The 56,315-nt window shown below is 71.0% G+C and carries 51 protein-coding genes and 2 tRNA genes (2 of these 53 only partly in view); 21 read left to right on the forward strand and 32 right to left on the reverse strand.

Annotated elements, in window-relative coordinates:
• From ACWIHT_RS14250 to ACWIHT_RS14285, 8 genes are all read right to left on the reverse strand, one after another.
• A protein-coding gene (locus ACWIHT_RS14250; RefSeq protein WP_456167860.1) for a glycoside hydrolase family 9 protein crosses the window boundary here: on the reverse strand, positions 1-921 show its start. Its footprint begins 1,008 nt before the window's first position; 921 of the gene's 1,929 nt are visible here — the first part of the coding sequence; the start codon lies at positions 919-921; its stop codon lies off the left edge, out of view.
• On the reverse strand, positions 918-2,207 hold the full coding sequence (locus ACWIHT_RS14255; RefSeq protein ID WP_456167862.1) for a sensor histidine kinase: 1,290 nt from the start codon (positions 2,205-2,207) through the stop codon (positions 918-920). The genes ACWIHT_RS14250 and ACWIHT_RS14255 overlap by 4 nt, the downstream gene beginning before the upstream one ends.
• Positions 2,204-2,869, reverse strand: a complete 666-nt coding sequence (locus ACWIHT_RS14260; protein ID WP_456167864.1) for a winged helix-turn-helix domain-containing protein — start codon at positions 2,867-2,869, stop codon at positions 2,204-2,206. The genes ACWIHT_RS14255 and ACWIHT_RS14260 overlap by 4 nt, the downstream gene beginning before the upstream one ends.
• 76 nt (positions 2,870-2,945) lie before the next feature.
• Complete coding sequence (locus tag ACWIHT_RS14265; protein WP_456167866.1) at positions 2,946-4,373, reverse strand: cellulose binding domain-containing protein; 1,428 nt, start codon at positions 4,371-4,373, stop codon at positions 2,946-2,948.
• Between the two features lie 41 nt (positions 4,374-4,414).
• Complete coding sequence (locus tag ACWIHT_RS14270) at positions 4,415-5,953, reverse strand: beta-N-acetylhexosaminidase (protein ID WP_456167868.1); 1,539 nt, start codon at positions 5,951-5,953, stop codon at positions 4,415-4,417.
• A gap of 49 nt (positions 5,954-6,002) precedes the next feature.
• Positions 6,003-6,842 (reverse strand): carbohydrate ABC transporter permease, encoded by an 840-nt coding sequence (locus tag ACWIHT_RS14275; RefSeq protein ID WP_456167870.1) that lies wholly within the window; start codon positions 6,840-6,842, stop codon positions 6,003-6,005.
• A complete protein-coding gene (locus ACWIHT_RS14280) occupies positions 6,839-7,717 on the reverse strand; it encodes a carbohydrate ABC transporter permease (protein ID WP_456168027.1) in 879 nt (292 codons plus the stop codon). Before ACWIHT_RS14280 ends, ACWIHT_RS14275 begins: the two co-directional genes overlap by 4 nt.
• Positions 7,718-7,856: 139 nt before the next feature.
• The gene (locus tag ACWIHT_RS14285) at positions 7,857-9,122 is read right to left on the reverse strand and encodes an extracellular solute-binding protein (protein WP_456168029.1); all 1,266 of its coding nucleotides are present in this window, start codon (positions 9,120-9,122) and stop codon (positions 7,857-7,859) included.
• A 283-nt stretch (positions 9,123-9,405) separates the two neighbouring features.
• Here ACWIHT_RS14285 and ACWIHT_RS14290 point away from each other — a divergent pair, with 283 nt between their 5' ends.
• Positions 9,406-10,245, forward strand: a complete 840-nt coding sequence (locus ACWIHT_RS14290) for a GntR family transcriptional regulator (protein WP_456167872.1) — start codon at positions 9,406-9,408, stop codon at positions 10,243-10,245.
• Positions 10,246-10,965: 720 nt separating this feature from the next.
• Here ACWIHT_RS14290 and ACWIHT_RS14295 read toward each other — a convergent pair.
• The gene (locus ACWIHT_RS14295) at positions 10,966-11,748 is read right to left on the reverse strand and encodes an SDR family oxidoreductase (protein ID WP_456167874.1); all 783 of its coding nucleotides are present in this window, start codon (positions 11,746-11,748) and stop codon (positions 10,966-10,968) included.
• 59 nt (positions 11,749-11,807) lie between these two features.
• Positions 11,808-12,647, reverse strand: coding sequence for an SDR family NAD(P)-dependent oxidoreductase (locus ACWIHT_RS14300; protein WP_456167876.1), 840 nt, complete (start codon positions 12,645-12,647; stop codon positions 11,808-11,810).
• A gap of 175 nt (positions 12,648-12,822) precedes the next feature.
• Here ACWIHT_RS14300 and ACWIHT_RS14305 point away from each other — a divergent pair, with 175 nt between their 5' ends.
• Complete coding sequence (locus tag ACWIHT_RS14305; RefSeq protein WP_456167878.1) at positions 12,823-13,287, forward strand: MarR family winged helix-turn-helix transcriptional regulator; 465 nt, start codon at positions 12,823-12,825, stop codon at positions 13,285-13,287.
• A 27-nt stretch (positions 13,288-13,314) separates the two neighbouring features.
• Here the strand turns inward: ACWIHT_RS14305 and ACWIHT_RS14310 are convergent, their stop codons facing one another.
• Complete coding sequence (locus tag ACWIHT_RS14310; RefSeq protein WP_456167880.1) at positions 13,315-14,193, reverse strand: helix-turn-helix transcriptional regulator; 879 nt, start codon at positions 14,191-14,193, stop codon at positions 13,315-13,317.
• A gap of 195 nt (positions 14,194-14,388) precedes the next feature.
• Here ACWIHT_RS14310 and ACWIHT_RS14315 point away from each other — a divergent pair, with 195 nt between their 5' ends.
• Entirely contained in the window at positions 14,389-15,237 is an 849-nt protein-coding gene (locus ACWIHT_RS14315) for a helix-turn-helix transcriptional regulator (RefSeq protein ID WP_456167882.1), read from the forward strand.
• Between the two features lie 29 nt (positions 15,238-15,266).
• Complete coding sequence (locus tag ACWIHT_RS14320; protein WP_456167884.1) at positions 15,267-16,331, forward strand: NAD(+)/NADH kinase; 1,065 nt, start codon at positions 15,267-15,269, stop codon at positions 16,329-16,331.
• Positions 16,332-16,387: 56 nt separating this feature from the next.
• On the opposite strand, the gene ACWIHT_RS14325 is transcribed toward ACWIHT_RS14320, so the two are convergent.
• Positions 16,388-18,133, reverse strand: coding sequence for a sensor histidine kinase (locus ACWIHT_RS14325; protein ID WP_456167886.1), 1,746 nt, complete (start codon positions 18,131-18,133; stop codon positions 16,388-16,390).
• 49 nt (positions 18,134-18,182) lie between these two features.
• Entirely contained in the window at positions 18,183-18,881 is a 699-nt protein-coding gene (locus ACWIHT_RS14330; RefSeq protein ID WP_456167888.1) for a response regulator transcription factor, read from the reverse strand.
• Positions 18,882-18,972: 91 nt separating this feature from the next.
• Between ACWIHT_RS14330 and ACWIHT_RS14335 the strand changes: the two genes are divergently transcribed.
• From ACWIHT_RS14335 to ACWIHT_RS14360, 6 genes are all read left to right on the forward strand, one after another.
• Positions 18,973-19,563 carry a hypothetical protein gene (locus ACWIHT_RS14335; protein ID WP_456167890.1) on the forward strand — a complete coding sequence of 197 codons (591 nt, stop codon included), beginning with the start codon at positions 18,973-18,975 and terminating at the stop codon, positions 19,561-19,563.
• On the forward strand, positions 19,560-20,804 hold the full coding sequence (locus ACWIHT_RS14340; protein ID WP_456167892.1) for a hypothetical protein: 1,245 nt from the start codon (positions 19,560-19,562) through the stop codon (positions 20,802-20,804). Before ACWIHT_RS14335 ends, ACWIHT_RS14340 begins: the two co-directional genes overlap by 4 nt.
• Before the next feature lie 35 nt (positions 20,805-20,839).
• Positions 20,840-21,607, forward strand: coding sequence for an ABC transporter ATP-binding protein (locus tag ACWIHT_RS14345; RefSeq protein WP_456168031.1), 768 nt, complete (start codon positions 20,840-20,842; stop codon positions 21,605-21,607).
• Positions 21,604-22,845, forward strand: coding sequence for an ABC transporter permease (locus ACWIHT_RS14350; RefSeq protein WP_456167894.1), 1,242 nt, complete (start codon positions 21,604-21,606; stop codon positions 22,843-22,845). The genes ACWIHT_RS14345 and ACWIHT_RS14350 overlap by 4 nt, the downstream gene beginning before the upstream one ends.
• 158 nt (positions 22,846-23,003) lie before the next feature.
• A complete protein-coding gene (locus ACWIHT_RS14355) occupies positions 23,004-25,058 on the forward strand; it encodes a phosphocholine-specific phospholipase C (RefSeq protein ID WP_456167896.1) in 2,055 nt (684 codons plus the stop codon).
• Positions 25,059-25,110: 52 nt separating this feature from the next.
• On the forward strand, positions 25,111-25,929 hold the full coding sequence (locus tag ACWIHT_RS14360; protein ID WP_456167898.1) for a phospholipid scramblase-related protein: 819 nt from the start codon (positions 25,111-25,113) through the stop codon (positions 25,927-25,929).
• Between the two features lie 6 nt (positions 25,930-25,935).
• Here ACWIHT_RS14360 and ACWIHT_RS14365 read toward each other — a convergent pair whose 3' ends face one another.
• A complete protein-coding gene (locus ACWIHT_RS14365; RefSeq protein WP_456167900.1) occupies positions 25,936-26,901 on the reverse strand; it encodes a hypothetical protein in 966 nt (321 codons plus the stop codon).
• On the reverse strand, positions 26,898-27,695 hold the full coding sequence (locus tag ACWIHT_RS14370; protein WP_456167902.1) for a phosphatase PAP2 family protein: 798 nt from the start codon (positions 27,693-27,695) through the stop codon (positions 26,898-26,900). Before ACWIHT_RS14370 ends, ACWIHT_RS14365 begins: the two co-directional genes overlap by 4 nt.
• A 224-nt stretch (positions 27,696-27,919) precedes the next feature.
• Between ACWIHT_RS14370 and ACWIHT_RS14375 the strand changes: the two genes are divergently transcribed.
• Positions 27,920-28,543, forward strand: coding sequence for a TetR-like C-terminal domain-containing protein (locus tag ACWIHT_RS14375; protein WP_456167904.1), 624 nt, complete (start codon positions 27,920-27,922; stop codon positions 28,541-28,543).
• A 152-nt stretch (positions 28,544-28,695) separates the two neighbouring features.
• Here the strand turns inward: ACWIHT_RS14375 and ACWIHT_RS14380 are convergent, their stop codons facing one another.
• Complete coding sequence (locus tag ACWIHT_RS14380) at positions 28,696-29,751, reverse strand: DUF2510 domain-containing protein (protein WP_456167906.1); 1,056 nt, start codon at positions 29,749-29,751, stop codon at positions 28,696-28,698.
• 160 nt (positions 29,752-29,911) lie between these two features.
• Positions 29,912-30,490, reverse strand: coding sequence for a hypothetical protein (locus tag ACWIHT_RS14385; RefSeq protein WP_456167908.1), 579 nt, complete (start codon positions 30,488-30,490; stop codon positions 29,912-29,914).
• A 345-nt stretch (positions 30,491-30,835) separates the two neighbouring features.
• On the opposite strand from ACWIHT_RS14385, the gene ACWIHT_RS14390 reads away from it, so the two are divergent.
• The gene (locus ACWIHT_RS14390; RefSeq protein ID WP_456167910.1) at positions 30,836-33,514 is read left to right on the forward strand and encodes an ATP-binding protein; all 2,679 of its coding nucleotides are present in this window, start codon (positions 30,836-30,838) and stop codon (positions 33,512-33,514) included.
• A 98-nt stretch (positions 33,515-33,612) separates the two neighbouring features.
• On the opposite strand, the gene pcaDC is transcribed toward ACWIHT_RS14390, so the two are convergent.
• The 7 genes from pcaDC to ACWIHT_RS14425 are packed head-to-tail and all read right to left on the reverse strand — an operon-like array spanning position 33,613 to position 40,057.
• The gene (gene pcaDC / locus ACWIHT_RS14395) at positions 33,613-34,731 is read right to left on the reverse strand and encodes a bifunctional 3-oxoadipate enol-lactonase/4-carboxymuconolactone decarboxylase PcaDC (protein WP_456167912.1); all 1,119 of its coding nucleotides are present in this window, start codon (positions 34,729-34,731) and stop codon (positions 33,613-33,615) included.
• Entirely contained in the window at positions 34,728-36,062 is a 1,335-nt protein-coding gene (gene pcaB / locus ACWIHT_RS14400; protein WP_456167914.1) for a 3-carboxy-cis,cis-muconate cycloisomerase, read from the reverse strand. The genes pcaDC and pcaB overlap by 4 nt, the downstream gene beginning before the upstream one ends.
• Positions 36,059-36,664, reverse strand: a complete 606-nt coding sequence (gene pcaG / locus ACWIHT_RS14405; protein ID WP_456167916.1) for a protocatechuate 3,4-dioxygenase subunit alpha — start codon at positions 36,662-36,664, stop codon at positions 36,059-36,061. Before pcaG ends, pcaB begins: the two co-directional genes overlap by 4 nt.
• Positions 36,665-36,670: 6 nt before the next feature.
• Entirely contained in the window at positions 36,671-37,444 is a 774-nt protein-coding gene (pcaH, locus tag ACWIHT_RS14410) for a protocatechuate 3,4-dioxygenase subunit beta (RefSeq protein WP_456167918.1), read from the reverse strand.
• Positions 37,445-37,452: 8 nt separating this feature from the next.
• Entirely contained in the window at positions 37,453-38,655 is a 1,203-nt protein-coding gene (locus ACWIHT_RS14415; RefSeq protein WP_456167920.1) for a thiolase family protein, read from the reverse strand.
• The gene (locus tag ACWIHT_RS14420; RefSeq protein WP_456167922.1) at positions 38,652-39,296 is read right to left on the reverse strand and encodes a CoA transferase subunit B; all 645 of its coding nucleotides are present in this window, start codon (positions 39,294-39,296) and stop codon (positions 38,652-38,654) included. Before ACWIHT_RS14420 ends, ACWIHT_RS14415 begins: the two co-directional genes overlap by 4 nt.
• Positions 39,296-40,057: a CoA transferase subunit A gene (locus tag ACWIHT_RS14425; protein WP_456167924.1), complete on the reverse strand. Its 762-nt coding sequence runs from the start codon at positions 40,055-40,057 to the stop codon at positions 39,296-39,298. The genes ACWIHT_RS14420 and ACWIHT_RS14425 overlap by 1 nt, the downstream gene beginning before the upstream one ends.
• A gap of 234 nt (positions 40,058-40,291) precedes the next feature.
• Here ACWIHT_RS14425 and ACWIHT_RS14430 point away from each other — a divergent pair, with 234 nt between their 5' ends.
• Positions 40,292-40,756, forward strand: a complete 465-nt coding sequence (locus tag ACWIHT_RS14430; protein ID WP_456167926.1) for a MarR family winged helix-turn-helix transcriptional regulator — start codon at positions 40,292-40,294, stop codon at positions 40,754-40,756.
• Between the two features lie 17 nt (positions 40,757-40,773).
• Here the strand turns inward: ACWIHT_RS14430 and ACWIHT_RS14435 are convergent, their stop codons facing one another.
• Both ACWIHT_RS14435 and ACWIHT_RS14440 read right to left on the reverse strand, forming a co-directional pair.
• Positions 40,774-41,769, reverse strand: coding sequence for a DUF3048 domain-containing protein (locus ACWIHT_RS14435; protein ID WP_456167927.1), 996 nt, complete (start codon positions 41,767-41,769; stop codon positions 40,774-40,776).
• A gap of 126 nt (positions 41,770-41,895) precedes the next feature.
• Positions 41,896-42,966 (reverse strand): ATP-dependent DNA ligase, encoded by a 1,071-nt coding sequence (locus ACWIHT_RS14440; protein ID WP_456167929.1) that lies wholly within the window; start codon positions 42,964-42,966, stop codon positions 41,896-41,898.
• Between the two features lie 75 nt (positions 42,967-43,041).
• Here ACWIHT_RS14440 and ligD point away from each other — a divergent pair, with 75 nt between their 5' ends.
• From ligD to ACWIHT_RS14455, 3 genes are all read left to right on the forward strand, one after another.
• On the forward strand, positions 43,042-44,064 hold the full coding sequence (ligD, locus tag ACWIHT_RS14445) for a non-homologous end-joining DNA ligase (protein WP_456167931.1): 1,023 nt from the start codon (positions 43,042-43,044) through the stop codon (positions 44,062-44,064).
• A 4-nt stretch (positions 44,065-44,068) separates the two neighbouring features.
• Positions 44,069-44,998 (forward strand): ornithine cyclodeaminase family protein, encoded by a 930-nt coding sequence (locus ACWIHT_RS14450; RefSeq protein WP_456167933.1) that lies wholly within the window; start codon positions 44,069-44,071, stop codon positions 44,996-44,998.
• 89 nt (positions 44,999-45,087) lie between these two features.
• Positions 45,088-46,134: a LacI family DNA-binding transcriptional regulator gene (locus tag ACWIHT_RS14455; RefSeq protein ID WP_456167935.1), complete on the forward strand. Its 1,047-nt coding sequence runs from the start codon at positions 45,088-45,090 to the stop codon at positions 46,132-46,134.
• Between the two features lie 22 nt (positions 46,135-46,156).
• On the opposite strand, the gene ACWIHT_RS14460 is transcribed toward ACWIHT_RS14455, so the two are convergent.
• Positions 46,157-46,948: a VOC family protein gene (locus ACWIHT_RS14460; RefSeq protein WP_456167937.1), complete on the reverse strand. Its 792-nt coding sequence runs from the start codon at positions 46,946-46,948 to the stop codon at positions 46,157-46,159.
• Positions 46,949-47,236: 288 nt separating this feature from the next.
• On the opposite strand from ACWIHT_RS14460, the gene ACWIHT_RS14465 reads away from it, so the two are divergent.
• The 5 genes from ACWIHT_RS14465 to ACWIHT_RS14485 all read left to right on the forward strand — a co-directional run bounded on the left by ACWIHT_RS14465 (position 47,237) and on the right by ACWIHT_RS14485 (position 50,302).
• Positions 47,237-47,482, forward strand: a complete 246-nt coding sequence (locus tag ACWIHT_RS14465; RefSeq protein ID WP_456167939.1) for a WhiB family transcriptional regulator — start codon at positions 47,237-47,239, stop codon at positions 47,480-47,482.
• 64 nt (positions 47,483-47,546) lie between these two features.
• Positions 47,547-47,618: transfer RNA gene (locus tag ACWIHT_RS14470), tRNA-Ala, on the forward strand.
• Between the two features lie 10 nt (positions 47,619-47,628).
• Positions 47,629-47,700, forward strand: a tRNA-Glu gene (locus ACWIHT_RS14475).
• A gap of 29 nt (positions 47,701-47,729) precedes the next feature.
• The gene (locus ACWIHT_RS14480) at positions 47,730-49,082 is read left to right on the forward strand and encodes an SDR family NAD(P)-dependent oxidoreductase (protein WP_456167941.1); all 1,353 of its coding nucleotides are present in this window, start codon (positions 47,730-47,732) and stop codon (positions 49,080-49,082) included.
• On the forward strand, positions 49,079-50,302 hold the full coding sequence (locus ACWIHT_RS14485; RefSeq protein WP_456167943.1) for a ribonuclease inhibitor: 1,224 nt from the start codon (positions 49,079-49,081) through the stop codon (positions 50,300-50,302). The genes ACWIHT_RS14480 and ACWIHT_RS14485 overlap by 4 nt, the downstream gene beginning before the upstream one ends.
• Here ACWIHT_RS14485 and ACWIHT_RS14490 read toward each other — a convergent pair.
• The 5 genes from ACWIHT_RS14490 to ddaH form a co-directional block, all read right to left on the reverse strand.
• Complete coding sequence (locus ACWIHT_RS14490; protein WP_456167945.1) at positions 50,280-52,106, reverse strand: AAA family ATPase; 1,827 nt, start codon at positions 52,104-52,106, stop codon at positions 50,280-50,282. The two genes, ACWIHT_RS14485 and ACWIHT_RS14490, sit on opposite strands and share 23 nt — an antisense overlap.
• Positions 52,107-53,510, reverse strand: a complete 1,404-nt coding sequence (locus tag ACWIHT_RS14495; protein ID WP_456167947.1) for a DUF2201 family putative metallopeptidase — start codon at positions 53,508-53,510, stop codon at positions 52,107-52,109.
• A gap of 181 nt (positions 53,511-53,691) precedes the next feature.
• Positions 53,692-54,543 (reverse strand): hypothetical protein, encoded by an 852-nt coding sequence (locus ACWIHT_RS14500; protein ID WP_456167949.1) that lies wholly within the window; start codon positions 54,541-54,543, stop codon positions 53,692-53,694.
• Positions 54,544-54,612: 69 nt separating this feature from the next.
• A complete protein-coding gene (locus ACWIHT_RS14505) occupies positions 54,613-55,587 on the reverse strand; it encodes an acyl-ACP desaturase (protein ID WP_456167951.1) in 975 nt (324 codons plus the stop codon).
• Between the two features lie 215 nt (positions 55,588-55,802).
• Positions 55,803-56,315: the 3' portion of a dimethylargininase gene (gene ddaH, locus ACWIHT_RS14510; protein ID WP_456167952.1), read on the reverse strand. It continues 264 nt past the right edge of the window; the window shows 513 of its 777 coding nt (coding positions 265-777); its start codon lies beyond the right edge, outside the window — the gene reads right to left on this strand; its stop codon occupies positions 55,803-55,805.

Raw genomic sequence — 56,315 nt, forward strand, 5'->3', positions numbered from 1 at the left:
CGGGCGGTGCTTGATCGTGTAGTCCGGGTCGCCGGGCGACACATCGAGCCGGTCGTCGGCCTCCGGCAGCCGCCACACGTCGTGGTCCGTGCGCACGTTGTCGTTGCCCGCGCCGATGCCGACCTGGGCGTAGAGCGTCCCGCTGTCGCCGTCCCACATCCGGTCCAGCCACGACAGACCGTGGTCGGCCTCGGCGGACAGCGCGGGCATGGCCGTCGGCAAGTCCCGTTCGGCGAGCAGGAGTTCGGCGGTCGAGTAGGAGGTGGTGCCGGTGAACTTCAGGAAGTCGCCCGCGTCGAACCAGCCGCCCGAGGCGTCGACCGTGTCACCGGTCGGGGTCAATTGCTCGTCGAGGAGTTCCTCACCCGCCTCGTCGTAGTGCGGGTCGGCGTAGACGGCCGCGTGCTCGTCGGCGAGATGGGACGGGCCGTGCTTGAGGATCCCGGGCAGTACGTCGGCGCCGTCGCGCTGGGCCTGGAGGAAGCGGACGTTGTCCCGGACGAGCGGGGTCATCAGCTCGCTCGCGTCGGCGATCCGGAAGGTGGGGGAGCGGCCGGCGGCGCTGCCGGTCAGGACGATGCGGTAGGTGCCGGGAGTGTTCAGCGCGGAGAGGTCGACGGTGCGCACGGACGGGTACTTGGCGTTCCAGTGGCCGGTGACGGCACCGAGCCGACCCGCCGTGACCACCTTGTCCTTCGCGTCGACGACCTTGAAGCGCGCCCCGGCGAGCGCCTTCGTGGGACCCATCACGTAGGCCTGTTTCGTCTCGCCGCGCACATAGCCGACCTGGTCGACCCGGACGACCGCCTCGGCGGCGGGCGGCGCGCTCGTCGTGTCGTACACATTGACGGCGACGAGTACGGCGCCGAGAGCCGTGGCGGCGCCGGTGACCAGCAGTACAGGGCTGCGCAGTGCGTTCATGTGCCCACGGTGCCGGGGCCTTCATGAGATGACGATGAGGACGCCCGGTCGGGGTCCGTCGGCAGCCGGAGTTCGGCGAGCAGGCCGCCGCCGGGAGCGTCCGTGAGGCGGGCGGTGCCGTGGTGCAGACCGGCGACCCAGCGGACGATGGCCAGGCCCGCACCCGTGCCTGGACCGGTCCCGGCGACCCCGCGTGCGAACACCCGCTCCCGGTCCGCGAGCGGTACGCCGTCCCCGTGGTCGCGGACCGTGACCAGCCCCGGCGTGACGCCGACCTCCACCGGCGAACCGGCCGGGCCGCCATGCCGCTGGGCGTTCTCCACCAGGTTCCGTACCGCCTGCGCCAGCAGGTCGGGATCGCCGCGCACCACCACCGGCTCGGCCGTCACCGTCACGCTCTGGTGGTCCGGCAACTCCTCGACCGTGGTCTCCACCAACTGGTCCAGCCGCAACGGCACCAGCTCGACCCGCTGCGCCCCGGACTCCAGCCGCGCCCTGGCGAGCAGCCCGGTGACCAGCCGACTCAGCCGGTCGACGAGCCGTAGCGCCTCGTCGGACGAGCCGCCGCGCTCGACGGTCAGCCGCAGGGTCGCCAGCGGGGTCCGCAGCTCGTGCGCGGCCTCGGCCAGGAACTGTTCCTGCTGGTCAAGACCGCGCAGGGCCGGACGCATGGCCCGCCCGGACAGCAGATGTCCTACGGCCGCCGCGCAGCAGACCAGCGCCGTGCAGCCGAGGGCCAGCCAGCGCACGAGGAGGTCGTGATCGTGTTCGCTGCGCGCCAGTTCCGTGCCGACGAGTACCGCCGCCCCGATCCGGTCCCCGTCCCAGACCGGAGCCGCCGCCCACCGCAGCCGCCCGCCCTTGGTGGCGGGAGCGCTGACTTGGACCGTTCCCTGCTCGTCCAGGACGCTGTGCCAGACCTCGTCCAACTGGTCCGCGTCGGGCAGCGCCGACCGTCCGGGTACGACGTTCCGCACGGTCGGCGTCTTTCCCGGCGCCGCCTGCAACACGGCCAACACCTGTGCGCCCTGGGCGAGTTCGTCCTCGCGCAGCGGCTCCAGGTGCAGCACTCCCGCGTCGAACCAGACCGCCCGCGACAGCCCCGCCGCGCGGCTGCCCACCTCGTGGTCGAGGCCGGAGCGGCGGGAGGCGGCGTCGATACGGATCGCGACCACGGCGAGTACCACGAGACAGGCCGCGGTCGTCGAGGCGAACAGGAGCGTCATCAACCGGCGGGTGCGCCGCAGCCGGGCAACCGCGGGCGATGCCGGGTCGTGGCGCTTCACGCCTCGCCGCCCAGGCGGTAGCCGACACCGCGCACCGTCGCGATCGGGTCGGGCGGTCCGAGCCGTCTGCGCAACTGCCCGATGAGGACGTCCACCACATTGGACATCGGCTCGCTGGCCTCGTCCCAGCAGCTCTCGATCAGTTCGCTGCGCGTGACGACCTCGCCCGCCCGCAGCAACAGCAGCTCCAGCACCGCGAACTCCTTGGCCGAGAGGCTGAGCAGCACTCCGGCCCGGGTCACCCGGCGGCGCGGCAGATCGACCTCCAGGTCGCCCGCCCGCAGCAGGGACGGCCGCGCGGGCTGCTCCCTGCGGCACAACGCCCTTACCCGTACGACGAGTTCGGCGAAGGCGAACGGCTTCACCAGGTAGTCGTCCGCGCCGTGCTCGAAGCCGGCCACCCGGTCGCTCACCGCGTCCAGCGCGGTCAGCAGCAGGAAGGGCAGCACCGATCCCGCCCGGCGCTGAGCGGCGAGCAGCGTGAGGGAGTCGCCGTCCGGGACCGAGCGGTCGGCCACGACACAGTCGTAGCGATTGACGGACAGTTTGAGGTCGGCCTCGGCGAGCGTCCGCGCGAGGTCGACCGCGAACCCCTCACCCCTCAGTTGAGCTGCGACGACGGGTCCCAGCTCAAGATCGTCCTCCAGGACCAATACACGCATGGCCCGGAGCTTAGGCGACGGCGGTGCGCGCACTCGGATCCCGTACGCCGAGTGCGCGCACCGCCGCGCTCCGTGCTCAACTGCTGGGCACAGTGTCCTCGAACGTGGTGCCCGCGCCCCGGTAGGCCGCCACCTTTGCGGCGACCTGCGCCGGGGTGAGGACCTGGTCCTTGACGTGCAGGACGTAGTCGACCTGCTCGTCGTAGGCGCGCGCGGTGGAGCTGGTGAGACCGCCGAAGTCGATCAGCCACTGGTTGAAGTTGATCGACATCGGCCGCTCCGGGAGGTACGCGGCGTCATGGGTGCCGAAGAGCTGGCCGTCGATGTAGTACTTGATGTCGCTGTTGTCGATGGTCAGCACGAGGTCGTGCCAGCCGTTGTAGCTCTGCCGGCCCTCGGTGTGCTGGTTGACCGCCACCCACGGGTCGGCCTGGTAGGTCTCCCAGGACGTCGTGTAGAGGATGTCGGACGACTCGCCCCAGCCGCCGTTGGGGAGGTACTCGAAGTCGTACTCGGAGTAGTCGTCCGCCATCGGCGCCGTGAGGTCGTTGATGGTGAAGAACGTCTGGACGAGGTGGTCGCCGTCCGGCCCGTACTTGGGCGCGTCGTTGAACTTGACCCGGGCCGCGTAGGTGCCGTTCTTGAACTTCCTTGTGTTGGTGACGACTTCGGTCTGCTTGGTGCTCTCGCCGGTGCCCGAGGTCGAGGTCTCCAGGTTCATCATGGAGTTGCCGCTCGTGGTGGCGAAGGTGACCTTGTCGGGTGTCCAGGTGGCGCCGGACACCCCGGGGCCGCCGGAGGTGGAGCGCACGTTCCAGCCGTGCGCGGCGATCTTCGGGTCGTTGTAGGCGCTGTAGTTGAAGTCGTCGAACAGCGTGGCGCCGGTGGCCGGGGGATCGGTCGGCGGGTCGGTGGGCGGGTTCGTCGGATCGTTGCCCGCGGGAGCCGTGCCCCACAGGGTGGTGCCCGACAGCTGCGCCGTGACCTTCGACCAGTCGGCGTACGACGTCTGCGAGGCGCCGAAGGAGTAGTCGTCGCTCTGGTTCAGGGTCTGCCAGGTCGACTGGTAGAAGCGCAGTTGCATGTCACTGGTGTCGGCGCCGGGCGCTAGGGTTCCGGCGCCCGAGGTGAAGCCGATTTCGAGGTAACGGTCTGCCGTGGCCGTCGGGTTGGCGAGGGTGCCGAAGGTGCCCGTGATGTTGGCGCAGCCCTTGACCGCCCAGGAACACGCGAAGCGGTAACTCGCGCTCGCCGAGTCCGACTTGAAGTAGTAGCGGAGCTTGACGTTCGCCAACTGCACTGTGGTGGAGCCGGTGTTCTTCACCTTGAACCAGGGCTCGGACTGGTCGGCGGTGGCACCCGTGGCGCTCGTGCGGTACTGGACGCTCAGCCCGTCGCCGGCCGCGCTCGCGGTGGACGGCACGGCGCTGAGCGCGGCGGCGCCCAGGGCCACCGCTACGGCGGCGGACGCGGCGGCGCGGAGTCTGCTCTTCCCGTATTTCATGGTGGTACCTCTCCAGAAGGTGGGGTGATTCCGGAACGGGTTCAGGTCAGAGGGCGGTACCGGACGTCGAGCGCGTCGAGCCGCGCCGTGTGTCCGCCGAGCCGGGTGCGGAAGTCGTCCCAGTCGGTTGGACCGCTCCAGGCGCGGTCGGCCAGAGCGCACAGCCGGGGATAGGTGAGGTACTCGACGCGCTCGGGCGTCGTGACGAACTCGGTCCACAACTGGGCCTGGACACCCAGCACTTGACGGGCTGCCGCAGCGTCCGCGTCCTCGGGAACGGGGTCGTGGGAGTGCACGGTCCGCAGATCGACGACCTTGCCCGGCTGGGCCGGGGGCTCGCGCGGGTCCTCGGACTGGGCGTGGTCGAGGTAGGTCGCCCGGTGGTAGGCGCTCACCACCTGGTGGCCGCGCCGGGCCGCCGTCAGGGTGTGTGCCGCGTCGCGCCAGGTCATCACCGTTAAGTCCAGGGGCAGTTCGGTTCCCGTCTCGGCCCAGCCGACCGGGCGCCGCCCGTGCCGCACGAGGAACTCGCCGATCCGCCCGAGGAACCAGCCGTGCAGCGCGGCGGGACTCGACAGGCCCTGCGCCAGCGCCCGTTCGCGCGCGGCGGCACTGTGCGTCCACTCCGCGGTGGGGCATTCCTCGCCGCCCACATGGATGTACGGCGAGGGGAAGACGTCCATGACCTCGTCGAGGACGGTACGGCAGAAGTCGAGGACCTCGTCGTGGACGCCGAGGACGGTCTCGCACACGCCCCACTTGGTCCACACGTCGAGGGTGCGCTCCGGGTGGTTGCCCAGTTCGGGATAGGCGGCCAGGGCGGCCCGGACGTGCCCGGGCATCTCTATCTCCGGCATCACGGTCACCCCGCGGGCGGCGGCGTAGGCGACCAGGCCGGCGAGTTCGGCCCGCGTGTAGGAGCCGCCGTGCGGGACGCCGTCGTACAAGTCGCTTCCGGCGGGCCCCTGTTGGGACTCCGCGCGGTGGCCGCCGATCTCGGTGAGCTTGGGGTAGGCGGCCACCGGCATGCGCCAGCCCTGGTCGTCCGTGAGGTGGAGATGGAACACGCCGATCTTGTGCAGGGCCAACAGGTCGACGTACCGGCGGAGATGGGAGACGGGCTGGAAGTGGCGGGCCACGTCGAGCATCGCACCGCGCCAGGGGTGCCGGGGGAGGTCGGTGATCTCGACGCACGGGAGCGGCCACTCCGTGTCGCGCTGTGGACGCGCTGACAGGGCCTGAGGGGGCAGGAGTTGACGGATCGTCTGGATTCCGCGCAGCAGTCCGGTGAGGTGCGCCGCGCGCAGCAGGACGGCGTGCGGGGCGACGGTGAGTCCGTAGCCCTCCTCGCCCAGACCGGCCAGACCGGGGTCGAGCGTCAGGGTCAACTGCCCGTCGGAGGACGCCTCCAAGGGCAGTCCGGTGGCGGGGGCGAGCAGCGTGCGCAGCAGGTCCGCGGCCGGTTCGGCGCCCGCGCCGATGTGCAGCGCGGTGCCGGTGTCGAGGGTGAAGTGCCCCGGCCGGAGCGCGGACTTGGTGGGTCGGGGGACGAGGGTGAGCACGGAACGCTGTGCGGGCATGGATCGTCTCCGGGACGGGGACGGGGGCGGGTGGGGGTGGTGCGGAGCGTCAGCCCTTGACCGCGCCGGCCGCGAAGCCGGAGGTGACATGGCGCTGGAGCAGCAGGAAGATCACAAGTGCCGGTGCCGCGAAGAGAGTTGAGGCCGCCATCGTGGCGCCCCAGTCGGTGCCGAAGACGTTCTGGAACGAGGACAGCCACACGGGCAGCGTGCGGTGGTCCTGCTGCTTGATGATCAGGAAGTTGGCGTAGGTGAACTCGTTCCACGCCGTGATGTAGCCGAACAGCGAGGTGGCCATCAGCCCCGGTGCGAGCAGCGGGAACGCGATGCGCCGGAACGCCCCGAACCGGGTGCAGCCGTCGACCTGCGCGGACTCCTCCAGCTCCGGCGGAATCGTGCCGATGAAACCGCGCAGCACGATGATCGTGAACGGCAGCGTCATCATGAAGTAGACGAGCGTCAGCGTCGGCAGCCGGTCCAGCATGTCGGTGTCGCGGGAGATGATGTACACCGGGATGATCAGTGACTCCCAGGGCGCCATCTGCGCGATGAACACCATCAGCATGAACTGCCGGCGCCCCTTCCACCTCATCCGGGCGACCGCGTAGGCCGAGCCGAGCGCGATGACGAGGGCGAGCAGCACCGCGCTCAGCGTGACGAGGACGCTGTTGCGCCAGAACAGTCCGAAACCGGCGGCGCCGACGGCCGTACGGAAGTGGTCGAGGGTCCAACTCGCTGGAATGAGCCGGGGGTTGTCGGACTGGATGTCACGGGTCGGGGTGAACGCGGTCGCGACCATCCAGTACACCGGGAACAGGCACACCAGGACCGTGAGGACGGCGGCGGCGTTCAGGGGCAGGCGGCGGATCCGGGGCCGGGTGGTGCTCATGCGAGCTCGTCCTCCTGGCGGAACATCTGGCGGAAGTAGAGGACCAGCACGCCCGACATCAGCACCACGGTGACCATGGAGGCCGCCGAACCGAGGTCGTAGCGCTGGTGGGAGAGGGCGGTCTGCACCGCGTACACGGGCAGGATCGTGGTGGCGTCGCCGGGTCCGCCGTTGGTCATCACCCAGATCTGCACGAACGCCTTGAACGTCCAGATCACTTCGAGGGAGAACACCAGCAGGAAGATCGGCCGGATCATCGGGAAGGTGACCGAGCGGAAGATCCGCGGCCCCGACGCGCCGTCGATGCGCGCCGACTCGTACAGCTCGACGGGGACGGTGGTGAGCGCCGAGTACAGCGTGATCGCCGCGAAGGGCACGGACTGCCACACCACGAGCGCGACCACGATGGCGAACGCGGCCGGTCCGTGCGCGAACCAGGGATAGCGGTCGAAGGACTCGAACCCCAGCCCGGTGAGTACCTCGTTGACGATCCCGAACTCCGAGTGGAACAGCCACTGGAAGACCGTCGTCGCCGAGATCACCGGCATCGCCCAGGTCAGCACCAGCGCGCTGAGGACCGTGGTCCGCCCGAACCGGCCGAGCCGCTCGACCATGAGCGCGACCAGTGTGGACAGCGTCATGATCAGTACGACGTTGATCGCCATGAAGAGGAACGTGCGCTGTACGACCTGCCAGAAGCCGCTGTCTCCCAGCAGCGTCCCGTAGTTCCGGAGGCCGACGAACTTCGCGTGCCCCAGGATGAGTTGGCGCAGTCCGAAGTCCTGCAACGAGATCACCACGGCACGGATCAGGGGATACACCAGCAGATAGAGCGTGCCGAGCACGGCGGGCGCGATCAGGAGATACGGCCAGATGCCCCGGCCGGCGGGCTTCGACGGGCGGCGCGTGCCCGGTCCCGGGGAGCGCCGGGGCGGATCGGTACCGAGTGGGGGACGGGGGCGGTCTGCTCTCGGACGGCCGGCACGGCGCTCCTCCTTCCGTTCAACGGGCGCTTCAGGAGCCGGAGTTCATCGCCGCGGTGATGGCCTCGGACGCGGTGGCGGCCTTCTTCCGGATGTCGCCGCCGGTGAGCACGGCCGTCATGTAGTCCTTGATCGGGTTCTTCGCCTCCACGGCTGCCCAGCCCGGGGTGTTGGGCGTGGCGTGGCCCTGGGCGGCGCCGATCGCCATGGCCGCGGCGCCCGGGTCGGCGGCGACGGCGGAGGCGAGGGTGGTCTTGTTCGGGACGTAGCTCATGGCGAGCGCGAGCTTCTTCTGCCAGGTGTCGCCGGTGAGTTCCTTGATGAACGTGTAGGCCGCGTCCTGCTTGGTGGACGCCGTCGGGATGACCAGGTCGGAGCCGCCGGTGAAGACCGCGCCGGGGGTGGCGGCGGTCTTGCCCGGGATCGGGAAGAAGCCCAACTTGCCCTTCAGGGCAGGGTTGTTCTGGACGACGACGTTGGCGCCGCCCGGGGACGAGACGACCTGGGCGATCTTGCCCTTGGCCATGACGTCGGCCTGCGGCGGGTTGGCCTCGTCGGAGTCCTTGGGGCCCTTGCCGAGGGCCTGCAACTGCTCGTAGAACCGCATGCCGCGGATCGCCGCCGGGGTGTCCAGCGCGCCCTTCCACTTGCCGCCGGACTGGACCGCGAGGTCCCCGCCCTCGTCCCAGATGAAGCCGGCGAGCGTGTACCAGTTCTGGCCGGGCAGGTAAATGCCCTGTGTGCCGCCGGAGTCGAGCTTCTTGGTGGCGGCGATCCACTGGTCCCGGGTCTTGATGGCGGACGCGTCGACACCGGCCTGCTTGAAGAGGTCGGTGCGGTAGATGACGACGCGGTTGGCGGCGTAGTACGGAATGCCGTACTGCTTGCCGTCGTAGGCGCCCGGCTCGGCGAGGCCCTTGAGCCAGGTCTTCCCGCCGAGGTCGTCGACCTTGTCGCTGAGGTCCAGCAGCCCGCCGCTCTGCGCGAACTGGGCGACCTGGGTGTTGCCCGTCTCGATGACGTCCGGCGCGTCGTTGCCGGCCAGGGCGGCGGTGACCTTCTCGCCGATGCCGTCCCACTCCTGGATCTGCACCTTGACCTTGATGTCGGGGTGGGCGGCCTCGAAGCCCTTGACGAACTCGTTCTGGAACGCGACGGAGACGCTGTCGCGCATCAGCCAGACGTCGATGGTGGTGTTTCCCCCGGAGCCTGAGGAACTGCCGTCGGAGGTATCGGAAGAGCTGCTACAGGCACTCAGCCCTGCTGTCATCACGAGCACGGACACGCCGGCGAACATACGGAGCTGCACGGTTCACCCCTGGAGGACATGAACTGACCACCTGACCAGTGAAGCCCACTGGACAGCTCACCTCTCGATGTGGGGACGAAGGTGGCATAGACCAATGCGGGCGTCAACCCCCGCTGCTGCCAAGGGATTTGGCGCGTATATCGCTCAAGAACCGGATGATCACTGGCCGTTGGTGGTTACACTTCCCCGGTCAAGAGGGCGAACCGCGAGGCAGTCGCTGGTCAACTGGTCAACCGATCGGCCGGGGATTCCGCGTACGAGGGAGTGCGACATGAAGGCCGACGCGCCAGGGGCGGTACTCAAACGGGAGCGGGTCCGCGACTTCATCCTCGACCTCGTCGAGTCGCAGCACCCGGGGGACCCGATCCCCTCCGAGCGCGCCCTCTGCGCCCGCCTCGGCGTTTCCCGCCCGACACTGCGCGCGGCGGTCGACGAACTCGTCGCCGCGGGGCTGCTGGTGCGGGAGCACGGACGCGGCATGTTCGTCGCGCCCGAGAAGATCACCCAGGAACTCGTCTCCGGCGAGCAGACGATGACGGCCCCGCAGGCCTCCGGGGCCTGGTCGAGCCGACTGCTGGAGTTCACCACCATCCCGGCCGGCGCCCGGGTGGGCCGCAGACTGCGCCTCTCGCCCGCCGCCGAGATCGTGTACGTGGCGCGGCTGCGGCTGGTCGACGGCGCCCCGATGGCCATCGAGCACCTGCACATCAGGGCCGATCTCGTACCCGCCCTGTCCGCACCGGAGTTGGAGGCCGGCGACCTCTACGAACACCTGCGGGAACAGCACGGCGTGCACGTCCAGGAAGCGGTCCAGGCCATCGAGCCGACGGTCGTCACCAAGGCCGAGGCCGAACTCCTCGACGTCCCCGAACTCTCCCCGGCCCTGCTCTTCGAACGCCTCACCTCGGACACCACCGGGCGGCCCGTCGAGTACGTCCACTCGATCTACCGCGGCGACCGCTACCGCATCGTCTCCCGCCTCACCCTCGGCCCCTCGGTCGCCGCCCCCACGGCCCCCCTTGGGCACCACCCCGGCATCCCCCCGGGCGACTTCGCCCACCGCGACACCATCGAGTCGTCCACCCGGGGGGACATCCAGTCGGGGGCGTGAACTGCCGCCGGGAGCAAGGCCGTTCTACAGCTCGCCGGGGCGGCCGTACCGGTAGAAGAACGGTCCACCGAGTTGGCCCGCCAGGCCCGCGTCAGGCCCGAACTGTCCTCCAGGAGCCGGGCGCCCGGGGTGAGGTCGCCGACGTGGAGCGGGTCGAAACCGGCGTCGGTGATGAGCTGGACGGTGATGTCCTTCGCGGCGGGCTCGGCGGCGTAGAGGTTGCTCGGGGTGACGCGCTGCGTGCCGATCTGGTCGTACGCCGAGGCGAAGACCGTGTTGAAGGACTTCGCGGTCGGGCCGCCGACGATCGACTTGACCTGGTGCGCGAGCGAGGGGAAGGACTCGTCGCGGTCCCCGTAGAGGTTCGTCGCGTCGATGGTCACCTGGCCGTTGAGCCCGGTGACGCCGGCGAGTGCCTCGGTGATGAGGCCGCCGGGGACGGCCACGACCACCACGTCCGCGTCCGAGGCGTCGCCGCCGTCCCGGCCCAGCGTCCTGACCTGGTGTCCCGCTTTCTCCCACAGCCGGGCCAGGCCGCCGCCGACGTGTCCTCGTCCGATCACCGTGATGTTCATGTCGGGCCTCCGGGCTGCCGGGATTTCGCTGTCCTCGTTGACGTGTCAACAAAACACCATACTTGTTGTCGTGTCAACCAATGCCGCTGGGGCGGGGGAGGAACGGTCCAAGTGCCGTTCCTCCCCCGCCCCGGCGGGGCCGATCTCAGATGGCCTGCGCGGTGGGCAGGATGGTGATCTCGGTCAGGTTGACGTGGCGCGGTACGGCGGCCATGAAGGCGACGGTCTCGGCGATGTCGGCGCTCTGGAGGACGTCGATGTCGTGGATGAGGTCGGCCATCAGCTTCGACGCGTCGGCGTCCGTGACGTGGTCGGGGAGTTCGGTGTCGACCATGCCGGGCTCGATGGTGGCCACGCGGACCATCTTCGGGCCGAGTTCGACCCGCAGCAGCCGGGTGAGATGGCTGATGTAGGCCTTGGTGCCGGAGTAGATCGAGAACTTGGTCAGGATGCGGGTGGCCGCGATCGACGAGGTGTTGATCAGGTCGGCCGACCTGCCCGCGGCTGCGGACTCCGTCAGGTGGGGGAGGAACGCGGCGATCACGTGCATCAGCCCGCTGATGTTGAGGTCGATCTGCCGCTGCCAGTCGTCGACCTTCAACTCCTCGATACCGGAGATGAGTTGGACACCGGCGTTGTTGAACACCAGGTCGGCCTTGCCGAAGCGCTCGGCGACCTGGTCGGCGGCGGTCTGGACGGCGGCCCGGTCGGTGACGTCGACGGCCAGGGCGAACGCGGTGCCGCCGGTGGCCTCGATGTTCTTCACCAGGCTGTCCAGCCGCTCCTTGCGGCGGGCCAACACCACGACGGTGGCACCGAGTTCGGCGAGCCGTTCGGCGGTGACGGCACCCATGCCGCTGGAGGCGCCGGAGACGACGGCGACGCGGCCGGCCAGCGGGGTACCGGTGAGCAGGGCGGAAGCGGACATCACAAGACCTCGATCTCTGTGCGAGAAAGCGTTTACGGGAGTGGGTGTTTGACGGTGTGTCAGGCGACGTCGTCGTGCGCGGTGGCCGCGGACTTCTCGCGCCACGGGACCAGGTCGTCCTGCACCTGCCGGTACTTGACCTCCAGGCGCTCCAACGTGTCGCGGCCGAGGTAGAGGTGGGTGGGCAGCTTCTCGGTGCCGGTGACCTCGACGATGAGCGCGGCGCCGCGCACCGGGTCGCCGAGCTGGGCGTGGTTGGCCCGGTCGATCCAGTCCAGCGTCACGTGGGCCGGGGTGTCGTCGTAGTCGGCGATACGGTTCGCGGCCACCGAGAGCGAGCTGGCGTCGAGGAAGTCGGTGCGGAACACGCCCGGTTCGACCACCATCGACTGGATGCCGAACGGCGCCAGCTCCGCGGAGAGCGCCTCGCTGATCCCCGCGACCGCGAACTTCGACGCGGAGTACAGACTGACACCGGGCTCGCCCTCGAAGCCCGAGCGGGAACCGATGTGCACGAGCCTGCCCGAACCCTGCTCACGCATCACGGGCAGGACGGCGCGGGTCACGTTGATCAGGCCGAACACATTGAGGTCGAACAGCGAGCGGGCCTCCGCGTCGCTGATCTCCTCCAGCGCGCCGAGCAGACCGCGGCCGGCGTTGTTCACCAGGACGTCGATACCGCCGAAGCGCTCCACGGCGGCCTCGACCGCCCGCGGGATGCTGTCGTTGTCCGTGACGTCCAGGGCCACCGCGAACACGTTGTCGGACTTCTTCAGGTCGTCGGGCACCCGCTCCGGATTCCGTACGGCGACCACGACATTGTTACCGCCCGCCAGTGCGGCCCGGGCGATTTCCGCGCCGATTCCACGGGAGGCGCCGGTGACAAACCACGTAGCCATGGGAAAAACCTCTTTCGTCGCTTCCCCTCGTGGGGGGATTTCCTGTTGACGCAAATGAGTCTGTCCCTTCGCCGGGGAGCTATGAAGGCAGCGGTTTTCCTGGGAGTCCCACACCCAGGAACGGGTGCCGAACCGCGAAGTCGGTGACATGTCAACAAGCTGGTACGGTGACGGCATGTCCGAACCCCGATGGCTCACCCCCGACCAGGCCGAGGTCTGGGCGAAGTACCGGACCCTGCGCCGCACCCTGCAACGGGCCCAGGACCAGCAACTCCAGCGGGATTCGGGCCTCTCGGCGGCCGACTACGCGCTCCTCGCGCCCCTGTCCGAGTCCGCCGAGGGTGTGCTGCGCGCACGGGACCTCGGCGCCGAGGTCGACTGGGAGCGTAGCCGGTTGTCCCACCAGATCAGCCGCATGGAGAAGCGCGGACTCGTCACCCGCGAGGCCTGCGCCGACGACGCCCGCGGCTCCATGGTGCGGCTGACGGAAAAGGGCCGGGAAGCGATCGAGGCCGCCGCACCCGCGCACGCGGAAAATGTACGGCGGCTCGTATTCGATCCGCTGGATCCTGACGAGGTGCGCCTTTTCGGTGAGATGCTGGACCGAATACTGGAGGCTGTCGAGCGGAATTCCCAGTAACAGCGAACGCGGCAATGGGCCGCGCTTTTATTGGGCGTCCCGCGCCGGATTCTGCTGGTGCGGTACCCCGGGCGCGCTGAGCGACCCGAGCAGGGCCAGGGCGTCCGCCGACGGGGAGTCCGACTCCGCCTGGAGAATGATGAGTTGCTGCCCAGGCGCGCTGCGGATGGTGAGGGCCTCGTGCCGCAACTCCAGTTCCCCCACCACGGAATGCCGCATCCGTTTCACCTCGTACGGCGGGACCCGGGTGTACTCACGGGCCCACAGTGAGCGGAACTCGCCGCTGCGCACGGACAGTTCACCGACGAGCTCCAGGATGCGGGGATCCTCGGGAGTGCTCGCGGCGGTCTGCTGGAGGTCGGCGACCGCACGGTCCTTGGCCCGCTCCGCGTTGCGGTAGAACGTCTTCGCCGCCGGGTCCAGGAACAGCATCCGCAGCACGTTGTCCCGCTGGGCGAAGTCGCCGTAGAGCGCGTCGGTCAGGGCGTTGGTGGCCAGCAGGTCCTGGGCGTGGCCGATGACGAAGGCCGGTGTCCTGGTCCAGCTCTCGATCAGCTGCCGCAGATGCGGGCGGACCCGCTCGACCCGCACCGGTGACTTCGTACGCCGGGTCGTGGGCCGGGCGAGGCGGAACAGCTCCCGCCGGTCCTCGTCCCCGAGCCGCAACGCACGGGCCATCGCCTCCAACACCCTTACCGATGGGCTGAGTTCACGGCCCTGCTCCAGCCGGCCGTAGTAGCCCGGACTGACCCCCGCGAGCGCCGCGACCTCGTCGCGCCGCAGTCCGGGGACCCTGCGGCGGCCGGAGCCGGGCAGTCCCGCGTCGGCGGGGCTGACGCGTTCCCTGCGGGAGCGGAGGAAGCGACCCAGTCCTTCCACCGGGTCGGGGCGCGTGTCATTGTCCATACCGTCGAGGCTAGGCGGAAAACACCCGGAGAAGGTCGGTCGACGGTGGGTGCGTCGCACCCAGGACCATGGCTCCCCGGGTGGCGGGAGAGGGCCGGCCGGGCCACGAATCACTGTGTGTGAAGCGTGTGGAACCTGGTGCAACGGTGGACGACTGGGCCTTCTCATCGAACGAAAAACACTTAGTCTTGCCGCATGAGCAATGGGACCCCTTTGGGTGATTTCCTCCGGGCCCGTCGCGAGGCCCTCAAGCCCCAGGACGTCGGTCTGCCCGAGTACGGCCGCCGCCGGGTGCCAGGACTGCGCAGGGAGGAAGTCGCGCTGCTCGCCGGAGTCAGCTCCGACTACTACATCAGGCTGGAGCAGGGACGCGAGAACAGCCCCTCCCCGCAGGTGCTGGAGGCGGTGGCGCAGGCGCTGAAGCTGGACGCGGAGTCCGCCGACCATCTCAACCGCCTCTGCCTCGCGCCCTCGCAGCGCCCGCACGGCCCGAGCGAGGCCCAAGTCGGCACGCAGCTGCTGCGGTTGATGGACGGCTGGGAGCACAGCCCCGCCTTCGTGCTCGGCCCGGCCCTCGACATCCTCGCGGGCAACTCCCTCGCCACGGCGCTGCACAGCGGGTTCGACGCCTTCGACAACCTCGCCCGCAATGTGTTCGTGGACCCGGCGGGGCGCGAGTTCTACCAGGAGTGGGAGCGGGCCGCGCACTCGTGCGTCGCCGAACTCAGGGCCGCCTACGGGCACGATCCCGAATCGGCCCGGATCGCCGAGGTGGTCGCCGAACTGTCCGACGCCAGCGAGGAGTTCACCGCCCTCTGGCAGCTGCACGACGTCAAGTCCAAGTCCCAGGAGGGCAAGCACCTCAAGCACCCGGACGTCGGCGACCTGCACATCGCGTTCGCCGCGTTCACCGTCAACGGCGCCCCGCACCAGCAACTCGTCGTCTACCAGGCCGAACCCGCGAGCCCCACGGCGGCCGCCTTCGAGACGCTACGGGCGCTGGGCGCCGAGCCGAAGAAGGCGGGCGCGACCGCACAGCTGTGACCCGGCTGCTCGACCTTACGGAGGACCCCATGCCCGTACGTCGTATCGGTCTCGTCGTCCACCAGGGCCGGGCGACCGCCCGGGACGCCGCACGCGACGTGCACGCGTGGAGCGAGGCGCACGGCGTCCGCTGCACGGAGATCGACGTGTGGGCCAAGGACCAGCACCGCCGCGCCGGACGTGAGGAGTCCGAGGCCGCGGGCAGGCCCGATCTCGTCGTCACCCTCGGCGGCGACGGCACCTTTCTGCGCGGGGCCCGGATCGCCGTCAAGAGCGGGGCCGACGTCCTCGGCGTCGACCTCGGCAAGGTCGGCTTCCTCACCGAGGTCCCCGCCCGCGACATCGGCGACGCCCTCGACGCCGTGCACGAGGGGCGGGCCATCGTGGAGGAACGCATGACGCTGACCATGCGCGCCTCCCGGCCCCTGGACATCCCCGAGGAGATGGAGGCCCTGCTGCGCTACGGCCGCGGTCCGATGCTGCCGCCGCCGCAGGTCAGACCCGAGACCACGGAGGGCGGCGGCTGGGGCTGCGCGCTGGACGTCATCGCCCTCAACGACGTCGTCCTGGAGAAACTCGCCCGCGACCGGCAGGTCAGCGTCGGTGTCTACCTGGCCGGCGGGCTGCTGGCGAGCTACTCGGCCGACGCCCTGGCCGTCGCCACCCCCACCGGGTCCACGGCCTACAGCTTCGCCGCCGGCGGACCCGTCCTCTCGCCCCACATGGACGCCCTCGTCTTCACACCCATCGCCCCGCACATGACCTTCGACCGCAGCGTCGTCGCCGCCCCCGACGAACCCGTCGGCCTACGGGTGCTGCCCCACTCCGGCCAGGCAGCCGTCAGCGTCGACGGCCAACTGCGCGGCGTCCTGGACCCCGGCGACTGGATCGGCGTCTTCCGCGCCCCGCAGCGCGTCCGCCTCGTCCGCCTGCGCCCCACCGACTTCTACGGCAGGCTGCGCGACCGGTTCCGGCTCACCGACGCCCCCGCCACCGCCCAGGACGGCCCCGCGGCCCCCTTCTTCCGCCCCGACACCCCGGTCCCGCCGGACCTCGCCGGAATGCGCCTGCCACCGCCCTCCGGCGCGCGCTGAGGGCCGTAGGGAAGGGTTCGCGTCGAGGGCTCAACACCGGCAGGCTCGTCGAGGGCTCACACCGGCAGGCGGACGGTGAAGACCGTGCCGGTGCCGACTGTGCTGGCCACCGTCACCGTCCCGCCGTGCGCCTCCGTGAGGCGGCGGACGATGGCCAGGCCGAGGCCGCTGCCGCCGGTGCGCCGGTTGCGGGACTTCTCGGCGCGCCAGAACCGGTCGAAGACCCGCGGCAGATCCTCGGCCGGGATGCCGGTACCGGTGTCGGCCACCTCGATCGTCACCCGGTCCCCGGACCGGCGGGCGCTCAGGGTGACGCTGCCGCCCGCGGGGGTGTGCCGTAGCGCGTTGGACACCAGGTTGCCGACCACCTGCCGCAGCCGTACCGGATCGCCCGACAGCTCGGGGTCGCCGTCGACGCGGGTGGTGAGGGAGACCCCCGCGGTGTCGGCGCGGGCCTGGTGGGCGGTGGCGGCCTGGTCGAGGAGGTCGCGCACGCGCAGCGGTTCGGGGTGGACGCGCAGCTGGCCCGCGTCCGCCTCCGCGAGATCCTGTAGATCGTCGACGATGTGCTGGAGCAGCAGCGCCTCTTCGAGCAGGGAGTCCACGAGGGCCTGGTCGGAGGTGGCGATGCCGTCCTGCACGGCCTCCAGCCAGCCGCGGATGGTGCTCAGCGGGGTGCGCAGCTCATGCGCGACATCGCTGACCATCGCCTTGCGCTGGCCCTCCACGCGTTCGCGGCGCTGGGAGAGGTCGTTGAAGGCGGCGGCGAGAAAGCCGATCTCGTCGTTGGTCGTCACCGGCACCCGCTGATGTTCCGCCACCGGACGGCGGGCCGCGTCGGCCAGCGCGCGCAGCGGCCGGACCAGCCGGGTGCCGACCACGACGGTGACGGCCACGGTGACCAGCAGCACCAGACCCGCGACCCCGGCGAGACGGGCGGTGTTGGCCGAGGTGAAGCGGAAGCCGGGCGCGGCGGCCGAACCGGCCGGGGTGGTGACGAACAGCAGCGCGGCCGGTGCCACATAGGGAGCGAGCTGGTCGCGACGGGCGGTGTCGAGGCAGGACTGGGCGGATGCGTCGCCCTCCACACTGAGGACGAATTCGAGGGCGACCTTCACGGGCTGCTGGTTCCGCTGCGCCAGACAGTCGTTGACCATGGTGTTGAGGCGGTTGAGCGGCCCGATCTCGGACCGGACGGGAGCGGAGAGCTGGTCGACGCCGCAGTCGTACTCCTTGTCGGTCCCGCCCAGCATGCCGTCCGGGAACTTGAGGGAGGTCCGGCCGCTCGGCGCTTCGACCAGGGTGCCGATGCCGCTGGGGCCTCCCATGCAGTAGCGGATCTTCTTCGCCATGTCGCGCAGGGACGTCCGCTCGGCCGCGGTCAGCCGGTACGGGCCGACGGCGCGCGGGTCGATGCGGTCCGTCGCGGTGTCGGGCAGCAGCGCCGAGTCGGTGTGCAGGGGGTCGACGACCGCCGACGCCCGGGTGGGGAGAGCGGTGACCGAGGCGGCCGAAGTGGCGATCGGGCGGCGGTTCTGCGTGGTCAGGGTGATCCGGCGGCCGGTGCCTTCGGCGAGTCGGTACAGAGTGGGGCCGACGCCGTTCCAGTCCCGGTGCGTGGCGGCGTAGCCGACGAGGGTGTCGTAGATCTGTGTGTCGGAGGAGAGGAGTTGGCCCTGTTCCTGCTGGATGGCGCTGCTCGTGGTGCGTGCGGCGAGCCAGGCGGTGGCCGCGACCGAACAGACGGCGATCAGCACGGAGGTGGCCAGCAGGCGGACCAACAGGCTTCTGTGCAGGGGCACTTTGGCCCGGACCCGAGTCCTGGGCCGCCCCTCGCCGCCGCTCTCCGTGTCAGCGTGCACGGCTGCCGTCGACGAGCTTGTAGCCGACGCCGTACACGGTCTGTAGATAGGCCGGTGTCCGGGGCACGGCCTCTATCTTCTTGCGCAGGTTCAGGATGTGCACGTCGATGGTCCGTTCGGTGATGTAGCGGTCGAACCCCCTTGTCAGGGCGAGGAGTTGGCGGCGGGTGAAGACCCGTTCCGGTTCGGCGGCCATCGCCGCGAGGATCTCGAACTCCCCGGGCGTGCACACCACTTGGCGTCCGTCGAGGCCTACGGTACGGCGGACCGGGTCGACGGCGAGAGCGCCGATCCGGATCACCGGATCGTGCACGGAGAGGGTGGCCCGGGTGCGTCGCAGGAGGGTGCGGATGCGGGCCATCAGCTCGCGCGGGCTGTACGGCTTCGTCATGTAGTCGTCGGCGCCCAGGTCGAGGCCGAGCAGCAGATCCTCCTCGGTGCTGCGCGCGGTCAGCATCAGCACGGGCACATCGCACTCCCTGCGCAGCACCCGGCACACGTCGAGACCGTCGACGAACGGCATCATCACGTCGAGGACGAGCAGGTCCGGCTGCCGGCGCCGCACCTCGTCGATCGCCGCGCGCCCGTCGTGCACGACGAGGGCGGAATGGCCCTCGCGTTCCAGGTAGCGGCGGATCACCTCGGCCTGTTTGACGTCGTCCTCGGCCACCAGGACATATGCGTTCACGCCGGCCACCCTAAGGTCACCGCCTTGACATCAGACAGGAGTCTGACGGCGGCCTGACAGGATCTTCATAAGCTCCGGCCACGGTGCCGCCATGTCGAAACTCACTCATCGAAGGCGCTCCGCCGCGCTGGCGGGCATGGCCGCGACGGCCGCACTGACCCTGCTGTCCGCCTGCGGCGGAGGCTCGGGCGGGGACGGGAAGGCGGCGGCCAAGGACACCGGGGTCGCCTCCATCGAGACGCCGAAGGCGGGCGGCGCGACGGCGTCCGCGAGCGCCGCCGCGGAGTCGGGGCGGCCGCAGCTGAGGCTGGACACCTCCGAGGCGGAGCAGACCCGGCTGACCGGCATCTACTTCGACTGCCTGCGCGACCACGGTGCCCCGGGCGGCTACAAGCCGGGTTCGAAGCAGTGGTACCCCGGGGGCGGATCCGACCAGAAGTCCGCCGCCGCGCGCAAGGCCTGTCTCCCGAAACTCCCGCTCCAGCCACCGGAGTTGGACCCGGCGAAGAACCCGCACTACATGGACGACTTCCGCGCGTACATCCGGTGCCTCAACGACGGCGGCCTGAAGGTCAAGGGCCTGTCCGACGGCTCCGGCTGGAACTACGACGGACAGACGACCCTGACCCAGGCCCAGGAGTCGAAGCTCGACCACGACTGCCAGTTGAAGGCGTACAAGTGACGACGACCGGCGCCGACGCCCCCCGCCCCCGGCGCGGCATACGCCGCCTGAAGATCGGCGCCGTGGCGCTGGCCGGAGTCACGGCGACCGCGCTCGGCGTCACCGTGTGGCAGGACGGCACCGCGAAACCGAGCACGACGGCCGCCGACTCGGCCCGGGTCGGCACCGCCACGGTGACGAGGACCGACCTCTCCAACGACCAGACCCTCAGCGGCACCCTCGGCTACAGCAAGGCGGCCCCGGTCAAGGGCGCCAGGGCCGGACTGGTCACCTGGCTCCCCGCCCCCGGAGCCACGGTCGCCCGGGGCCGCACCCTGTACAAGGTCGACAACGTCCCCGTGCCGGTGCTCTACGGCGACACCCCCCTCTACCGCACCCTGAGCGCGCGGGGCACCACCGGGCCCGACGTCCGGGTGGTCGCCGACAACCTGAAGAAGCTCGGCTACGACATCGGGGTCCAGCCGGGGGTGGGGACTTGGGTCACTCAGCATCCGGCCGACACCGGCACGTCCGGTGCATCGGACGGTACGGCCGCCCCCTCCGCGAGCGCCGCACCCAGTCCCGCTCCCACCCCCACTCCCACCGCGACGACGGTCAAGGTGAAGGAGGGCGACGGCGTGCTCACCGCCGAGCTGATCGCCGCTGTCCGGCGCTGGCAGGCCCATGTCGGGATGCCCGCCACCGGAGTGCTGGGCATCGGGGACGTGGTGGTGCGGTCCGGCGAGGTGCGGGTCGGCGCGGTGCAGGCGCAGAGCGGCGACGACGCCACCGGGGCCCTGATGACGGTCAGTTCCACCGTCAAGAAGGTGTCCGTGCCGGTGGACGCGACCCAGGTCGGCACGATGTCCCGGGGCGACCAGGTCACGGTGACCCTGCCGGACAACTCCACCGTCAGGGGGACGATCGACGTGGTCGGCTCCACCGCCGCCACCGACAACTCCCAGGGCGACACCGGTGGTTCGGCCCCCGCGCAGCTCACGGTCACCGTCTCGGTGCCCGACACCGGGGCGGTCCGGAAGCTGACCTCCGCGCCGGTACAGGTGGCGTTCACCTCGGAGAGCCACAAGGGCGTGCTCGCCGTACCGGTCGGCGCGCTGCTGGCGCTGAGCGAGGGCGGCTACGCCGTCCAACTCCCCGGCGGCCGGCTGCTCGCGGTGAGGACCGGCATGTTCGCCAAGGGGCTCGTCGAGATCAGCGGTGCCGGTGTCACGGCCGGGCTGAGGGTGGAGACCGCCTCGTGAGGAGCCGACCGGTCCTGGCCGTGATCGACGCGGGCATGGAGTACCCCGGCGGGGTGAAGGCCCTGGACGGGGTCTCGCTCGCCATCGAGGAGGGTGAACTCCTCGCCATCGTCGGCCCGTCCGGGTCCGGCAAGTCGACGCTGCTGAACATCATGGGCACCCTGGACCGGCCGACCAGCGGCACCGTGGAGATCGGCGGCCACGACGTCGCGACCCTCTCCGACCGTCGGCTTTCCGCGCTGCGTGGACGCCAACTCGGCTTCGTGTTCCAGCAGTTCCACCTCACCGACGGACTGACCGCCGCCGAGAACGTGGCAACCGGCCTGCTCTACGCGGGAGTTCCGCGTCGGCAGCGCGCTCCGCTGGCCCGGGAGGCGCTGGCCCGGGTGGGTCTCGCGCGCCGCGCCGGGCATCTGCCGAACCAGCTCTCCGGCGGCGAACGCCAACGGGTCGCCATCGCCCGCGCGTTGGTCAACCGCCCGGCCCTGGTCCTCGCGGACGAACCCACCGGCGCCCTCGACACCGCCAACGGCCGTGCCGTACTGGAGCTGTTGACCGCCCTGAACGACGACGGCACCACCATCGCGATCATCACCCACGACCGGGACATCGCCGCACAGTTGCCCCGCAGGGTGGAGATCCTCGACGGGCGGCTGGTCGCCGACGTCCGCGGCGAGGACGTCGGAGAAGACACCCAGGCCGTCGACATGGCCGAACTCACCGACGACACCCTCGCCATCCGCAGAGACAGAGACAGAGACAGAGACACCTTCACCGACATCCAGGGGGAACGCCGGTCATGACCACCACCGCGCCGAAGCCGACCGCCGCCCTGGCCGTCGCCGACACCAGGCCGGTACGGCTGGCCCCGCTGGACATCCTGCGCCTGGGACTGCTCGGCATCCACACCCGCCGGATGCGGGCGGCACTGTCCGCGCTGGGCATCTCGATCGGCATCGCCACGATGATCGTGGTGACCGGGATCCCGGCGTCCAGCCAGAAGGCGCTGATGGACCAACTCTCCGCGCTGGGCACCAACATGCTCCAGGCGATGCCGGTCCCCAACCAGACCCCGCCGGTCGAACTCCCGCCCCAGTCCGTGGACATGGTCCGCCGGATCGGCCCGGTCACCGTGGCCAGCGCGGTCGCCAACACCCATGCGGAGGTGTTCCGCAACGACCGCGTCGACGCCGACGACTACGCCGGTCTCGCCGTCCTGGCCAGCAGGACGAACCTGCTGAAAGCGATCAACGCCCGGGTGCAGTCCGGGCGTTACCTCAGCGCGAGCACCGAGCGGTTCCCCACGGCCGTGCTCGGCTCGGTGGCCGCCACCCGGATGGGCATCGCGCGAGTGGTGCCGGGGCGGCCCGCCCCGCAGATCTACATCAACCACCGCTGGTTCACGGTCATCGGCGTCCTCGCGCAGACCCCGCTGTCGCCCGACATCGACCGCGCGGTCCTGGTCGGCTGGGACGCCGCGCGCACCCAACTGGGCTTCACCGGCCACCCGACCGTCATCTACGTCAAGGCCAGGGAGGACGGCATCGACGCCGTCCGCAATGTGCTCGCCCCGACCATCTACCCCGAAGTGCCGGGCATGGTGCAGGTCAGCCGCCCCTCCGACGCCCTCGCCGCGAAGCGCGCCACGCAGACGACGTTCTCCGCGCTCTTCCTCGGGCTCGCCGGGGTGGCCCTGCTGGTGGGCGGGATCGGCGTGGCCAACACCATGGTCATCTCGGTCCTCGAACGCCGCAAGGAGATCGGACTGCGGCGGGCACTGGGCGCCAACAAGGGCCAGATCCGGGGCCAGTTCCTCACCGAGTCGGTGGCCCTGTCCTGCCTCGGCGGCCTGGCCGGAACCGTCCTCGGTGTCCTGGCGACCGTCGGCTACGCCACCTACCAGGGCTGGCCGCCGGTGATCCCGTTGCCCGCGGTGGCGGGTGGCTTCGGCGGCGCCGTCGTGATCGGGATGGCCGCGGGTGTCTACCCCTCCATCAGGGCCTCCCGGCTCACCCCGACGGAGGCCCTCGCGACCACGTGACGATTCGCCCCCACTCGTCCGCCCCCGCACGTACGGGCGAGTTTCACATGGGCGCCACCAGACCCTTCCCTGACGTTTGTTGCTCTTGGAACACTCGCACCGCGCGCATTTCGCCATGTTCCGGCCGGCCGCGCGTCAGGATGAGAGGTGCCTCACCCATGTCCGAAGTCAACCGGCGTCGCTTTCTCCAACTCGCGGGCGCCACAACGGCGTTCACCGCGCTGTCGAACAGCATCGAGCGGGCCGCCGCACTCCCGGCGAACCACCGTTCCGGAAGCATCGAGGACGTCGAGCACATCGTCGTCCTGATGCAGGAGAACCGGTCCTTCGACCACTACTTCGGTTCGCTCAGAGGTGTCCGGGGCTTCGGCGACCCGCGTCCGGTCGTGACCCGGCAGGACGGCAAACCGGTCTGGTACCAGTCGGACGGCACGAAGGACATCCTCCCGTTCCGCCCCGAGGCGGACGACCTGGGCCTCCAGTTCATCCAGGACCTCCCGCACGGCTGGAACGACGGGCACGCCGCGTTCGACGGCGGCAAGTACGACAAGTGGGTGCCGTCCAAGGGCTCCACGACGATGGCGTACCTGACCCGCGAGGACATCCCGTTCCACTACGCGCTCGCCGACTCCTTCACCATCTGCGACGCCTACCACTGCTCGTTCATCGGCTCGACCGACCCCAACCGCTACTACCTGTGGACGGGTTACACCGGCAACGACGGCCAGGGCGGCGGCCCCGTCCTCGGCAACGACGAGGCCGGGTACAGCTGGACGACGTACCCCGAGCGCCTGGAGAAGGCCGGGGTCTCCTGGAAGATCTACCAGGACGTCGGCGACGGCCTCGACGCGGCCGGCGGCTGGGGCTGGATCCAGGACGCCTACCGCGGCAACTACGGCGACAACTCCCTGCTCTACTTCAAGCAGTTCCAGAACGCCCAGCCCGGCGACCCGCTCTACGACAAGGCCCGCACCGGCACCGACGCCACGAAGGGCGAGGGCTTCTTCGACCAGCTGAAGGCCGACGTCAAGGGCGGCAAGCTGCCGAAGATCTCCTGGGTCGTCGCCCCCGAGGCCTTCACCGAGCACCCCAACTGGCCCGCGAACTACGGAGCTTGGTACGTCTCCCAGGTCCTGGACGCGCTGACCTCCGACCCCAAGGTGTGGGCGAAGACGGCCCTGTTCATCACCTACGACGAGAACGACGGCTTCTTCGACCACCTGGTCCCGCCGTTCGCGCCGGGCTCGGCCGCGCAGGGCAAGTCGACCGTCGACGTCGGCCCCGACCTCTTCGCGGGCAACGCCAGCCACCCCGCGGGTCCCTACGGCCTCGGCCAGCGCGTGCCGATGATCGTCGTCTCGCCCTGGAGCAAGGGCGGTTACGTCTGCTCCGAGACCTTCGACCACACCTCGGTCATCCGGTTCATGGAGCGCCGCTTCGGCGTCCACGAGCCCAACATCTCGCCGTGGCGGCGCGCGATCTGCGGCGACCTGACCACCGCCTTCGACTTCTCCAACAAGGACGTCAAGAAGGTCCCGCTCCCGGACACCGACGGCTACCAGCCGCCGGACAAGAACCGCCACCCCGACTACGTCCCGACCCCGCCCGCCAACCCCGTACTCCCGAAGCAGGAGCGCGGACTGCGCCCGGCCCGCCCGCTCAAGTACGCGTCCGCGGTGGACGGTTCGGCGGACACGGCGGCCGGCAAGTTCACGCTGAGCTTCGCCTCCGGCGCGAAAGCGGGCGCCAACTTCCTGGTCACCTCCGCCAACCGCACGGACGGGCCCTGGAGTTACACCACCGAGGCCGGCAAGACCGTCTCGGACACCTGGAACTCGGCGTACTCGAACGGCTCGTACGACCTCACCGTGCACGGCCCGAACGGCTTCCTGCGCGTCTTCAAGGGCCCCGGCAAGATCGCCGGACCCGAGGTCACCGCCCGCGACTGCGGTGACGACGTCGAGCTGACCTTCACCAACAAGGGCTCCGGCACAGTGCAGTTGAGGGTCGTCAACGGCTACGGCGGGAAGACCCGGACCGTGAAGGTGCGGGCGGGTGCCACCGTCCGGCACACCTTCGACCTCGGCGCGAGCAAGCGGTGGTACGACCTGACGGTCACCTCGGACGGCGACGCGGGCTTCCTGCGGCGATTCGCCGGACATGTCGAGAACGGCCGCCCGGGGGTCAGCGACCCGGCGCTCGGGCGGGTGTGACCGCTGCCGTAGAGCCGGTTGTATTCCGGGGCACTCGCGGTAGTGTGCCCCGGTGACCACGCATTCGAACACACCTGCAGGCTGGTACCCGGATCCGCACGGAGCGCCCCAGACCCTCCGCTACTGGGACGGCGCGAAGTGGACCGAGCACACCAACGCGGACCAGCAGGCGCAGCCGCAGTCCGTGCCCCAGCAGCAGGCGGGGCCGGACCCGCGGGTCCAACAGCAAGTGCAGCAGCAGGCCGGGGTCGCCGCGGGCGGCCCCGGCGGCGGCAGCCTGTTCAGCGAGCCGGTCCTCGTGGTGAACCAGAAGGCCAAGCTGATCGAGCTGACCAACGAGTACAAGGTCATGGATCAGAACGGCAATCTGATCGGCACCGTCACCGAGATAGGCCAGAGCGCGCTGAAGAAGGCGCTGCGCTTCGTCTCCAGCCTCGACCAGTTCATGACGCACCGGCTGGAGATCCGGGACGCCCACGGGCAGCCGCAGTTGGTGCTGACCCGGCCCGCGAAGATCATGAAGTCCCGGGTGATCGTGTCCCGTCCGGACGGTTCGCCGGTGGGTGAGATCGTCCAGCAGAACATGATCGGGAAGATCAACTTCGGGCTGATGGTGAACGGCCAGCAGATCGGCGCGATCAAGGCGGAGAACTGGCGGGCCTGGAACTTCGCGATCGTCGACCACGCGGACAACGAGGTCGCCCGGATCACCAAGACCTGGGAAGGCCTCGCCAAGACCATGTTCACCACGGCGGACAACTACGTCCTACAGATCCACTACCAGCTGCCCGAGCCGCTGCTGAGCCTGGTGGTGGCGACGGCCCTGACCGTCGACACCGCCCTCAAGCAGGACTCGCGCGGCCTCGGCTGACCCCGCTCAGAGCGCGGTGAGGTGCCCCGGCTCGGACCGTCGGTCCGGCTGCCGGGGCATCAACGCCGGTTCCAGGGAGGCCGATCGGGGCTCCAGTGCCAGCACGGCGGCCACGGGATGATCGTGGTCGCCGTACTCGTTCGGCAGCGCCACGACCGGCGCCACCCGGGTCAGCAGCACCACACCCCAGGACGCGAGTCCGGCCCCTGCGAGCGCGAGGAGGATGCCGGCCGCGCCGCCCTGGAGGCGTTCGCCGAGTAGGGCCAGGCCGATCGCTGCGGCGGCCAGCGGGTTCGCCAGGGTCACCACCGCGAGCGGGGCGCCGAGGCCGCCCCGGTAGGCGGTCTGCGAGAGCAGCAGCCCGCCCGCCGCGAACACCGCGACCAGCAGGGCGACTCCGACCACCTGCATGCTCAGCAGCGGGCCCGAGCGGTCCGTCGCCGCGACCGTCACGGTCTGCGTGAGCGCGGAGGCCACACCCGAGGCGACACCGGACGCCGAGGCGTGCCGTAGACCGGGCTTCGCGCCGCGCCGGGCCAGCAGGCCGATCAGCGCGGAGGTCGCGCCCGCGACCGCCAACGCCTGCGGAACGGTGAGGACTTGGTCCGGCTGCGGGCCGGACGCTGTGACCAGCAGGGCGGACAGGCCGAGCAGGGTGAGCGCGGTGCCCCGCCATTCGGTGGTGCTGACCCGCCGCCCGGCCACCCGCGCGCCCATGGGCACGGCGGCGACGAGCGTGAGCGCGCCCAGCGGCTGTACGACGGTCAGCGGGCCGTACTTGAGGGCCACGACGTGCAGCAGTGCGGCGCCCGCGTTCAGCCCGACCGTCCCCCACCAGGCGCCGGTGGCGAGCAGCCGCAGCGTGCCCGCGTCGGAGTTGCGGGAGGCGAGCCGTTCCTGGGCCACGGCGGCGGCCGCGTAGGCGACGGCCGAGAACAGGGACAGGACGACGGCGACGAGCGTGGCGTTCATCGGCCGGCTCCGACGAGAACCGGCTGCTTCTCGGGGGCGAGTTCCGGCTGGCCGCGGCCCGCCGTGGTCGCCGTGCGGTGCGGCGGGTGGATCAGCGCGAGGGCGATGCCGAGCATCGCGGCGGCCACGATCGCGTCGAGCCAGTAGTGGTTCGCCGTGCCCACGATCACCATCAGAGTGACCAGCGGGTGCAGCAGCCACAGCCAGCGCCAGCGGGACCGGGTCGCGACGATCAGGCCGACCGCGACCATCAGGGCCCAGCCGAAGTGCAGCGAGGGCATCGCCGCGAACTGGTTCGAGAGGTGGTCGCTGGTCGGCGGGCCGTACACCGAGGGGCCGTAGACCTTCGCGGTGTCGACCAGGCCCGTCGCGGACAGCATGCGCGGGGGCGCCAGCGGGAACACGAAGGGCAGGACCAGGGCGGCCGAGGTGACCGTCGCCAGGACCCGGCGGGCCCAGACGTAGTGCGCCGGGCGCCGCAGGTACATCCAGACCAGGAAAGCGACGGTGGCCGGGAAGTGGACGGTCGCGTAGAAGGTGTTCGCGAGGTGCACGAGGGTGTCGCTGTGCAGCAGCACCGACTGCACCGAGCCCTCGTTCGGGAGATGGAGGGTCCGTTCCAGGTCCCACACGTGGCGGGCGTTGTGCAGTGCCTCACGGGTGTGGCCCGTCGCCAGCTGGCGGCCGAACTTGTAGACGAGGAAGAGTCCTGCGACGAGCAGGAGCTCACGGACGAGCGGGGGCCGCGCTATCGCGCTGGTCCCCGGCTCTGCAGGCTCGGTGCGGGCATTCATCCCCCGGCCCCTTCGCTGACGGTGGTGCGTGTGGTGGTGCTGGCAGGGCTTGTGACCCGTCCGGCGGCCCGAACTCATCGGTACGAGTTCGTTCCGATACGCCAGTGTACCGATACGAGATGGTACCGATACGGTGGAGTACCGGTACACTGGCGTATCGATAGCGAAACGAGACACACTGGAGAGCGGACCCCCGGTCCGCGGGCCGAGCGAGGAGAAGAGCCATGACGTCGCAGGCTGAGGACGCACCGGACACGGTCGCCGCCTCGCGCCGCTCCAAGATCACGCCCGAGCGTGAGCGGGAGTTCTTCGACGCCGTGCTCGACCAGATCAGAGAATGCGGCTACGACTCCGTCAGCATGGAGGGCGTCGCCACCAGCACCCGGTGCAGCAAGTCCACGCTGTACCGGCAGTGGGGGACCAAGCCCCAGTTCGTCGCCGCCGCGCTGCGCGCCAACCGCCGGGCGCACTTCACCGGCATCGACACCGGCTCCCTCGCGGAGGACCTGCGCCAGGCCGCGCGGGCCGCGGGCGCCTGGTCGGCGAAGGACACCAAGCTCGTCTCGGCCCTCGGCCACGCCGTCACCCAGGACAGCGAACTCGCCCAGGCACTGCGCGAGGCGCTCGTCCACCCCGAGATCACCGCGCTGGAGGACATCCTGCGCCGCGGTGTGGAACGCGGCGAGATCCCGGCCGACCAGCCAGCGCTGCCGTATGTCCCCGCCCAGATCTTCGGCGTCCTGCGGGCCCGCCCCGTCCTGGAGGGCTGCTACGCCGACCCCGACTACCTCGTGAGATTCGTGGAGGCCGCGGTGCTCCCCGCGCTGGGCCTGTCCGGGTCGCCCTGAGAATCAGGCCGCCGTCCATGGGATGACTGGACGGTGACCTGGCCGCGCCGCACCGTGGGGACGGGGGCGGCGCGCACCCCCCGGCCGGGTGGGGTTCCTCTTGAGCGGAGAGGCGCCCCACCCGGCCGACTGTGTGCCGGGGGCGGATCAGGTCAGATCGTCTGGCCGTCGCCGCCGCCCGTGGCGACCTTGATGCCCGCGGTGATCTCGTCGATCACGGACTCCTTCTGACCGACGTCGACGCCGAAGCGGACCACGACCATCTGGCCGGTGCTCGCGGGCGAGGGGAACGCCAGCGACTCGACATAGCCGTCCGCGCCCTTGCTGGTGACCGCCTTCCAGCGCACCAGGTAGCCCTTCTGCCCGGCGACGGTGACGGCCTTGGAGGCGAGCACCTGGTGCGAGGTGATGCTGCCGTAGACACCACCGCCGTAGGTCTGTTCGGCGGCGGCGGAGATGTCCGCCTTCGCGACCTCCTCGGGAGTGGAGCCCTGCGTGCCGAGGAGCACGGCCGGGGCGGAGTTCGCGCCTCCGTTGGTGCAGGTCTTGGAGGTGTCGCCGGGGCACTTGTACGAGGAGTTCGACGACACCTGCGCGCCACCCTCGATGACCTGGCCGTACCAGTCGGCCGGCACGGTGAAGCTGATGCCGTCGAGCGAGTCGGTCACCGTGCCGCCGGCCTTCACCTTCGGCTGCGCGGACTGGCTGGGCGCGGGTGTCGCACCGCCCGTGCCACCGGAACCGCCCGTGCCACCGGAACCGCCCGTCCCGCCGGAGCCGCCTGTGCCACCGGACCCGCCGAAGGGATTGCCCTGGCCGCCCGTACCGCCCTGTCCCTCGGGGCCGCTCTGGCCGCCGGTGCCGCCCTGGCCGTTCGGCGCCTGCTGGGTGCCGGCCTGGTTGCCGTTCCCACTGCCGTCGCCGGACAGGGCGTAGGCGCCGACACCGATCGCCGTCAGGACCGCGACGGCCACCGCCACGGCTATGCCCGTGCGCAGATTGCGGCGCGGCGCGGCCGGGGGCTGCGCGGGATACGCCGGGTACGCCCCAGGGAACGGCGGCTCGGTCGGAGGACCCCATTCGGCGGCCGACCCGGCCGGGCGGGTCCGGTCCGTCCATGCCTTGCCGTCCCACCAGCGCTCGGTGGCGGGACCGTCATTCGTCTGCCCGGGATCGGGGTACCACCCGGGGGGAGTCACCTGCGTCATGTCCCTACCGTATGAGGCGTCGGTGAAAGCGGGATGAGAGGATCCGGTCGCGACGGCGTCGTCGCCGCGCTCTCCCCCCGACAACGGGCGACGGCCCGGAATCGCTCCCGGGCCGTCGTCGTACGGGTGGGGCCGCCTCCGGCCGCCTCGCGTTCCGCGATCAGCAGTACTTCTTCTTGACCGCCGCGGCGAGGCTGGTCTTGGGGACGGTGGCACCGCAGCGGACACCGCCGTCCACCTCCTGCGTCCAGCTCTGCGCCTTGCCGTACTGGCCGGTCTTGAACCAGTGCGAGGCCTCGCACTTGTACCGCGTCCAGTTGCCGGTGACCTTGTGGGTGCCGGAGTAGAGCACGTACGTGTCGTTCTTGCTGAGCGTGTAAGTGATGCTCTCGGCGTGCTTGTTGGTGTACGAGCCCGACATCTGGAGCTGCGCGTCGAAGCTCTCCTCCATGCTTTCCAGGACGGCGTCCTGCTTGAACTTGGCGCCGGCGGTGAAGGTCGCGGAGGCCCCGAGCACATAGATCTTCTCGACGCTGTACGTCTTGGTGACCGTGCCGCCCGTGTAGTTCTCGATGACCTTCCGGTGGGTGATCGCCCAGGGGCTCTTCTTCGACGCCCAGGTGATCTTGTATTTGCCTGTGCAATTGACGACGGCGGACGCCTGGGTCGCCGGTACCGCGACGAGCGCCGATGCCATCACGCCGGTGACGAGGGCGGCACTGGCCCACTTCTTGTTCATGGTTGATTCCCCGTTGTGTGTGGTGAGGGTCCGATTCCGGACCGGGCGACTCACGTTGATTCGCTCATGTCAACGCTGGTCGCCGGGCAGAGTCGATCACGCAACCCGCGGCCCGGGCAACGGATTTGAGCTGATTCATAGGTTGGGCGGCGCGACGCGTCCGCTCATGCATGACGGGTCTGATCGAAAACGGCTTTATTTGACGTCTTCTGACTGTTCGTCACGCCCATACGCCCCGCCGTCACCCGATACGGCAACAGCTCCCCGGACCCGCCTCCGCACCGGCAGCCGGACGGCTACGCTCAAGGCCTGTACGTCGTTCGGCCTACTCGGGGAGGAATCGGGATGACGGAGGACCGGCCCCCGGAGGCCACCTCGGCCTCCCTGTGGGAGCGCGACGAAGAGATCGCCGGTGTCGTGGAGGCGATCGACGCCCTGTGCGTGGACCGGTCGTCCTCGGGCAGTCTGCTGGTCGTCCGGGGCGAGGCGGGATTCGGCAAGACCGCGCTCCTCGCGGAGACCCGCCGCATCGCCGAGGAACGCAAGTGCGTGGTCTGGCAGGCCCGCGGCGGCGAGACCCTCAAGTCCGTCCCCTTCAACGTCGTACGACAGTTATTGCAGCCCGCCCTGCTCTCGCTGATGCCCGAGGAGGCCCGCGAGTACCTCGGCGACTGGTACGACATCGCGGGACCCGCCCTCGGCATCGCCGAACCCGGCGAGCGACGGGCCGACCCGCAGGGCGTGTGCGACGGCCTGGTCGCCGCCGTACGCAGACTCGCCAAACGCGAGTGGCCCCTCGTCCTGCTGATCGACGACGCCCACTGGGCCGACCAGCAGACCCTGCGCTGGCTCTCCGCGTTCGCCGAGCGCCTCGACGACCTGTCCGTCCTCGTCGTGGTCGCCCGCAGGCCCGACGAGGTCACCGGCGAGCGCGGCCGGTATCTGGACGCGATCGCCGACCTCACCGGCAGCCCCATCACCCACCTGAACGTCCTGACCCCGAACGCGACCGCCGGCCTCACCCGCGCCACCGTCGGGCCGCACGCCGACGACCCGTTCTGCCGCGAGGTGTGGGCGGTCACCGGCGGCAACCCGTACGAGACCGTCGAACTCCTCGCCAAGGTGCAGGACAGCCAACTCCAGCCGGTCGAGGCCTCGGCCGCCGAGCTGCGCGACCTGAACGCCTCCTCGCGCGGCGACGGCCTCGTCGCCCGCCTCGACGGACTGGGCATCGAGGCCACCCGCTTCGCCTGGGCCGCCGCCATCCTCGGCACCGGCATCTCCGCGAAACTGGTCGCCCGCCTCGCCACCATCACCGGCGACGAGGCGGACCGCTGCGCCGAACTCCTGCGCAGCGCCCGCATCCTGACCGCCCCCGACCCCGCCCAAGCCGACGCCGGCGAGCTGGAGTTCGTCCACCCACTGATCGCCAGCGCCGTCTACGACTCCATCCCGGGCGGCTGGCGTACGGCCATGCACGGCATCGCCGCCCAGGTCGTCACCGACTCCGGCCGTGGCGCCGCGGCCGCCTCACGGCACCTCCTCCAAGTACACCCGGAGGAGGACCAGGAACTCGTCGAGCAACTGCGCGAGGCCGCTAGGGAACACCTCTCCATCGGCGCCCCCGACGCCGCCCGCCGCTGTCTGGAGCGCGCCCTGGTGGAGCCGCCGCTCGCCGAGACCCACGCGAGCGTGCTCTACGAACTGGGCTGCGCCACCCTGCTCACCGCACCCGCCGTCACCATCGGCCACATCCAGAGCGCCCTGGCCATGCCGGGCCTCGACGGCCACGCGCGCGTGGACGCCGTCTTCCGGCTGTCCCAGGCCCTGACCCACAACGACCAGCTGGAGGAGGCCGTCCGCACCGTCGAGGCGGAGGCCGCCCGGCACGAACCGGGCGCCGCCAGGATGCGGTTGCAGGCCGTGCAGTACATGTGGGAGGGCATCCACGCGGGCGAGGGCACCTCCCCGGGACGCTCCGACCGGCTCGCCGAACTCGCCGCGACCTGCACCGGCCGCGACAACTCCGAGCGGGCCCTGCTGATCCTGCGCGGCTTCGACGCCATGACCCACGGCGAGAACGCCGAGGAGGTCGTCGAGGTCTGCGACCGCGCCCTCGTCAACGGGCGGCTCGCCCCTGGACTCGGCTGGACCGACACCGAGTGGGGCCTGGAGATCCTCATGATGCTGGCCAGCGCGTACGCCTACACGGACCGCCTGGACCGCGCGGAGAGCCTGTACAACGAAGCGCTGCGCGCCTACGAGTCGGCGGGCTGGAGCGGCGGCCACCTCTCCCTGGCGCACGCCTATCTGGGCCTCGGCCTGCGCAGGCGCGGCCGGCTCCGGGAGGCGGAGATCTCGCTGCGGGAGTCCCTGCGGCTGGCCGAGCGGGTCGGCCGCGGACTGCCCCTGTACTGGTCGGCGACCTGCAACCTGGTCGACACCCTGCTCGCCCGCGGCCATATCGAGGAGGCGTGGGAGCTCGCCGAACAGTACGACTTCGCACCGCCGTACCCGTCCACCATCGTGCTGCCCGACCCCCGCTGTGTGCGCGGCCGGCTGCTGATCGCCGTCGGCCGGACCAAGGACGGCATCAACGAGCTGGAGCAGGCCGCGAAGGCGGCGAGCGTCCGCGGCCACCACAATCCGGTACTGGTCCCGTGGGCCATCGACCTCGCCCGGGCCCTCGCCGTCGAGGACCCGACCCGCGCCGCCCAACTCGCCTCCGACGCCCGCCGCCGGGCCGAACGCTTCGGCACGGACACGGCCATCGGCGAGGCCTTGCGCTGCGCCGCCGCGCTGGAGACCGGCCAGCGCGCGGTCCGGCTGGCCGCGCAGGCGGTCGCCTACCTGGAGTCCTCGCCCTGCCAGTACGAGCATGCGGCGGCGCGGGTGGAGTACGGGATCGCCGCGCGCTCGGTCGCGGAGATCAACAGGGGCTTGACGCTGGCGCGTTCGTGCGGGGCGGACGGTTTGGTGACACAGGCGCGGGAAGTGCTGGAGACGGGGAGGGGGTTGCGATGAGGTGTCGTTCGGCTGCGGGCCGGTGAGTGGGGGGCGGGGGGACTGCGCGACCGGCCACGACGCAGCCGCGGTCGACTCACAACGTCACCCCCACCCCCTCAGTCGCCGTCTTCCTCCAACACCCGCTGCGCCACGGCGAATGCCGAGTTCGCCGCGGGCACCCCGCAATACACCGCACTCTGCAACAGCACCGCGCCGATCTCCTCCGCCGTGAGCCCATTGCGCCGAGCCGCCCGAACATGCATGGCCAACTCGTCGTAGTGCCCATGCGCGATCAACGCCGTCAGCGTGACCATGCTCCGCTCGCGCCGCGACAACGTGGGATCGGTCCAGATCTCCCCCCACGCGTACCGCGAGATGAAGTCCTGATAGCGCGCGGTGAACGGTGTCTGCCGGGCCTGCGCCCGGTCCACGTGCTCGTCGCCGAGCACCTCGCGCCGCACCGCCATACCGCGCCGCGCACCCCCGTCCAAGTGCGCGCGCAGCGCCGTCAGGACGGCCTCCGGACACTGCGCGGGCGCCAGATGCGAGGCCCCCGGGATCTCGACGAGCGCCGCGCCCGCCACCGCGTCGGCGATCTCCCGCAGATGCGTCGGCGGGGTCGCCGGATCCTCGCGCCCGGCGATCACCAGCGTGCGCGCGCCGATCTCGGACAGCCGCGACCGCAGGTCGAACGCGGCCAGCGCGTCACAGCACGCGGCGTACGCGGCCGGGTCGGCGGCCCGCTGGTCGGCCACCAGTCGCGGCACGGTGAACCCGGGTGTGAACCAACGGGAGTTCGCGTTCTCGGCCAGCCAGTCCAGCCCCTCGCTCCGCACCCGCGCGGCCCGTTCCTCCCACGGCTTCGCCCCGTTGAAGTGCGCGGAGGAACAGATCACGGCGAGCGACGACACCCGCTCGGGGTGCTCCACCGCGAGATGCAGACCGACGGCACCGCCCAACGACACGCCCGCGTAGGCGAATTGCCCGATCCCGAGGGAGTCGGCGAGCGCGAGCACCAGATCGGCGAGGTCACCGACCGTCGCCCCGGGACCGATCAGCCCGGCCGCCGAACCCCCGTGCCCCGGCAGATCCCAGCGGATCACCCGGTGGGTGATGGACAGTTCGGGCGCGACCTCGTCCCAGAGCGCGTACGACGTACCCAGCGAGGGGCCGAGCAGGAGCGGGGTCTCCGAAGAGGGCCCCTCGGCACGGAAGTTGAGCAGCTTCTCGGTCAACGTCGCTCCAGCGCACGGTCGGTGAGGGCTCCGGCGGAACCCGTGTAGCGGGTGGGGTCGGTGAGTGCGGAGAGGTCGAGATCCTTCAACTCGGGCTCCTGGGCGAGCAGTTCGGCCAACGGGCGGCCTTCGGCATAGGCGAGCCGCGCGACCTCCGTGAGCAGCTCCTTCGCCCGGGTCCGCCCGAGCAGCGGCGCCAGCTCGGCCGACAGCCGCTCGGAGACGATCAACCCATGGGTGACGTCGAGGTGTTCACGCATCGCCTCCGGGCGCACCCGCATCCCCTCGGCCAGTTCGACGGCATCGCGCGCCGCACCGCCGGCCAGTCGCAGCAGTTCCCTGAGCGGTTCCCACTCGGCGTGCCAGGCCCCGGCCGGCCGTTCGTCCTCGGCGACCAGCGAGCCGTAGAGGACGGCCGCGAGCTGCGGTGCCTGCCGCGCGGCGGCGGCGATCAGTGTGGACCGTACGGGATTCGCCTTGTGCGGCATGGCCGACGAACCGCCGCCGCTGCCCTCCGAGACCTCGGCGATCTCGGTGCGGCCCAGGACGAGCACATCGGCGGCGAGTTTGCCCAGTGCGCCCGCCGCGAAGGCCAGGCATCCGGCGAGATCGGCGACCGGCGTCCGTAGCGTGTGCCAGGGCAACAACGGTGCCGCCAGGCCGAGTTCGCGGGCGTACGCCTCCGGCAGCGCGAGCGGGTCCTCGGCGCCGTACGCCGCAAAGGCCGCCAACGTGCCTGCCGCGCCCCCGAGTTGGACGGGCAGCGCACTCCGCACCACCCGCAGCCGGTCCCGTGCGTCGAGCACCAGCGACCGCCATCCGGCCGCCTTCAGCCCGAAGGTCGTCGGTACGGCGTGCTGGGTGAGCGTGCGGCCCGGCAGCGCGGTGTCGCGGTGGGCGGCAGCCAGTGCCGCCAGGGCGACCTCCGTACGCGTGAGGTCGGCCAGGACCAGGTCCAGGGTGCGGGCGGCGACCAGCATCGTTGCCGTGTCCATGATGTCCTGGCTGGTCGCGCCCCGGTGGACGTAGGGGCCGTACTCCGCGCCGACCGCCTTCGTGAGGTCCGCGACCAGTGGGATCACCGGGTTGCCGCCGCCACGGGCGCGCTTCGCGAGGGACCGTACGTCGAAGCCGTCCACGTCGGCCGCGGCCGTCACTGCCGCAGCCGCCTCGGCGGGCGCGAGCCCGAGCGCCGCCTGGGCGCGGGTGAGCGCGGCCTCCGCGTCGAGCAGTGCTCGTAGATACGCGGTGTCGCTGGTCGCGGACGCGGCGGGGGAACCGACCCACCCGGGGGCGAGCAGGCCGCTGTCCGACGGGTCGGGAGAAGTCACTGGAACTCCAGGAAGACCGTTTCGCCTTCGCCCTGAAGGCGGATGTCGAAACGGTAGGTGCCCCGGCCCTCGTCTCGCGCGATCAGCGTGTCGCGCCGCGCCGGGTCCAGCCCGGACAGCAGCGGGTCGGCGGCGAGCGCGGCCTCGTCGCCCGGGAGGTAGATCCGGGTGAAGAGGTGCACCAGCAGTCCGCGCGCGAAGACGCAGGCACTCAGGTATGGAGCGTTCCAACCGCGTGCGCCCGGCCGCAGTGTCCGCGCGTACCAGTGGCCGTTGGCGTCGGTCTGGATGCGGCCCCAGCCGGTGAACTCCACGCCGTTGCGGCCGAGATAGCCGCCGCTGGCCGGGTCGCGCCGGATCGAGCCGTCGGTGGTGGACAGGTTGCCGTCGGGGTCCGGACCCCACAACTCGACGAAGGCGTCCGGCAGCGGATTGCCCTCGCCGTCGTAGACGTATCCCTGGACGGTGATCGTGTCCGGGTGGCCGACCGGTGCGATGTCGCCGCCGCCGGGGAACGGGAGCGCGTAGCCGTAGAAGGGGCCGACCGTGTGCGACGGGGTCGGCAGCACGGACTCCGGGCGGCTCGTGTCGATCTTCGTCATGGCGGGTCAGCGTCCTTCTTCGATCCAGGTGGCGTGCGGGCCGTCGAGCACGATGTCCCAGTGGTAGCCCATCGAGAACTCGGGCACGGACAGGCCGTGGTCGTAGGTCGCGACGAGGCGCTGCCGGGCCGCGTCGTCCGTCACCGACTGGATGATCGGGTCGTAGGGGAAGAGCGGGTCGCTGGGGAAGTACATCTGGGTCACGAGGCGTTGGGTGAACGCCGTGCCGAACATCGAGAAGTGGATGTGCGCCGGGCGCCAGGCGTTGACGTGGTTGCGCCAGGGGTAGGGGCCCGGTTGGACCGTCGTGAAGCGGTAGTTGCCGTCGCCGTCCGTCAACGTGCGCCCGACACCGGTGAAGTTGGGGTCCAGCGGGGCGTCGTGCTGCTCGCGCTGGTGCGCGTAGCGGCCGGCCGAGTTGGCCTGCCAGATCTCGACCAGCTGGCCGCGGATCGGCCGTCCGGACCGGTCCAACAGCCGCCCGGAGACGGTGATCCGTTCACCGATCGGCTCGCCGTTGTGCTGTCGGGTCAGGTCGTTGTCGATCTCGGTGATGTCCCGCTCGCCGAAGGCGGGGGAGGCCAGCTCCACCAGTTCCGGGTCCTTGGACACGTCGATGGTGACCGGCGGCTGTTTCGGGTGGCGCAGGAGTGAGGAACGGTAGGGGGCGTAGTCGCGGCGCGGGTGGTGCTCGACCGGGGCGCCGTCCGCGACCCGCTTCTCGTACGTCGCGTGCTCGGCCGCTATTTCGAGGTCGATGTCGTGCTGGGTGAGAGCCATGGGGGTTCCTACCGTTCGAGGACTAGGGCGAGGCCCTGGCCCACGCCGATGCAGAGGGTGGCGACGCCAACTCCTGTTCCCTTGCGGGCGAGTTGGTGGGCGACGGTGCCGGCGAGCCGGGCACCGGAGGCGCCGAGGGGGTGGCCCAACGCGATGGCACCACCCTGGGGGTTGAGGATCGCCGGGTCGAACTCGGGCCATTCGGCGACGCATCCGAGGACCTGGGCGGCGAAGGCCTCGTTGAGTTCGAGGACCGACAGGTCGTCAAATCCCTTGCCCGCTTTGGCGAGTGCGCGGTTCACGGCCTCGACGGGGGCGAGTCCGAAGTAGTCGGGGTCGAGCGCGTGCACGCCGGTCGCCGAGACCCGGGCGAGGGGCTGGCGGCCGGTGGCCCTGAGGCCTTCCTCGTCGGTCAGCAGCAGGGCGGCGGCACCGTCGTTGAGCGGCGAGGCGTTGCCCGCCGTGACCGTTCCGTTCTCGGTGCGGAACGACGGCTTGAGCCGGGCCATCGCCGCCAGGGAGGCGTCCGTCCGTACGCATTCGTCGGCGGCGAAGGGGACCGGGTCGCCCTTGCGCTGCGGGACCGGGACGGCGGCGATCTCGCCGTCGAAGAGCCCCGCGGCCTGCGCGTCGGCCGCCTTCTGGTGGCTGGCGAGCGCGAACTCGTCCTGCTGCTCGCGGCTGATCTTGTGTTTGTCGGCGATCAACTCCGCGCTCTCGCCGAGCGGGATGGTCCACTGCGGGTTCATGGCCGGGTTGACCATGCGCCAGCCGAGCGTGGTCGAGTACAGCTCGGTGTGCCCGGCCGGGAAGGGGCGGTCCGACTTGGGCAGGACGTAGGGCGCGCGGGTCATCGACTCCACCCCGCCCGCCACGGCGATCGAGGCGTCCCCGACCGCGATGGCGCGGGCCGCCTGGATCACCGCCTCCAGACCGGACGCGCAGAGCCGGTTGACGGTCACGCCCGGCACGGAGGTGGGCAGGCCCGCGAGGAGGGTGGCCATGCGGGCCACGTCGCGGTTCTCCTCGCCGGCGCCGTTGGCGTTGCCGAAGTAGACGTCCTCGATGCGGGCGGGGTCCAGGTCCGGGGTGCGGGCGAGGAGTTCGCGGATGGCGTGGGCCGCCAGGTCGTCGGGGCGGACCGGGGCGAGGCCTCCGCTGTACTTGCCGAACGGGGTGCGGACGGCGTCGACGATGTAGACGGTGTTCACAACAGGCCCTCCGTGACGGTCAGTTCGGCGTCGGTCCTGGCGACGATCTCCTCGACGGTCACGCCGGGCGCGGTCTCGGTGAGCACCAGCCCCTCGGGTGTCACGTCGAGCACGCCGAGATCGGTGATGACCCGGTTCACGCACGCCTTGCCGGTGAGCGGCAGGGCGCACTCCTTGAGGATCTTCGGGGAGCCGTCCTTGGCGACATGGGTCATCACGACGATGACCGTGCGGGCGCCGTGGACGAGGTCCATCGCTCCGCCGATCCCGGTGATCAGCTTGCCGGGGATCGCCCAGTTCGCGAGGTCGCCCCCGGCCGAGACCTGCATCGCGCCCAGCACGGCGACGTCTATGTGACCGCCCCGGATCATCCCGAAGGAGAGCGACGAGTCGAAGAAGGAGGCGCCCGGCAGGACCGTCACGGTCTCCTTGCCGGCGTTGATGAGATCCGGGTCGACCTGGTCCTCGGTCGGATACGGGCCGGTGCCCAGGATGCCGTTCTCGGATTCGAGGATCACCTCGACGCCGGGCGGGAGGTAGTTGGGGATCAGGGTCGGCAGTCCGATGCCGAGATTGACGTACTGCCCGTCCTGAAGTTCGCGGGCCGCGCGGGCCGCCATCTGTTCGCGTGTCCAGGCCATCAGCCGCTCACCGTCACCGTTCGCTGCTCGATCCGCTTGTCGGCGGCCTGTTCGGGGGTGAGGGCCAGCACCCGCTGCACGAAGATGCCCGGCAGGTGGACCGCGTCCGGGTCGATCGCGCCGGGCTCCACCAGCTCCTCGACCTCGGCGATCGTCACCCTGCCCGCCATGGCGGCGAGGGGGTTGAAGTTGCGGGTCGACTTGTTGAAGACGAGGTTCCCGTGCCGGTCGCCCTTCGCGGCCCGCACCAGGGCGAAGTCGGTGCGGATGCCCCGCTCCAGGACGTACTCGGTGCCGTCGAAGTCCCGTACCTCCTTCGGCGGGGAGGCGAGCGAGACCCCGCCGGAGCCGTCGTAGCGCCAGGGCAGTCCGCCCTCGGCGATCTGGGTGCCGACGCCCGCGGGGGTGTAGAAGGCGGGGATGCCCGCCCCGCCCGCGCGCAGCCGTTCCGCGAGGGTGCCCTGAGGGATCAGTTCGACCTCCAGTTCCCCGGCCAGGTACTGGCGGGCGAACTCCTTGTTGGCGCCGATGTAGGAGCCGGTGACCCGGGCGATGCGGCCGGCGGCCAGCAGTACGGCGAGGCCGGACTCCAGCGCCCCGCAGTTGTTGGACACCACGCCCAGCGCGCCGACCCCGCGTTCGTACAGCGCCTGGATCAGCACGTTCGGTACCCCGCTCAGCCCGAAGCCGCCGACGGCCAGCGTCGCTCCGTCCGGCACATCGGCCACTGCCTCCAGGGCCGTGGCGACCACCTTGTCCATCCGTGAAGCTCCGTCCCGTCAAAGCGCCCGGTCAGCAGTCCGTGCGGTGCAGATCGCCGCAGTTCGTCAGGGCACTGAGCATTTCGGTGAAGTTTCTTTCACGCTGCCACTGTGGGGCCGCTCCGTCAAGACCTGGGAGAAGCCCCAGGTCGGCTCCGTGCACAGGCCTGGACTCGGCCCCAGGGTCCCCGGGTATCGTTCAGTGCACGGACGAATACGACTTCGGGAGGGCACATGGGCGCGGTGGACCTCACCATTCACCCCGGGCACCTCGCCCGGCGGCTCCAGCAGGCGCACTACCTGCTGTGGAACACGATGGTCTCCGAGGAGATCACCTCCCCGCAGTTCGCGGTGCTCAACGCACTCGTCGCCGAACCGGGGCTCGACCAGCGCACGGTCGGCGAGCGGGTGGGCTTGGACCGGTCCACCGTCGCCGAGGTGATCAGCCGGCTGAGCGGCCGCGGTCTCCTCGACAAGGTACGTGACGCGCGCGACGGCCGCCGTTTCCTGCTCTGCCTCACCGACGACGGCCGACGCGCCCACCGCAAGCTCGCCGTCCGCACCGCCCGCATGAACCAGGTCTTCCTGGCCCCCCTCTCCGCCGAGGAACAGGGCGTCTTCCTCGACCTCGTCCAACGCGTCTCCGACGCGGCCGAGGGACTCCGCAACCCCACGGAGCCCCTCGCCGCCCACCGCTGACCCTCGGGCCATCGCTGTCAGGCCTTCGCGAACACCACCCAGACCTGGCCCTTCGCGAAGTTCACGGGCGTGCCGTCGGAGGTGGTGAACTCCGTCCCGTCCGGCGCCGTCGGCCGCTTCCAGTCGACGCTGTAGGTACGGCCGTCCCGCAGGACGTCCGCCTTCCCGGAGCCGACGGTCACCGTGTACGGCGTGTTGTTGCCGAGGACGTCGTGATAGGCGGACTTCTGGATCTTCACGTACTGGACGACGACCGTCGCCGGGGCCAGCCGCTTCCCGGCGGTCGTCACGGTGGGCGTGCCGTCCTCGGTGACCAGCCAGCGGTGCTGCGACCCGGACCAGGTGAAGGTGAAGCGGGCCGCCGGATAGCGCACCGTGCGGGAGGCGGTGGCCTTGCCGCCCGCGGGGGCCGCGCCGTAGCGGAAACCGGTGGTCAGAGCCGCCGCGCCGGGGGCGGACGAGAGCAGCTTGCTCGGGCGCAGATAGAGGTTGTGCGGGGCGGACTTGTCGGCACCCCGGTAGTAGGCGCTCGCCACCTCGTCGGGCGACGCGGACCGCAGCGGCGCCTTGTCGATCAGCGGCAGCAGCTTGTGCTGGGCACCGGAGAAGGCGAGCGTCGGGTCGTCGAACTGGCGCAGCAGCTCCAGGTCGGAGACACGCGCGCTGCGGACCGGTCCAACGGACCTGGGCAGCTTGGTGGCGAACACCGCCATCAGCCGGCTCAGTCCGCCCTCGACCTGCTCGGCGTAGACGATGTCCGCCGAGTCCAGGCCCGTCTGCGGGCGGGCCGCCGGCACGTTGTCGATCTTCACCGCGAGGACCGGTCCTGCGGCGGGGGCGACCGTGCTCGGACTCTCGGTCGGGCTCTGCGTGGGGGAGTGGGTCCGTCCGCGTCCGTCGTCGGTGGTGCCGCCGTGATGTGCCGTGCAGCCCACCGCGAGGGAGGCCGTCATCGTGGCGGCCAGCAGCGCCGCTCGTCTCGCGCCGCGACGCCGGGGCGCCCTCTGTCCCATGCCCACCGTTGCCACCAGTCCGTGTTTTCGATTGTGCTCTTATAAGTTCATTGGTGGCCATACCCGCTCGGTTGTGTTTGTGCGCGTCGAATGGGCCGATCGGCCCACCGGAAGATCCGGAAGAAGTCAGTCCGGCGGACCGAGGATCTCCGCGAGGTCGTAGCGGACCGGTTCCTCCAGCTGTGCGTAGGTGCAGCTCTCGGGCGTGCGGTCCGGGCGCCAGCGGCGGAAACGCGCCGTGTGCCGGAAGCGCGCGCCGTTCTCCATGTGGTCGTACGCCACCTCGGCCACCCACTCGGGCCGCAGCGGCACCCAGGACAGGTCCTTCTTGCCGGACCAGCGGCTCGGCGCCCCCGGCAGCCGGGCGCCCTCGTGCGCGGCCTCCTCCGCCCAGGCCGCCCACGGATGGCCGGTGGGGTCGTCCATGCGCAGCGGCTCCAGCTCCTCGATCAGCTCGGCGCGCCGCTTCATGGTGAAGGCGGCGGACACGCCCACGTGTTGGAGGGTGCCGTGGTCGTCGTGGAGACCGAGCAGGAGTGAACCCACCACCGGTCCGCTCTTGTGCAGGCGGTACCCGGCGACCACCACGTCCGCCGTCCGCTCGTGCTTGATCTTGAACATGGCCCGCTCGTCCTGGCGGTAGCGCAGGTCCAGCGGCTTCGCCACGACACCGTCGAGCCCGGCCCCCTCGTACTGCTCGAACCACCGTTGCGCCACCTCGACGTCGGTGGTCGCGGGCGCGAGGTGCACGGGCGGGGTCGCGTCGGACAGCGCCCGTACGAGCAGCGCCCGCCGGTCGCCGAGCGGTATGTCGAGCAACGACTCGTCGGCCAGGGCCAGCAGGTCGAAGGCGACGAAGGAGGCCGGGGTCCGCTCGGCCAGCGTCCGCACCCGCGACTCGGCCGGGTGGATGCGCTCGGTCAGCGCGTCGAAGTCGAGCCGCCCCTCCCGCGCGATCACGATCTCCCCGTCCAGCACGCAGCGCTCCGGCACCCGCGCCTTCAACGCCTCGACCAGTTCGGGAAAGTACCTGGTCAGCGGCTTTCCGGTACGGCTGCCCAGCTCGACCTCGGCGCCGTCGCGGAACACGATCGCCCGGAAGCCGTCCCACTTGGCCTCGTAGTGCATGCCCGGCGGAATCCTCGCCACCGACTTGGCGAGCATCGGCTTCACGGGCGGCATCACCGGCAGATCCATGGTTCCGATTCTGCGCTCGTACGCCGCTCACCGCCCGGTGTGCGATGTTCGGACGGCGGGCCTACGGTGGCTCGCATGGGCGAAGCGGTGGAACTGGAGGCGGGCGGCCGGACCGTACGGCTGTCCAGTCCCGACAAGATCTTCTTCCCGGAGCGCGGCTTCACCAAGCTGGACCTCGCCCGCTACTACATCGCGGTCGGCCCCGGCATCCTGCGCGCCCTGCGCGACCGCCCCACCACCCTGGAGCGCTACCCGGACGGGGTCGAGGGCGAGAACTTCTTCCAGAAGCGGGCGCCCAAGAACATGCCCGACTGGATTCCGCGCGCCCACATCACCTTCCCCAGCGGACGCAGCGCCGACGAGATGTGCCCCACCGAGGAGGCCGCCGTCCTGTGGGCCGCCCAGTACGGCACGCTCACCTTCCACCCCTGGCCCGTGCGCCGTGACGACGTCGACAGCCCCGACGAACTCCGCATCGACCTGGACCCGCAGCCCGGCACCGACTACGACGACGCGGTCCGCGCCGCCCACGAACTCCGCGCCGTACTCGACGAGTTCGGCGGTCTCAAGGGCTTCCCCAAGACCTCGGGCGGACGCGGTCTGCACGTCTTCGTGCCCATCGAGCCCAACTGGACCTTCACCCAGGTCCGCCGCGCCGCCATCGCCGTCGGCCGCGAACTGGAACGCCGGATGCCCGACCAGGTGACGATCAAGTGGTGGAAGGAGGAGCGCGGCGAGCGCATCTTCGTCGACTACAACCAGACCGCCCGCGACCGCACCATCGCCTCCGCCTACTCCGTACGACCCCGCCCGCACGCCCCCGTCTCGGCGCCGCTGCGCTGGGACGAGGTCGGCACCGCGCACCCACGCGACTTCGACCTGGCGACCATGCCGGCCCGTTTCGCCCAACTCGGCGATGTGCACGCCGACATGGACGACCACCGTTACTCCCTCGACGCCCTTCTCGAACTCGCCCGCCGCGACGAACACGACCACGGGCTCGGCGATCTGCCCTATCCGCCGGAGTACCCGAAGATGCCGGGGGAGCCCAAGAGGGTGCAGCCGAGCCGCGCGAAGAAAGAGCCTGAGGGATCCTGAGCGGATGACCCGCCTCCTGACCCGAAGCGACCTCGTGGACCTCCTGGAACCCTCGGCCTGTCTCGCCGCGCTGCGCGACGGCTTCCGCGCCGTGGGCGCCGAGGTGGCGATTCCCGGCCAACGGGTGCGCACCGACCTGCCGTTCCCCGGTACGGCCACCGCCCTGATCCCCGGACTGCTGCCCGGCATCGAGGCCTACACCGTGAAGGTCAACGCCAAGTTCCCCGGTGCGCGGCCCGCGTTGCGGGGTGTCATCTGCCTGTACAGCGGTGTGGACGGCGAGTTGCTCGCCCTGCTGGACTCGGCGACGGTCACCGCGTGGCGTACGGGACTGGCGGCGGCGCTGGGTACCCATGTGCTGGCGGGCCCGGCCGAGGACGCGGCGGTGGGCGTCATCGGTGCGGGCGCGCAGGCCGAGTTGATGGTGCGGGGGCTGGGCGTCCTGCGGCCGTACGGTCAACTCCTCGTCCACGACACGGACTTCGAGCGGGCCACCGACTTCGCGGTACGGCACGGCGGCCGGGTGCTGGGCTCGGCGGCGGAGATCGCCTCGGCCGCCGACGTCGTGCTCCTCGCGACCTGGTCCCGCACCCCGCTGCTGTCCCTCGCGGACACCCGTCCGGGCCAGCACCTCACCAGCCTCGGCGCGGACGAACCCGGCAAGCGGGAACTCGCCGCGGACCTGCTGGACGAGGCGCTCGTCGTCGTCGACGACCGCCAACTGGTCGCTGCCGTGGGCGCGTTGACCCCGGACGACATCGACACGACCCTCGGCGACGTACTGCGCGGCGACCACCCGGGCCGCACCGACGCCACCGCCCGCTCGGTGTACGCCCCCGTCGGCCTGCCCTGGCAGGACCTGGCGCTCGCCTGGCTGGCGTACCGGAGGGCGGAGGAGGACGGGGTCGGGCGGCGGGTGAATCTGCTGGGGTGAGCCGGAGGGTCGCGTCGAGTTGGGAGCGCTCTCACCGTCTGCTTCGCCCGCGGCTATCCTGATCCGCAGCATCGAGGAGGGGTCCAGAAGTGACCGAGACAGCACCGCGTCCCACGCTGGAGGCCGTGGCCGCGCGGGCGGGGGTGTCGCGGGCCACCGTCTCCCGCGTCGTCAACGGCGGGGACGGGGTGCGGGAATCGCTCGTCGTGCGGGTCCGGCAGGCCGTGGACGAACTCGGCTACGTCCCCAACCAGGCCGCCCGCTCCCTGGTGACCAGGCGGCACGACGCCATCGCCGTGGTGATCGCCGAACCGGAGACCCGGGTCTTCGCCGACCCCTTCTTCGCCATGCAACTGAGGGGCATCAGCAAGGAGTTGACCGCCCACGACTCCCAACTCGTGCTGCTCCTCACGGAGGGCCGTGCCGACCACGCCCGGGTCGGCCGCTATCTCGCCGGCGGACATGTGGACGGCGCGCTCGTCTTCTCCCTCCACCTCGACGACCCGCTGCCCGGACTGATCCAACGGGCCGGTGTCCCCACGGTGTTCGGCGGCCGGCCGTCCTGGAGCGAGGGAACCCGCGCGTCCGGGCCCACCGTGTACGTCGACTGCGACAACCGGGGCGGTGCCCGCGAGGCCGTACGGCATCTCGTCGGGCTCGGCCGCACCCGGATCGCGCACATCACCGGCGCGCTCGACCAGACATCCGCGGTGGACCGGCTCGACGGGTTCCGGGACGTCATGGTCGACGTCGACCCCCGGCTCATCGTGGAGAGCGACTTCACGCCGGGCGGCGGCGAGCGCGCGATGCGGGAACTCCTCGACCGCTGCCCCGACGTGGACGCCGTGTTCGCCGCCAACGACCTCACCGCCTACGGCGCCATGAAGGTGCTGCGCGAGGAGGGGCTGCGGGTGCCCGAGGACGTGGCCGTGATCGGCTTCGACGACATGCTTCCGGTCGCCGAACAGACCGAACCGCCGCTCACCACGGTCCGCCAGGACATAGAGGAGATGGGCCGGTTGATGGCCCGCCTGCTGCTGCGCGGCCTCGACCGCCGAGCCACCAGCGAGGGCGTCGGAGGCGCGCCGTCCAGCGTGATCCTGCCGACCACACTGGTCCACCGCGCCTCCGCGTAGGCCTGCCCCCGGGGGCGATCCGTCAGCTCTGCGGCGGCTCGCTCTTGATGACGGCGAAGCGGGCGCCGTGCGGGTCGGTGAGCTGGGCCATGCGGCCGACGCCCTCCATGGTGGCGGCGGGCACGGTGACCTCGCCGCCGGTCTCCAGCGCCTTGGCCACGGTGGCGTCCACGTCGGCGACCTCGAAGTAGGCCAGCCAGTACGCCCCCGAGGCCGCCCCGGTGGCGTCGAAGTCGAGCGGGACGACACCGCCGAACATCGCCTCCTCACCGGCACCCGCCGGGTTGAGACAGGTGTAGTCACCGCCCGGCATGGGGGCGGCCGAGGTCTCCAGACCGAACGAGGCGTGGTAGAACGCCGCGGCCGCCGCGACGTCCGGCGTGTACAACTCCACCCAGGTCAGCGAACCGGGGTCGCCCGCCACGTCGACACCCTTGGTCCGGCCCGGCTGCCAGACGCCGAACGCGGCGCCCGCCGGGTCCCTGAGGATCGCCATGTGCCCCTCGCCCATCACGTCCATAGGCTGGAACAGGACCGCGCCGTGCGCCTGCTCCACCGCCTTGGCCGTGGCCTCCGCGTCCGGGCTCTGGAAGTACACCGTCCAGGCGGACGAGTCGTGCTCCGGCGGCAGGGGCATGCCGCCGGCGACCGTCCGGCCGTCCAGTTGGAAGAAGCCGTAGCCGCCGGCCTCGGGTCCCGCCGACTGGAACTCCCAGCCGAAGAGACCGCCGTAGAAGGAGATGGCGCTGTCGATGTCGGGCGAGCCGACGTCCAGCCAGTTGGGAGCGCCGTTGACGAAACGGGTGGTGAGCATCTTTGCCCTCCTCATTGAAGGGTCCCGTGGTGAGGGGGTCCGTTCTCTGCATTGCCGAGTCTCGCACCGCCCACTGACAATCGCTGCCGGAGTGCCGGTTCGACTTGGGGACACGGCCGTCATCACCCTCGGTGACCGCTGAATTTCTCCGTGTTTTCATCGGGTTCCGCGCGCCGCCGTGCGCCCGTGCGGGCGCGCCGCCACCATCGGGGGTGGCCGGAGGCCCCGGAGCGCGGCGTTGATCCCACGTTGATCGAACGTTTTTCACCGCACGGCACGCTCCTGCTCATGCACATCGACACGATCACCTCGCCCGACCTGGACTGGCAGCAGGAGGCGTTGTGCGCGCAGACCGGGGCGGACTTCTTCTTCCCCGAGCCCGGCAGCTCCGTGCGAGAGGCCAAGCGCATCTGCGGCATGTGCCCGATCCGCTCCATCTGTCTGGAGTACGCCCTCGACAACGACGAGCGCTTCGGCGTGTGGGGCGGCCTCTCGGAGAAGGAACGCCTGGAACTCCGACGCGCCTCGCACTGACCGGGACCGGGGCGTTTATCGATGCGGTCCGCACGCGGGCGTGCGGTTAGGATCCGGGGGCGCACCCGGGCGTAGCGCAGAGGCAGGCGCACGTCTTGGCAAGACGGTCACATCGGTTCGAATCCGATCCCCGGGCTGCGTTCGCGGGCCCTGTAGAGCAGAGGCAGACTCGCCGCCTTCTCATGGCGGTCACGCCGGTTCGAATCCGGCCGGGGCCCATTTCTGAGCACGGCCGGGGCGGGATTCGATGACTGACGAGGGCGGGATCACCGAGGCGGAACTCGCGGCCTTCCACCACGCGGTGGGCAGGCTGCGGGAGTTGCCCGCCGACGATCCGGTGCGCCTGCACGCGGAACAGGTCGCCGCGTCCTTCGCCCGGGACGGGCGACTGCGGCGTCGCAAGGCGCGTGGCGCCGACGTGTCCGCCGCCGACGCGGCGACCATGGCCGCGACCGCGACGGGAGCGGCGGACCGGCGCGAGGACACTCCGCTGGGTCCGACGGGCGAGCCCGCCCGGGTGGACGCCGGTGGCGTCTACCGCAAGCCGCGTGGTTGCTATGTCTGCAAGTCGCCCTATCGGCAGGTGGATTCGTTCTACCACCGGCTGTGCCCCGACTGCGCCGCCGACAACACCGCCCGCCGCGCGCTGAGTACGGATCTGAGCGGGCGCCGGGTGCTGCTCACCGGCGGGCGGGTGAAGATCGGTTTCCAACTGGCCCTGATGATGCTGCGGGACGGCGCGGAGGTGCAGGTCACCTCGCGGTTCCCGCACGACACCGTGCGCCGCTTCCACGCGGAGCCCGGCAGTGCGAAGTGGCTCGACCGGCTGACCGTGCTCGCCGTGGACCTCCGCGACCCGCGCCAAGTCCTGGGCCTGTGCGAGGAGTTGCGGGGGACCGGCGAACCCCTGGACATCCTCGTCAACAACGCCGCCCAGACCGTACGGCGGCCCCCGCGGTCGTACGCCCTGCTGGCCGCGGGCGAGCGCGACGCGCTGCCCGAACGGGCCCGGCAGGCACCGGGGTTCACACCCATGCGGATGCTCGCGGGCGGGGCCTCGACGCTGCCCGTCGTCCTGCGCGAGGCCGACGAGGCCGGACTGCTGCCCGACCCGTCCCCCGACAACTCCTGGTCGGCACGGCTCGGCGCCCTCGACCCGGCCGAGGTCCTGGAGACCCAGCTCGTCAACGCGCTCGCCCCCGCCCTGCTGTGCGACCGGCTGCTGCCGCTGCTGCTCGCCTCGCCGCGCCCACGCCGGTACGTCGTCAACGTGACCGCCGTCGAGGGCCGGTTCGCCGTCCGCAACAAGACGGCCGGGCACCCGCACACCAACATGGCCAAGGCCGCGCTCAACATGCTCACCCGCACCAGCGCCGCCGAACTCGCCGAACAGGGCGTCCACATGTGCGCCGTCGACACGGGCTGGATCACCGACGAGAACCCCGCCCCCAAGAAGAGCCGCATGGCCGGCGCCGGTTTCCGCACCCCGCTGGACATCGTGGACGGCGCGGCCCGCGTCTACGACCCCATCGTGCGCGGCGAGTCGGGGGACCCGGTGTCCGGGGTGTTCCTCAAGGACTATCGGGAGGCGGCGTGGTGAGCGGGGACACGGAGGACACGGGTGAGGTCGGCTTCGCCGGTGTGGTGTACGTCCCGCCGCGTCCGGTCGCCGAACTGGGGCCGCTGCTGGACTGGTTGCGGGCGGGACAACCGGCCGGGGAGCGGCTGGACTTCACCGTGGGGACGGCGCTGCCGGACGGGCGGCTCGATCTGTGCAAACAGGGCCTGGGTGCGGAGGGCGCCGCACGCGTCGCCGAAGCACTGGCCCAAGGCCTTTCGCCCGTACGGCACTTGCTGCTCGGTACGGACGGGCTCGGCGACGAGGGTGCCGAGGTCGTGGCGGGCGGGAGCGGTGAGGTCGAGACGCTCTACCTGGGCTGCAACGGGATCACGGCCGGGGGTGTCTGTCGGATCGCCGACCAACTGCGCGCCTCGCCGCAGGTCGTGACCGGTGTGTGGCTCAAGCGCAATCCCCTGGGCAGCGGCGGTGGGCGGGCGGCGGCCGAACTCATCGAGTCCGCACGGTCGTTGCGCACGCTCGACCTCGTACAGACCGGACTCGACCCGGCCGGCGTGACCGTCCTGGCCGACGCGCTGCTGGCCGCCGCCGGGAACGGGCGCCGTATCGAGCGGCTCTTCGTCGGCGGCAACCCGCTCGGCGCGGAGGGCGCCGCACCCCTCGCCGCCGTCGTCGCCGCGGGCGCGATCGACGAACTCTACGTGTCCGCCGCCCAGTTGGGCGACGCGGGCGCCCTCCGCCTGGCCGACGCCCTGGAACGGGCGCCGTACGGACGGCTCGTGCGGCTGTCCGTCGCCAGCAACGGCATCGGTCCGCGGGCCGCGGCACGGCTGGTGACGGCGGCCACCGCGGCCGGGGTCGGTCTGCTGGACCTCGGCCGGGTCCGGGCGGCGGGTGTGCTGGGCGCGGCCGACAACCACGTCGATCTGTCCGCCGCCGAGACCATCGCCCACACCCTCGTGGCCGCCGAGCACCGCCTCACCCACCTCGTCCTGTCCCACACCGGGATGCGCAGCCGCGAGGCCCACCGCCTCCTCGACACGGCACCCCGCGCCATCAGCCCCACCCGCTTCGTCCTCGGCCGGGGCATCGCCGCCAGTGTCAAGCGCCGCCTGGAGACCCTCACCGCCCACGTCCCGCCACCACCGCTCGCCCCCGACGTGGCCGCCGTACGCAGCGTGCACCGCACGGCGCGCCCCGGTGAGGGCGAGCACGCGGTCAGCGACGCGCCATCCCGGTGAATATGTCGGTCCAGAACCGCTGTTGCTGTGCCGACGCCCCGACCAGATAGGTCGCCCGGAGCTTCGCCGGGAGCAGGGCGACCATGCGGGCCACCACCGCGCGGTGCTTCTTCAGCTGGGACAACTCGGCGTTGGCGAGGATCTGATGGACCACGTCGCTGTCGTCGCCGCCCTCGTCGGTGTGGTCGGCGGCGCGGCGCAGCCGGGCCTCCCAGCGGTCCGTGTCCCGGGCCAGTTCGCGCAGTCCCGTCACCGGGCGGCCCTTGAAGCGGTCGATCAGGGCGGTGAGCGGCACGGGCGCGTACTCGCCGTCGCCCAGGTAGACCGTCGCCATCTCCAGCGGCAACCCCTTGCGGTGCAGCTTGATGAGCCGCTCCAGGGTGCGCTTGGTGATCCAGGCGCGGCCGTCGTCGTCGATGTCGTGCTTCCACCACTCCAGCACCGTCTCGGCGTCCGCGCCGTACCGCGCGAGCAGCCACTCGTTGGCCGGGATGTCCTCCGGCTCCACCGTCAGCGAGGCCGTGAACCGGGTCGCCTGGGCGATGTTGTTCCGCGAGACCAACAGCTTGCGGCCGAGGTGGTACGGCGGGTTCTGGACGGCGATCTGCGCCCGCAGGTTCTCGATGCGGCGGCCCGCGAGGGACCACTCCTGGGTGATCTCCATGAGCTTGGCGAACGCGGCCTTGTCCTTGGGACGGTTGTACTCGTCCCACACGATCGCCTTGGCCTCGGGTCCCATGAAGTTCGCGGCCAGCAGGTTGTCCAGGGTGCCGTCCGGCGACGGGATCGGCGCGCACAGGTCCTCGACGTTCGTCACCGGCAGCGAGAAGTACAGCGGCTCCCGGCCCAGGCCCGCGCGGACCGTCTCCCGGACCAGCTCCGTCTTGCCGCAGCCGGGCGGCCCTTGCAGCAGCACCGTCCAGCGGTTGCGCAGCGCGGCCCGCACCACCTGCCGTACCGGGTCGGGGATTGTCGCCGGGTTGGGCACACCGAGGGCCCCGGCGAGGCGGTCGAGGATCTCCGCCGTGCGGTTCTGACCGGGCTTGCCGTCGGGGCCCGGCTCGGCCAGCCGCAGCCGCTCGCCGTCGATCAGGGGCAGGCCCCAGCGGAGCGGGAAGCCCTCCTTCGCGTTGGCCAGGATGTGGTCCAGCGTGCGCGGGGACAGCAGCTCGCGCAGCGTGGGGGAGAGCGACGCCCACACGGCGAACACCGGATTCAGGTCCCAGGGGCGGTACTTGACGGCGAGATGCCGCCGCCAGGACGTGTCGTTCGCCGTGATCCGCATCGTGACCATGCGGTCGAGCAGCGCGAGGTCGCCGCGCCGGGCCGAGGTCTCCGACAGCGACTCGTTGTCCGTGAGGAAGACACCGACACAGCCCAGTGCCCGCAGATCGTGCTCGCCGAGCGTCCAGTTGCAGGCGATCTGCATCAGCTGCGACTGGATCGTGTCGCCCGCCTGGAGCGAGTCGTCGATGAGCAGCACGAACGGCGTTCCCGGCTTCAACTGGCTCATCACCAGCTGCCGCAGCACGAGTTCACCGCTGTGCGGGTCCCGTACGGGCGCGTTGATCAACAGGTCGTCCGGCGTCAGGTTCGCCGCCGGGACGTACACCAGCGCGGTGCCGGGGTGGGCGCGCCCGAGGTGGGAGAAGAACGTCGCCGTCTTGCCGATGCCGTGCTCGCCGAAGATCTGTCCGGTCTGCCCCAGGTCGATCATCGCGTCGATGAAGGACTCCAGGCGGGACACCTCGCGCCCGCCGCGCCCGGCCGCCGGGGTCGTCAACTGCCCTGTCTCCGTGCCCATTTACCGCGATCCTGTCGTGACGCGATGGCAGTCCATCGCGGGGGTGTGCGTCTCGGGCCACTCGCTGCCGCCCTCGGTGATCAGCCAGATCCACTTGCCCGGCTCGGCGGGCGCGATCGGCGGCGCGTGCCCGTCGGTGAGCATCACGACCGCGTCCGGGGTGACGTCGAACCGGCGGCCGTTCACCTCCGTGCGCCCCTCCACGTAGTCCGCGACCACCTGGAAGCTCGTGCCGCCACCGCCGTAGACCCGCTCGCCCGGTGCGAACGGCATGACCACGCTGTCGAAGGACAGCCAGTGGGCCTCGACTCCGTCGATGCGGCCGACGAGTTCGGTGAGCCAGGTGATCACCTGCTGCGGCATCGAGCCCGAGGTGTCGTAGGCGATCACCAGGACCTTGTCGCGGACCGGGCCGCGCCGGGACAGCATCGGGTCCTGGCCGAGGGCCGCGAGCAGGGCGCCGCGCTTCTTCGGGTACACCAGCCGCTCGCCGTCGCGCAGCTTCGAGCCGAGGACGTCGACGAGCCAGCGCTGCCACCAGTGGACCGTACGCGTGCGTGCCGTCTCGCCGCGCAGGACGCCCGCGCCGAGGGTCCCCCAGATCCGGGCGGCCCGCGCGGAACCCTCCTCCGTACGGCCCATCAGGTCGAGCAACTCCCGCTCCGCGCCCGCGTGTCCGCGCCGCGCCGCCAGCAGGGAGTTCAGCAGCGCGGACGACGTCACCGCGTCCACCGTCTCCTGGTCGGCCGGTACCCAGCCGTCCATCAGGTGCGCGCACAGGTGCCGGTCCGGGACCGGGGGATGCGCCATGCGCTTCAGCTCGCCGTAGACCTTCATGTCGGTCGCGACGAACTCCTCGTAGGGGACGGGCTCCAGGCCGTGTGCGGTGAGGTCCTCCTGGTAGAGGGCGTGGATCCGGCGTGGGTCGATGCCTGTCGGGCGGCCGTCCAGCAGGGGCAGTTCGGTGCGGCCGAGCCGGACCAGGGCGACATGGTTGATGGAGACCTCGGCGGCCAGCTCGAACACCGGGTCCTCGCGCAGCTCGGGGTCGGCGAACAGATGCCGCTGGACCAGGTGCCGGGCCTCGTGGAAGAGCACGAACTTCACGCCGTCCAGACCGAGTTCGACGAAGAAGTCCGGGTTGAAGAGCAGCAGACAGGAGCCGTCGCCGGAGGCGACCACGGCGGCCGTGTCCACCGCCGTGGTCGGGATCTGGTGATGGCACTTCGCGTACAGCCAGGACGCCACCGCGGACTCGGTCAGCCCGAAGTCCAGCAGCGCGGCCTCCTTCAGCCGCCGTGCCTCCGCGACCTTCGCCGGGTCCGCCGGCCGGTACCGCTCCAGCGCCCTGCGGTCGGCCAGATCGACCACAGGGGTACGCCGACCCCGCTCCCCGTACGCCATCCCACGCCCCCCGCGCCGCAGTTCCCCCGATGGCTCATTGGTACCAGGCCCCACTGACATCGGGCCAAGGCATTACGCTCTGGCCCCAAGGGCGGGGTCGTAGCGCAGAGGCAGACGCACCGGTCTCCAACTGGGGCACGCTGGTTCGAATCCAGCCACCCCGCCCCCCTCGCGGCCCGGCTCAGGCGATCGCGCCCGCCGTCACCACCAGCTCCGCCGCGTTCCCGTGGAACGTGTCGATCAGCTGCGCCAGCACCGCCCACGCGTCCTCGCGGTCGCCCAAGTGCTCGCGCACCAGCGGCCGTAGCGCGTCCTCGGCCTCGGCCACGCGCGTGGGGAACACCAGACGACCCGTGGACAGCACGTCCAGCACGTGCGACGCGGGGCCCCAGGAGGTCGCGTAGTCGGCCGGGCCGTCCAGCACGCCCGCCTGCTCGACGCGGTGGGTGAACCTGCGGTGCGTGCCGAACTGGGCGCGGAGCGCGGGTGGGCAGTCCGGTCGTACGGACAGTGCCCAGCGCGCGAATCCGGGCAGTGGGCGGTCCCGGTCCGCCTCGGTGACCGCCTGCCAGTCGGAGCGCTCCAGGACCATCGACGCGGCCGTCCGCGCGGCCTGCATCGAGGTGCCCTCGCGCAGGGCGCCGAGCAGGCCGAAGCGGGTGTAGCTCTCGGGGACCGGGGGTTCGTCCTCCGGGCCCAGGTTCGCGTGGACGGGCAGCGGGCCCGTGCGGGCGGCGCCGAAGGGTATGCCCCGCACGATGGCCCGGCGCATCGCGCTGTCGGCCGAGATGTGCCGCCAGACCCACAGGTTCAGGTCCGGGTCGTCCTCCTCCAGTACCCACAGCAGCACGGAGACCGGCACCGGTTTCCGACTCCAAGGCCACAACAGGGCGTTGTGTCCCTCCGGGCGAGTGGTGGCCGTCTCCGTCGGCTCGGGCAGGCCGATCCGGCGCCGTATCCGGTCCGCGTCCTCGTGGTCGGTCAGGCCCAGCAGAAAGCCGACCGCCGCCCCTGACGTGCTGTTGTCACGCATGGCGGCATGATGCCGCAGCCGGGCCGGATCCCGCACCGGCGATTCGCTCGCCGGGCGGTCGTGGGCCGGTCAGGCGCTCGCGCGGGCCGCCATGCGGGCCTTGCGGGTCGCCAGCTTCTCGTCGAACTTGGCGGCCTCGGAGTCGAGGCCGCCCATGTAGAGGCCGATCTCCTCCTGCGCCCGCTGTCCCTCGGGGCCGAGACCGTCGATGTCCATGACCCTCAGGAAGCGCAGCACGGGCTGGATGACGTCGTCGTGGTGGATGCGCAGGTTGTAGACCTCGCCGATGGCCATCTGGGCGGCGAACCGCTCGAAGCCGGGCATGCCGTGACCGGGCATCCGGAAGTTGACGAGGACGTCGCGCACGGCCTGCATGGTGAGGTCGGGGGCGAGTTCGAACGCGGCCTTCAGGAGGTTGCGGTAGAAGACCATGTGGAGGTTCTCGTCGGTCGCGATGCGGGCCAGCATGCGGTCGCAGACCGGGTCGCCCGACTGGTGGCCGGTGTTGCGGTGCGAGACGCGCGTGGCCAGCTCCTGGAAGGCGACGTACGCCACGGAGTGCAGCATCGAGTGCCGGTTGTCCGACTCGAAGCCCTCGCTCATGTGCTGCATGCGGAACGCTTCGAGCTTGTCCGGGTCGACCGCGCGGGAGGCGAGCAGGTAATCCCGCATGACGATGCCGTGCCGGCCCTCCTCCGCCGTCCAGCGATGCACCCAGGTGCCCCAGGCGCCGTCGCGGCCGAACAGGGAGGCGATCTCGTGGTGGTAGCTGGGGAGGTTGTCCTCGGTGAGGAGGTTTACCACGAGGGCGATGCGGCCGATCTCGGTGACCTTGGACTGCTCCTTGCCCCAGGCCTCGCCGTCCTCGAAGAAGCCGGGGAAGTTGCGGGCGTCGCTCCAGGGCACGTACTCGTGCGGCATCCAGTCCTTGGTGACCTTGAGGTGCCGGTTGAGCTCCGTCTCGACGACTTCCTCCAACGCGTACAGCAGCTTGGCGTCGGTCCAGACTGCGGGGCTGCCGAGGTGCGGGGAAGTGATCGTCACGGGGACTCCAGGGGGACGTGGTGCAAAACTGAACAAACCGGCGAGCGGTGCCGGGGTCTGTGCAACTTACGGAATCGTAGGCTACGAAACCGTAGGTTACGAGACCGTAGGTTAAGGGTGCTGTAAAGATCGCTGTTCAGGCCGCATTGCCCTGGAATCCCGATCGGTGCCAGGACCGCAGGTCCCGACGCCGAACGAGTGGTCCGCTCACCCGGTCAGGCGTACAGATCCCGGAGCCTGACCGAGAGGCACGTCACACAGCCTTCGAGTTTCTCGAACTCGCTGATGTCCACCACGACCGGCTCCAGACCGAGGTCGGCGAGCAGGTCGGCCGTCTTGGGCGCGCTCGCCGCCATCAGCAGCCTGTCGCCGCCGAGCCGCACCACGTGGGCGCCGGCCTCCTCGGGCACCGACAGGAAGCGCGGGAAGAGCGAGGGCCGGTCCACCTTGGGGATGTGCCCGAGCACCGTCCCGTCGGGCAGCGCGGTGACCGCCGACTTCAGATGCAGCACCTTGCTCACGGGTACGGCGACCACGCGCGCGCCGAGCGGCTCGAACACGGCCCGCAGCTGCTGCACACCGGCCGCGTTCGTACGCCCGCCCCGGCCGACGTAGATCGTGTCGTCGATCTTGAGGACGTCACCGCCGTCCAGGGTGCCCGGTTCCCAGACCCAGTTCACCGAGCAGCCGAGCCGGGCCACCGCCTCCTCGACCCCGCCGGTCTCCCC

The sequence above is a fragment of the Streptomyces sp. NPDC002276 genome, from assembly GCF_053891435.1.

Excerpts from the sequence above, each read along its gene's own strand:
- ACWIHT_RS14260 (WP_456167864.1), bottom strand. The coding sequence starts at position 2,869 with ATGCGTGTATTGGTCCTGGAGGACGATCTTGAGCTGGGACCCGTCGTC.
- ACWIHT_RS14265 (WP_456167866.1), bottom strand. The coding sequence starts at position 4,373 with ATGAAATACGGGAAGAGCAGACTCCGCGCCGCCGCGTCCGCCGCCGTA.
- ACWIHT_RS14270 (WP_456167868.1), bottom strand. The coding sequence starts at position 5,953 with ATGCCCGCACAGCGTTCCGTGCTCACCCTCGTCCCCCGACCCACCAAG.
- ACWIHT_RS14275 (WP_456167870.1), bottom strand. The coding sequence starts at position 6,842 with ATGAGCACCACCCGGCCCCGGATCCGCCGCCTGCCCCTGAACGCCGCC.
- ACWIHT_RS14285 (WP_456168029.1), bottom strand. The coding sequence starts at position 9,122 with ATGTTCGCCGGCGTGTCCGTGCTCGTGATGACAGCAGGGCTGAGTGCC.
- ACWIHT_RS14290 (WP_456167872.1), top strand. The coding sequence starts at position 9,406 with ATGAAGGCCGACGCGCCAGGGGCGGTACTCAAACGGGAGCGGGTCCGC.
- ACWIHT_RS14295 (WP_456167874.1), bottom strand. The coding sequence starts at position 11,748 with ATGTCCGCTTCCGCCCTGCTCACCGGTACCCCGCTGGCCGGCCGCGTC.
- ACWIHT_RS14300 (WP_456167876.1), bottom strand. The coding sequence starts at position 12,647 with ATGGCTACGTGGTTTGTCACCGGCGCCTCCCGTGGAATCGGCGCGGAA.
- ACWIHT_RS14305 (WP_456167878.1), top strand. The coding sequence starts at position 12,823 with ATGTCCGAACCCCGATGGCTCACCCCCGACCAGGCCGAGGTCTGGGCG.
- ACWIHT_RS14310 (WP_456167880.1), bottom strand. The coding sequence starts at position 14,193 with ATGGACAATGACACGCGCCCCGACCCGGTGGAAGGACTGGGTCGCTTC.
- ACWIHT_RS14315 (WP_456167882.1), top strand. The coding sequence starts at position 14,389 with ATGAGCAATGGGACCCCTTTGGGTGATTTCCTCCGGGCCCGTCGCGAG.
- ACWIHT_RS14320 (WP_456167884.1), top strand. The coding sequence starts at position 15,267 with ATGCCCGTACGTCGTATCGGTCTCGTCGTCCACCAGGGCCGGGCGACC.
- ACWIHT_RS14335 (WP_456167890.1), top strand. The coding sequence starts at position 18,973 with ATGTCGAAACTCACTCATCGAAGGCGCTCCGCCGCGCTGGCGGGCATG.
- ACWIHT_RS14345 (WP_456168031.1), top strand. The coding sequence starts at position 20,840 with ATGGAGTACCCCGGCGGGGTGAAGGCCCTGGACGGGGTCTCGCTCGCC.
- ACWIHT_RS14350 (WP_456167894.1), top strand. The coding sequence starts at position 21,604 with ATGACCACCACCGCGCCGAAGCCGACCGCCGCCCTGGCCGTCGCCGAC.
- ACWIHT_RS14355 (WP_456167896.1), top strand. The coding sequence starts at position 23,004 with ATGTCCGAAGTCAACCGGCGTCGCTTTCTCCAACTCGCGGGCGCCACA.
- ACWIHT_RS14365 (WP_456167900.1), bottom strand. The coding sequence starts at position 26,901 with ATGAACGCCACGCTCGTCGCCGTCGTCCTGTCCCTGTTCTCGGCCGTC.
- ACWIHT_RS14370 (WP_456167902.1), bottom strand. The coding sequence starts at position 27,695 with ATGAATGCCCGCACCGAGCCTGCAGAGCCGGGGACCAGCGCGATAGCG.
- ACWIHT_RS14375 (WP_456167904.1), top strand. The coding sequence starts at position 27,920 with ATGACGTCGCAGGCTGAGGACGCACCGGACACGGTCGCCGCCTCGCGC.
- ACWIHT_RS14380 (WP_456167906.1), bottom strand. The coding sequence starts at position 29,751 with ATGACGCAGGTGACTCCCCCCGGGTGGTACCCCGATCCCGGGCAGACG.
- ACWIHT_RS14385 (WP_456167908.1), bottom strand. The coding sequence starts at position 30,490 with ATGAACAAGAAGTGGGCCAGTGCCGCCCTCGTCACCGGCGTGATGGCA.
- ACWIHT_RS14390 (WP_456167910.1), top strand. The coding sequence starts at position 30,836 with ATGACGGAGGACCGGCCCCCGGAGGCCACCTCGGCCTCCCTGTGGGAG.
- pcaG (WP_456167916.1), bottom strand. The coding sequence starts at position 36,664 with ATGACGAAGATCGACACGAGCCGCCCGGAGTCCGTGCTGCCGACCCCG.
- pcaH (WP_456167918.1), bottom strand. The coding sequence starts at position 37,444 with ATGGCTCTCACCCAGCACGACATCGACCTCGAAATAGCGGCCGAGCAC.
- ACWIHT_RS14420 (WP_456167922.1), bottom strand. The coding sequence starts at position 39,296 with ATGGCCTGGACACGCGAACAGATGGCGGCCCGCGCGGCCCGCGAACTT.
- ACWIHT_RS14425 (WP_456167924.1), bottom strand. The coding sequence starts at position 40,057 with ATGGACAAGGTGGTCGCCACGGCCCTGGAGGCAGTGGCCGATGTGCCG.
- ACWIHT_RS14430 (WP_456167926.1), top strand. The coding sequence starts at position 40,292 with ATGGGCGCGGTGGACCTCACCATTCACCCCGGGCACCTCGCCCGGCGG.
- ACWIHT_RS14435 (WP_456167927.1), bottom strand. The coding sequence starts at position 41,769 with ATGGGACAGAGGGCGCCCCGGCGTCGCGGCGCGAGACGAGCGGCGCTG.
- ACWIHT_RS14440 (WP_456167929.1), bottom strand. The coding sequence starts at position 42,966 with ATGGATCTGCCGGTGATGCCGCCCGTGAAGCCGATGCTCGCCAAGTCG.
- ligD (WP_456167931.1), top strand. The coding sequence starts at position 43,042 with ATGGGCGAAGCGGTGGAACTGGAGGCGGGCGGCCGGACCGTACGGCTG.
- ACWIHT_RS14450 (WP_456167933.1), top strand. The coding sequence starts at position 44,069 with ATGACCCGCCTCCTGACCCGAAGCGACCTCGTGGACCTCCTGGAACCC.
- ACWIHT_RS14460 (WP_456167937.1), bottom strand. The coding sequence starts at position 46,948 with ATGCTCACCACCCGTTTCGTCAACGGCGCTCCCAACTGGCTGGACGTC.
- ACWIHT_RS14465 (WP_456167939.1), top strand. The coding sequence starts at position 47,237 with ATGCACATCGACACGATCACCTCGCCCGACCTGGACTGGCAGCAGGAG.
- ACWIHT_RS14480 (WP_456167941.1), top strand. The coding sequence starts at position 47,730 with ATGACTGACGAGGGCGGGATCACCGAGGCGGAACTCGCGGCCTTCCAC.
- ACWIHT_RS14490 (WP_456167945.1), bottom strand. The coding sequence starts at position 52,106 with ATGGGCACGGAGACAGGGCAGTTGACGACCCCGGCGGCCGGGCGCGGC.
- ACWIHT_RS14495 (WP_456167947.1), bottom strand. The coding sequence starts at position 53,510 with ATGGCGTACGGGGAGCGGGGTCGGCGTACCCCTGTGGTCGATCTGGCC.
- ACWIHT_RS14500 (WP_456167949.1), bottom strand. The coding sequence starts at position 54,543 with ATGCGTGACAACAGCACGTCAGGGGCGGCGGTCGGCTTTCTGCTGGGC.